This window comes from Streptomyces polyasparticus, assembly GCF_014493765.1.
In the GTDB taxonomy this organism is placed as follows: Bacteria; Actinomycetota; Actinomycetes; order Streptomycetales; family Streptomycetaceae; genus Streptomyces; species Streptomyces polyasparticus.
Window position 1 is genome coordinate 1 of record NZ_JACTVJ010000020.1, and the last position, 56,002, is coordinate 56,002.

Here is a 56,002-nt window from a genome sequence, read left to right on the forward strand (position 1 = left end):
ACGTTGGACAGATCGATCGCCGACGGGTAGACAAGCACACGAAGCTCCTGCGCAGCACGGTGGATCTTGGTCGTGACGCCGTCTACCAGGAGCTTGTTTGTGTCGCAGAGCCGACCAACTGGCGGACCACACCCTCAGGTTGGAAAAGGCTCACTCTCGGATCAGCGGCTCGACCGCTCGACCGGGCCAAGAGGGCCACGCCACGACCGCTCAATGCGTTTCAACGCCAAGTCACCACAGCCGCGCTTGATGATGCGGGGTCTCGCGGCCCAAGGGAAATCACACCGCCACGAGCCGGATTCGATCACCACAGAGCTTTGCCATGTCGTCGATATCGGAAGTCAACATGACCACGGGGCGGTGCTGTCGCAGCGCGGCCTCGGCGACGGCCGCATCGATCGCGTACTTGTGTCCGTGCAACCCGGCATTCATCAGCAACTTCGAGGCAGCCCTCGCCTCCTCGTCACCGACCGGGACTACCCGCAGCCCGGAAAGCACCCAGTTCAGGCGGGACTTGTTCGTACGGGCGTGGACGGCCTCGATGATGGCGAGCGCGCTGATCACGACCTCCATACCGCGCGAGCGCGCCTCAGCGATCAGAGCCACCACCTGCTCCTCGTCAGCGAGCAGCTTCGAGAGTCCCTCTCTGTCGAGGACCAGCGTCCCCTCGTGACTCAGCCTGCGGCGGGCCACTCGGCCTCCTCGGCGAACACCTCGTCGAAGACCTGCCGCGCCCGTTGACGAGCCGGCTCGGAAACCGACCCCTTGCGAGTCTCATAGTCCGCCAGGTACTCGTCCAGGACCTGCCCGCGGAGCTCCCGCTCGACCGCCTCGGCGATGAACGCCGAGAACTCCCGCTTGCCCACCCGCGCCCGGATAGCCTCCGCGGTCCCCTCCGGCAACGACAGGCTCACCCGCGTCGCCGGCCCTTCCCCGATGCTGTACGTCGTCTCGGCCATACCCCGATTGTGTCAAACGAGTAGGAAAAGTGCCACGGCCCGGAAGCTGCGCGGAGCCCTGAGTCGCGAAGAAGGCGTACGGACTGATCCGCGTCCCCACCAGCCCCTCGGATCGGACAGCGCAACGCCCTGACCATCCCAGCACGGGAAAAGCAAAGGGCCCGACCCCGAAGAGCCGGACCCTTTCTGACCTGCACGTTTGCCAGATCGGCGACGTGGTGAATGTCAGCCGCTACACGTTGCAGCGGAACTCCACCACGAGGCCCTGACCTGCGATTATGCGGGCACATCCCAGCGCCATCCAGCACGGGAGCCGCGGCAAGAAGGTCCAATGGCGCCGAGACTACGCCGCCGAGCGCGAGATGCGCACTATTCCACCCGATGTAATAGTTCCTGTACTAGACTGACGTCATGAAGTCACCCCGCCCCGGCGGCACGGAGAACATCTCCGTCTCGATGCCCTCGGAACTCCTCGGCGCTCTACGCACGCGCACCGGCAAACGCGGCGTATCCGCCTACGTGACCGCGGCGGTCCGCCACCAGCTCGCCATGGACGGCCTCGCCGAGATCGTGGCCGCCTACGAAGCCGAGCACGAACCGCTGAGCGAGGCCGAGATCCAGGCTGCGCAGCACGAACTGTTCGGTGACGCACCGGCGCCGTACGCGTCCGGCGACAGCGCCGCATGAAGGCACCCGCGGCAAGATCCCTGGTGCTCGACTCCCAGGCACTGTCACTGCTCCTGCGCAACGACCGCCAGATGATCACCCGGATCGAGGCCGCCCGACGCGTCGGCGTGCCCGTCCTCGTGTCGGCCCTGACAGTAGTGGAGACCGTCTACGGAAAGACGGACACCGCCCGGCTGCGCTGGGTGCTCTCCCGCCTTCAGGTCCAGGACGTCACCCAGGCGGACAGCCTCACCGCAGTCCAACTGCTGAGCGACGCCGGCGGTCTGCACGGCCACAAGTACGCCATCGACGCCCTCGTCGCCGCGATGGCACTCCGCTGCCCGGCACCAGTCCTCGTACTGACCTCGGACCGCGACGACTGGTCGAAGTTGTGCGGCGACCGCGTACAGATCAGATCCGTCTGATAAGCCTCGCAGGCGCGCTCGCCGCGCAGCGGGTCGGTCATATGCGCGATCGCGGCTCACGTAGTGAGGGGGAACATGCGGGAATCGGTGGCGAGCCGACGGAAGCGGATGCTGGCCGCTGTGCTGGCGCGCGGCGAAGTCGGCCTGCGGGAGCTCGCCGCCGAACTGGGGGTCTCGACGGTGACCACGCGGCGGGACGCCGAGGCGTTGGCCAGGGCCGGTGCGCTGCGCAGGTCGCACGGAGTGGTGCGTGCCCTGGGAACTCCGGCTGTGCATGCCACAGGGGCGGAGGATGACGTGCCACGTACCGCGCCCGGCGGGTCGGTGGCTCTGGTCGTGCCCGAGTTGCACTCGTATCTCAACGAGGCCATGCACGGAGCTCGTCACGTGCTCGAAGCCGCCGGGCTGCAGGTCGTCGTGTACACCACGCCGCGTGCCGCGGTAGGGACGGAGCAGCCACTGGTGGAATGTGCGCTCGCCGAAGGAACGCGGGGGTTGATCATCGCGCCGCGCTGGCACAGTGCTTCCGCCGAGGATGCCGACGGATCCTGGCTCAACGAGACGGGCGTACCGACGGTGTTGCTTGAGCGCCGACCCGGGCCGGACAGTCCGCTCTACGCTCTGGACTCGGTGTGCTCCGATCACCGGTACGGGATGCAGCTGGCCATCGACCACCTTTTGGCGCTCGGCCATCGGCGCTTGCTGCTCGCGGTCCGGAACGACAGCCCGACCGCGCGCGCCGTGCGCGCCGCGTACAAGAGCCTCGCGTCCACACGCACCGACATCGCGTATGCGGGGCAGATGCTCAGCTCCCCCGACGCCGGTCCGGGCCCGGGTGCGTCCGGTGGTACGCACGATCTCCCCTCGCTGCTTGTGGAGCGGGACGCGACCGCAGTCATCGCGCACAGCGACGCCGATGCCGTGGTCCTCGTACAGCAGCTGATACGGGCGGGAATACGGGTTCCCGAGGATTGTTCCGTGATCGCGTACGACGATGTCGTGGCCTCGCTCGCACAGCCCCCGCTCACAGCCGTCGCGCCCCCGAAGGCCGAAGTGGGGCGTGCAGCCGCGGAGTTGCTGCTGCGGCGGCTTACCGCGCCGGCAGCCGGTCCTGCTCGGCGTGTGGAGCTGTTGCCTGGACTGATCATGCGAGGGTCCACCGCACGGCTCGGGTGAACGGGCGGCGCGGACCTTCGGGTGACCCGGTCGGCCCGGCGCCCTGGCAGTCCGGCGCACTCCGCCCCTGCGCTTGATCGTTTGACCGTTTCCCCTTCGGATCTTCGGCCCATTGACCCATGCCGTGCGCCGACCCACGATTCCCTCACGCCATCAGCAGCCAGGGGAAGACCCGTATGCCCGAAAGACCCTCCGCGGCCTTCGCTCTCTCACCGGGGGCGGCGTCCGCGGTCCTCACGCCCGAGGCCGTCGCCGCGTTCGGCGAGGTCTGCGCGCTCGCGCCGCGACCGCTCCACGATCTCGTCGGCCCAGAAGCCCTGGATGTGTTGCGCACAACCGAGGTGCTGATCACGGGCTGGGGCTGTCCGCCCCTGGCCCCGGCCGCACTCGACGTCGCCCCGCGGCTCAAGGCCGTGGTGCACACGGCCGGTTCGATACGAGGGATCATGACGGAGGCGGCCTGGGAGCGAGGGATCGAAATCACCTCCGCCGCCGCGGCCAATGCGCATCCGGTCGCCGAGTACACCGTCGCGATGATCCTGCTCACGGGCAAACGCGTCCTGGAGACCGCCCGCGACTACCGCACCGCCCGCAGCGCGGTCGACTGGACGCGGGTGGCCACGCACGTCGGCAACTACCGGCGCACGGTCGGCATTCTGTCCGCCTCACTGATCGGCCGCCGGGTGATCGAGCTACTGCGCCCGTACGATCTGCGGCTTCTCCTGCACGACCCCTACGTCACCGCGGAGGACGCCGCCGCGCTCGGAGTCGAACTAGTCGGCCTCGACGAGCTGTTCGCGCGCAGCACCACGGTCAGCGTGCACACACCATTGCTGCCCGAGACCCGCGGTCTCGTCAACGCGGACCTGATCGGTTCGATGCGCCCCGATGCCGTGCTCATCAACACCGCACGCGGCGCCGTAGTCGACCAGGACGCGCTCACCCAGGCGGCGGTCGCCGGGCGTATCCGTGCGGTGCTCGATGTCACCGATCCCGAAGTCCTGCCCCCGGAGCACCCGTTGTGGGACTGTCCGGCCGTCACGATCACCCCGCATCTCGCCGGCTCCCAGGGCAACGAGTGGCAGCGGCTCACCGAGCTTGCCGTGAGTGAGCTGCGGCGCTGGGCAGCGGGTGACGGTTTCGCCCATTCCGTACGACGTGAACGATCGGCCTTTCTCGCATGAGCGCCCTCGACCTGCCTGCGGAGGACCGCAAGCTCAGCCCGCACACCGGCTACACCCGCGCTCACTGGGAGTCGGTGGCCGACACTCTCGTCAACTCCGCCTGGCGGTGGGCCACTCCACGCGGTGCGCTGCTCGATCTGCCGGGCCGGCCCTCGCAGTCGGGGGTGCGGTCGGACGGTCTGGAGGGCTATGCCCGCACGTTCCTGGCGGCAGGGTTCCGGATCGCGGGGTCCCAAGGGGACGATCCACACGGCTGGTTGGAGCGGTACGCCGAGGGACTCGCGGCCGGGACCCGAACCCCGGGGCGGCATGACACCGAGTCCTGGCCCGTCATCCGCGACATTCACATCGCGGGCCAGCCGATGGTGGAGTCCGCTTCGGTGGCTCTCGGGCTGCGGCTGACCCGGCCGTGGCTGTGGGACCGGCTCGACGGAGACGTGCAGGACCGGGCGGAGGAGTGGCTGCGGGGCGCGCTGCGCCGGATTCCCTCGCCCAACAACTGGTATCTCTTCCCGTTCACCGTCGCCGGCTTCCTCGAATCCGTGGGGCGAGGCGACGCCGAGACCGCCCGCGCACGGGAGCGGGCCCTGGAACTCCTGGAGAGTTGGTACCGCGGCCAGGGCTGGTATTCCGACGGCGACGGGCGGGCCTTCGACCAGTACAACGGCTGGGCACTGCACCTGTATCCGAGGCTCGACGCGTATCTCGCGGGCGCGAAACCCGGGGTGTACGGGGAGCGGTTGCGAGAGCATCTGAACGGGCTCGGGCTGCTGTTCGGCGGGGACGGGGCGCCGCTGTACATGGGGCGTTCGCTCACGTATCGCTTCGCCGCCGCGACGGCCGTGGGTCTTGGTGCTCTGACTGGTGACACCCCGTGGAGCCCTGGTACCTCGCGCCGGCTGATCAGCGGTGCGCTGCGCTACTTCCTCGACCGGGGCGCGGTCGACTCCGACGGACTGCTGACCCTCGGTTGGCACGGCCCGCACGAGGCCACGCTGCAGCCGTACTCCGGTCCATCCTCGCCGTATTGGGCCTCGAAGGCGTTCGTCTGCCTGCTCGCGCCCGAGGACGATCCGCTGTGGACGGCGGCCGAGGAGCCGGCGCCGAGCGAGACCGCGGACCGTGTCCTTGCGCTCCCCTCCCCCGGTCTCCTGGTGCATTCCACGCGGGCCGACAAAATTGTGCGGGTCCACAACCACGGCAGTGATCACGTACGACCGGAGGCGGGTGAATCGGCCCAGGACGACGATCCGCTCTACTCCAGGCAGCACTACTCGACTCGCACCGGACCCACGTCCGCCGCGAATGCCGCGGACAATCACTTCGCTGTGGCACTCGACGGCGTGCGCAGCGTCCGCCGCCGTATCCACCCGCTGGGCGCGGGCGGCGGCGAGGGCTGGGGATGGGCCGCCTCGTGGCACCGGCCGGTGTTCTCCGAGGGACCAGCCATGGTGCCCGGACTGAGGGTCGAGTCGGTCACGGTGGCGAAGGGCCCCTACGAACTGCGCGTCCACCGGGTGCTCGGGGCTCCGGACGGCGCGCGGGTGGAGCAGACGGGGTGGGCGGTCGGGGACCGGGACGCGCTGCATTCCGGGTTGTATCCGCTGCACGGCTGGACGGACGGAGACGAGCAACGGGCACCTCAGGGAACGGCGTTCACCCAGTGGGCGTCGATGCCGAGGCTGAGTGCTCCGGCCCGCGGAGAGGTGTACGCCGCCCTGGCCGTCCTTGCCGAATCGGCGCCGCAAGAGCCCCCGGTGGAGAGCACCGACGGGCTGGAGTTCTCGTGGGCGGACGGTGCACGGACTCGGATTTCGTTCGCGCCGCTGTCCGTCACACACGGGTGAGCGCCCTGTGCATCACTCGCAGACGAGAAAGGGGGCGGACCGTCAACGGCCCGCCCCCGAGGGCGCTACCAGCCCTCAGTCCACGACCCGGACCTCATGCCGACTCCCGCACCACCAGCTCCGTGGGCAGAATCAGCGGAGTCGGCCGCTCCCCCGCGATCAGCCGCACCAGCATCCGGGTCATCTCGCGGCCGAGCGCCTCTATCGGCTGGCGGACCGTGGTGAGCGCCGGCTGGGTGTGCCGAGCGGTGACCACGTCGTTGAAACCGACCACCGCGATATCGCCCGGCACGGAGTGCCCGCGCTCGCGCAGCACCCCGAGGGCGCCGGACGCCATGGCGTCCGAGGCCACGAACACGGCGTCGACGTCCGGGTGTGTGTCGAGGAGTTCGGTCATCGCCTCCGCGCCGCTCGCCTCGCTGAAGTCGCCGTACGCGACCCGTCCGGCTCCTAGCCCGGCGAGCGCGATCGCCTCGCGGTAGCCGAGGTAGCGGCAGGCACCCACGTTCTGGTCCTGTGGTCCGGCGATCGTGGCGATGCGCTCGCGGCCGGTGGAGATCAGGTACTCCACGGCCGCGCGCGCTCCGCCCCGGTTGTCGGCGTCCACGTACCACTGCGGTGGTCCCTCCAGCGGCCGGCCGCCGTGCACGACGGGGACCTGTCCGTCCTCGGCGATCTTGACGAGGGGGTCGTTCTCGCGCAGCGCCATCAACATCACGCCGTCGGCGCCCCGGGACTGCAGGATCTTGGTGAGGCGGGCGCGGCCGCGTTCGGAGGCGGCGAGTACCAGGAGGAGTTCGAGGTCGGTCTCCTCGATCACCGCGTTGACCCCGGTGATCACTTCGGCGAAGAACTGGTTGGCGAACAGTGCCGGATCGTCGCTGGAGATCGCCAGGACCACCGCGCCACGGCGGGCCGTGGCCAGCGAACGGGCCGCCGCGCTGGGCACGTAGCCCAGTTCGCCGATGGCCTTCTCGACGGCGGCGCGCGCCTTGCCGCTGACATGCTGGGCGTTGTTGATCACGCGCGAGACGGTGCCTCGGGACACTCCGGCGCGCTCGGCCACCTCGTCCAAGGTGGGCTGCCGACTGCTCATCCCCATGTCCCCTCCGCCGCCGACCATCCGCCCAGGCTACCCATCCCGTGAGCGCTCACAGTCCGCCCCGTCCGATGACCTCGGCATACCAGCGCGCGCTGTCCTTGAGGGTGCGCTGCTGCGTGGCGTAGTCGACATGGACGATCCCGAAGCGCTGCGCGTAGCCGTAGGCCCATTCGAAGTTGTCGAGCAGCGACCAGACGAAGTAGCCGTGCAGCGGCACCCCGCGCCCGATGGCTTCGGAGCAGGCCCGTAGATGTCCGTCGAGGTAGTCGATCCGTCCGGTGTCGTGGATCTCCTCCGGGAACGCGGCGCCGTTCTCGGTGATGTACAGCGACGGCAGCGGGTAGTCGCGGTCGAGCCGGGTGAGCAGCTGCAGGAGCCCGTCCGGGTCGATCTCCCAGCCGATGCCGGTGCGCGGCCGGCCGCCGTCCTTCATCGCGATGTGCTCGGATCCGGGGTAGGCCGTGGGCCCTGCACCGCCCTGGGAGACCAGCATGGGGCTGTAGTAGTTCACGCCGAGGAAGGCCGGCGGTGCCGCGATGGTCTTGAGGTCGTCGCGTTGCACGAAGGAGAAGTCGGTGATCTCCGCCAGATCGGCGATCACATCGCTCGGGTACTCGCCGCGCAGCACCGGGTCGAGGAACAGCCGGTTCTGCATGCCGTCGATACGGCGGGCCGCATCGTGATCGTCCGGGGTGTACGGCGAGACGTGGCTGAGGTTGAGCGTGATCCCCACCCGGGCATCGGGCATGGCCGCTGCGGCGAGACCGTGCCCGAGCAGCAGATGGTGCGCGGCGCGGACGGCCGCGGCGGGCTCGGTGCGGCCCGGGGCGTGGCGGCCGGTGGCATAGCCGAGGAAGGCCGAGCACCAGGGCTCGTTGAGGGTGGTCCAGTGGCTGATCCGGTCGCCGAGCGCCTCGTGCACGACGGCCGCGTATTCGGCGAAGCGCAGGGCGGTGTCGCGCTCGGGCCAGCCGCCCGCCTCCTCCAGGGGCTGCGGCAGGTCCCAGTGGTAGAGCGTCGGCCAGGGCTCGATGCCGGCTTCGAGCAGGCCATCGGCGAGGCGTCGGTAGAAGTCGAGGCCGCGCTGTTCGATACGCCCGGAGCCGTCCGGCTGGATGCGTGGCCAGGCGATCGAGAAGCGGTACGCGCCCAGGCCGAGGTCCTTCATGAGGGCGATGTCTTCGGGGTAGCGGTGGTAGTGGTCGGCGGCCACCGCTCCGGTGTCCGCGCCGTCGACCTTGCCGGGCGTCGCGCTGAACGTGTCCCAGATCGAGGCTCCGCGACCGTCCTCCTCCGCCGCGCCTTCTATCTGGTACGAGGACGTCGCGGCGCCCCATACGAAGCTGTTGTCGAACGTGTGCTTCACGCCTTGACCGCCCCTTCCATGATGCCGCCGATGATCTGTTTGCCGAATGCGATGAAGACGAAGGTGAGCGGGACGATGGCCACCAGTGCGCCGGTGAACATCAGCGTGTAGTCCGTGTAGTACGTCGTGGACAGCTGGCTCAGTGAAAACTGCACGGTCGGGTTGTCGGCCTCGAGCACCGCGAGCGGCCAGAGGAATTCGTTCCAAGTACCCATGAAAGTGAACAAGCCGAGCACGGCCGCTCCGGGGCGCAGGGCAGGAAGGACGACGGTCCAATAGATACGGAATGTCGAAGCGCCGTCGACGCGGGCCGCCTCGATGAGTTCGTCCGGGACTGCACGCTCCGCGTACTGGCGCATCAGGAAGACACCGAACGCGGAGACGAGGAAGGGGACGATGACCGCTTCCAGTCTGTTCTGCCAGCCCAGCTCCACCATGATCATGTAGAGCGGGATGATCCCCATCTGCACCGGAATCATCATCGTGGCGAGGATGACGAACAGCAGGGCGCCCCGCCCGCGGAACTTCAACTTGGCGAAGGCGAAGCCGGCCAGGGTGGAGAAGAAGACCACGGCCACCGTGACCGTGACCGACGCGATGGCCGAGTTGACCATGCCGGTGAGGAAGTTGGCCTCGTCGGCGTCGAAGAGCCGGCCGAGGTTATCGCCGAAGTTGCCGCCCGGGAGCAGTGGGGGCGGCCAGTCGCCGACCACGTCGTTGGAGCGGGTGGCGACCACGAAGAGCCAGTACAGCGGGAAGGCCGAGAAGGCGATGGCCAGCAACAAGGTGGCGTAGACGAGAGGTTGGGATCGGCGCACGGCTAGCCCCTCTTTCGCGTGATGAGGAAGTTGACCGCGGTGAGGAGCATGATGACCAGGAAGATCATCCAGGCGACGGCCGAGCCGTAGCCGTAGTCGAAGTCGCGGAACGCCTTCTCGAACATGTACATCGCCACGGTCTGGAACTGCCGCAGACTGCCGCCGGAGATCGCGTAGGCGCCCTGGCCGAACATCAGCGGTTCGGTGAAGAGCTGCATGCCGGCGATGGTGGAGACGATCAGCGTGAAGATCACGGCGGGGCGGATCATGGGCACGGTGATCGACCGGAACTGACGCAGCCAGCCGGCCCCGTCGATGCGCGCGGCCTCGTACAGCTCGCGCGGGATGGACTGCATCGCGGCGAGGTAGATGATCGCGTTGTAGCCGGTCCAGCGCCAGTTGACCATGCTGGAGATGGCGATCCAGGAGGACCATTTGTCGGCCCGCCAGTCGATGGGCTCGATGCCGAACAGGCCGATGAGACCGTTGGCCATGCCGACGTCGCGGTCGTAGATCTGGCTGAAGACGATGCCGACGGCGGCGACCGAGGTGACGATCGGGATGAGCACGCCCATCCGCAGGAAGGTCGCTCCGCGCAGGCTCTGGTTGAGGAGGGCGGCGAGCGCGAGCGCGATGACCAGCTGCGGAACGGTGGCGAGGACCAGCATGCCGAGGGTGTTGACGAGCGCGTTCCAGAAGTCGGCGTCGGCGAAGAGCGCGGTGTAGTTGGCCAGGCCCACGAACTCGCCCTTGCCGGCGATCTCCCAGTCATGCATCGAGACCCAGGCCGTATAGACCAGCGGGTAGATGCCGAAGACGGCGAAGATCACGAAGAACGGGGCGATGAAGAGGTAGGGGGACCAACGGGTGTCGATACGGGAGAGCAGCCGCCCGCGTGGCGGGGCGGGCTCAGGGTGCAGGTCGGCCGTGGGCGGCCGGGACTTGGTGAGGTGGAGCGCCAAGGTCTTTCCTTACGAGGTCGGGCGGGACCGGCAGGGAGGGGGGCGGGGCACGGCGCGGTCAGGTGCGCCGCGCCCCGGGTCCATGCGGGGTAGGTCAGCGTGCGACGCTCTTCGCGTCGTCCACGGCCTTGTCCCATGCCTCGTCCGGCTTCAACTTGCCCTGCTCCACGGCGATCAGAGCCTGGCCCACCCGGTCGTTGATCGGGGTGTTCTCCGGGCCGAGATAGACCGGCTTGAGCCCCTTGACGCTCTCGCCGAAGATCTTGCCGACGGGCGCGTTGTTGAAGTACGGGTTGGTGAAGGACTGCACCGCAGGGTCGTCGATGGCCTTGAGCGCGCTCGGGAAGTTGCTCTTCGCCTTGAACGCGGAGGTCTGCCCCTTGGCGTCGGTCAGGAACTTCGCCAGTTCGGCGGCTTCCTTCTGATGCTTGCTCTGCTTGGGTACCGCGAGGAAGGAACCGCCGCGCACCGCGCCGTTGCCGGGGACCTTGGCGACGTCCCACTTGCCGGCGTTCTCCGGTCCGGCCTGCTTCTCGATGGTGCCGAGCATCCAGGAGGGGCAGGGGATGGTGGCGAAGGTGCCCTTCTTGAAGCCGGCGTTCCACTGCGGGCTCCACGCCGTGATCTCACCGGACAGACCGGCGTCGATCATCTCGACCGTCTGGTCCCAGGCGGACTTCACGGCCGGGTTGCTGTCGATGACCAGCTTGTTGTCGGTGTCGTAGTACGTGTGGTCGCCCTGCTGCATCAGGATGTTCTGGTAGACCATGCCGGCCGAGTCGAAGAAGGCCGCTCCGGTCTTGGCCTTGGTGAACTTCTCGCCTGTGGCGAGGAAGTCGTCCCAGGTCGGCCAGAGCTTGCCCACCTCCTCCCGGTCGGTGGGCAGTCCGGCCTTCTTGAACAGGTCGGTGCGGTAGCACATGCCCTGGGCGCCGACGTCCGTGCCGAGGCCGATCAGGTGCTTTCCGTCGGCGGAGAGGGCCTGCTTCCACTTCCAGTCGAGGAACTCGCCCTCCATGTCCCCCGCGCCGTGGTCGAGGAGATTCACGAACTGGTCCGGCTTGTCGATGAACTTGGAGATCACGCCCTCTTCGAGCGCGACGATGTCACCGGCCCCGCTGCCGGAGGCCATCCACTGCTGGAGCTTCGGCAGATAGTCGCCGAACTGGGCGATGTTCTCTTCCTTGATCTCGATCCCGGGGTGGGCGGCCTCGTACTCCTTGTACAGGTCCTCATAGCCGAACTGCGCGAAGGTCTTGACGACCAGGGTGGTCTTGCCGGAGCCGGACTCGTCGCCTTCGCCGCCGCCGCAGGCGGCGGTGGCCATGAGTGCGCCGGCCAGGGCGACGGCGGCGAGCGGGCGCAGGCGGCGGGCGGACATGCGGCGCACCGGCCGTGCCGATCTGCGGCGTATCAGTCGTGCGGACATACGGAATCCTCCATTGTGCGAGCACAGAACCGGGAGCGGTAACACTGCGATTGCACGACCCCGGGTAGCGCGTCCCAACCATTGAGCTGCGTTGACGCCGCGGCTCCAGCCGGTGTCCAGATCTACTCCCTGCCTTCGTCCAGCGAAAACTGGGAGCGGTAACAGTCGGGGACTGTAGACGGTCGGCGAGTGCGTGGGAAGAGGTGGCGCAGGCGCAGATCCGCGAAGCCCCAGTTCTGCCGGACCCGTTGACATGGCCCGCAGTCGCCAGCACGATTCCGGGCTGACGCCGCGGTGAGCCGGGATCCCTGAGTTGAGAGGGCCCGGTGTGACCGTTCCCCCTGCTGTTCCTGCCAGCGCCACGACTGGCAACGCATTGCCCCTGACGAGACGGCTGGCCGTGCTCGGCCTGCCCCTCGCCCTGGTGCTCGGCTTCGCCCCGTCCGCGGGCGGCGTCGAGGCCGTCGCCTACGAGCGGGTGCTCAACGGCACCTTCGACAACGGCCTCAAGTCCCCGTGGTGGAGCAGCGGCAACGCACCGTCCAAGGTGGTCGAGGGCCGCCTGTGCGCCGACATCCCGGCCGGCACCACCAACCCCTGGGACTCGGTGATCGCCCAGAACGACATCCCCTTGGAGGCCGGACAGCCTTACACCCTGCGCTTCTCCGCATCCGCCTCACGTGCGGTGACGGTCCGCGCCGAACTGGCCCTCTCCGACGCCCCGTACACCACGAGCGTCAACAAGCCGGTGGCCCTGACCGCCGAACCGAAAACCTTCGAGGTCACAGGCGCGGCCAAGACCACCGGGATCCATCACCGGGTAGCACTCCAGGCCGGCGGAACAGGTGCCGCGTACACCCTGTGCGTGGACGATGTGTCACTCACCGGCGGTGTGGTCCCGCCGGGCGGAAACCGGGACTTCGGGCCGCCGGTACGCGTCAACCAGCACGGCTACCCGGTGGCCGGGATCAAGCGCGCGACGATATCCGACCCGTCGAAGACGCCCGTCGACTGGCAGCTGCGCGATGCCGACGGCGAGACGGTGGCCTCGGGGCGGACCACGGTGCATGGCGCGGACGCGATGTCCGGCGACCACGTCCATATCGCCGATTTCTCCTCCGTACGCAAGATTGGGAGCGGTTACACGCTCGCGGTCGGCGACGAGATGAGTCTCCCCTTCGACATCGCGAAGGACCCGTACGACCAGCTGCGCCGTGACTCCCTCGCGTACTTCTTCCACAACCGCAGCGGAATCGAGATCGGCGCCGAGTACGTCGGCGAGGCCCATGCACGCCCCGCCGGACACCTGGGCGTCGCGCCCAACACCGGCGACACCTCGGCCCCCTGCCTGCCCGGCACCTGCGACTACTCCCTTGATGTACGCGGCGGTTGGTACGACGCGGGCGACCACGGCAAGTACGTGGTGAACGGTGCCCTTGCCGCCTGGCAGCTCACTGACCTCTACGAGCGTTCGCTCCACAAGCTCGACATCGAGGGCTTGCGCGACGGGCTCCTGAGCATCCCCGAGCAGGACAATCGCATTCCCGATGTGCTCGACGAGGCCCGCTGGGAGATGGAGTTCCTGCTGCGGATGCAGGTCCCGGAAGGGAAGCCGCTGGCCGGCATGGCGCATCACAAGATCCATGACGCGGCGTGGACGGCACACCCGATGCTGCCGCACAAGGATCCGCAGCCCCGCTACCTGCACCCGCCGTCCACGGCCGCGACCCTGAATCTGGCCGCGTCGGCAGCCCAGTGCGCGCGTGTCTGGCGCCCGTTGGACCGCGCCTTCGCCGACCGTTGTCGGAGCGCCGCGGAGACCGCCTGGCAGGCGGCACTCGCACACCCCGACCGCTATGCCCCCGACGGCGGTGTCGGAGGCGGCCCGTATGACGACACCAAGGTGAGCGACGAGTTCTCCTGGGCGGCTGCCGAGCTGTTCGCGACCACCGGCAAGCGGACCTATCTGGGCCATGTGGACACCGAGTTGACCACCGGGGGCTTCTCCTGGAAGGAGACCGGTGCGCTGGCTGACCTGGTCATCGTCCGCCACCCGCTCCGCTTCCCGCTCGACCGCGTCCTGGCGGCCCGCAGCCGTGTGATCGAGGTGGCCGACCGCCATGTCCGCGACATGAAGGCCCAGGGCTACCCGAATCCGTCGCTCCCCTCCGACGGCCGCTATGCGTGGGGTTCCAGCAGTTCCACCGCCAACTCGGCGATGGTCATCGCCATGGCGTACGACCTCACGCATCGCGACACCTACCGCGCCGCCGCCCTCGAATCGATGGACTATCTCCTCGGCCGCAACGCGCTGAGTCAGTCCTACATCAGCGGCTACGGCGAGCGGGCCAGCCACAACCAGCACCACCGGCACTGGGCCCACCAGGTCGACCCCAAGCTCCCGAGCCCGCCCGCCGGTTCGCTGGCCGGAGGCCCCAACTCGGGACTGGAGGACCCGGTCGCCCAGCAGAACCTGCCGGGCTGCGCGCCTGCCACCTGCTACATCGACGACCTCGGTTCCTGGTCGACGAACGAGGTGGCGATCAACTGGAACTCGGCCCTGGCATGGATCTCGGCGTTCGCGGACGACGAGACCGGCTGACTCGCCCGGGCATGAGGGCTCGCCCCGCACGCGGGGAAAGTCCGCTCCGTTTCGTATGCACAGCGAAAGGAGATCCACATGCAGGTGCATTGGAGGAGCCGCCTCCTGACCGCCCTGGCCGCGGCGGCGGCGCTGCTCATCGGTACGTCACCGCCCGCAACAGCGGCCAGCCCCATCGATCTGACCAGTGGTTTCTACGTCAATCCAAACTCCACCCCGGCCGTCTGGGCGCGCGACAACGCGGGCGACAGCCGGGCCGCCCGCATCCAGTCCGCCATCGCCTCGAAGCCGATCGCCCGCTGGTTCGGCGAAGGGAGCAGCGCGTCGTCGATCGCGAGTTATGCGGGCGCGGCCGACGGACAGGACAAGCTGCCGGTCCTCGTGGCATACAACCTGCCGGGCCGTGACGCCTGCGGTGGCCACTCCGGCGGAGGCGCGGGCAGCGTCGGCGCGTACCGTACCTGGATCGCGAGTTTCGCCGCGGCCATCGGCACCAAGCCGGCAGTGGTGGTCATAGAGCCGGACGCTCTCGGCGATTTCGAGTGCATGACCCAGGCACAGATAGACGAACGGCTCGGCATGCTCCGCTATGCCACGGAGAAGTTCCGGGAGAAGGCACCGAACACCTACGCCTATCTGGACGGCGGCAACGCGGGCTGGGTCGCGGCGGGCACTATGGCCGGCCGTCTGGACGCAGCGGGCATCCGCAACGTCCGCGGCTTCTCCGTCAACGTGTCGAACTACTACACCACCTCCGCGTCCGCTTCCTATGCGAGGTCGGTCGTCTCCTCGCTCGGCTACGACGCGAAGTTCGTGATCGACACCAGCCGCAACGGCAACGGGTCGAACGGCCAGTGGTGCAATCCGGCCGGCCGCAAGCTCGGCGTCCCGGCCCAAGTGGGCGGCGGCGCGGAGCTGTTGCTCTGGGTGAAGACTCCCGGTAACTCCGACGGCGAGTGCGGTATCGCGCCGACGATCCCAGCCGGAACCTTCAGTCCGGCGCTGGCCATTCGGCTGATCGACGGTACGTAACCGGCGGGTGCGGCACCTGCGCCCAGGTGCCGCACCTCTGCCCTGTCCCGCATATTCCCCCCCCGCCCATCAAGGCCACGCGGGAAGACTGCAGCGGCTCCCCGGTGACCGAAACCGGGGAGCCGTGAAGGATCCGTGCAGATGGATTCTCTCCCGGCTCACCCGTTGCACCGGTCACTGCACTGAGCCTTTTCCAACCTGATGGGTGGTCCGTCAGTTGGTCGGCTCCCCGGTCGATCTGGATCTGACCGCGTGCGCCCGCGACGCCCGCGTGACGGATCCCCGGGACACCGATCGCCATCGCTGTCACATCGCCGGGCCAATGGTCCGCACGGACATCTGCGTGAGCCCGCGGGAAGCCCGCTGGTGGCGACGACGGCGCCGATCCGTACACCACGCCAGGCGGTTGTCACGCCGTCAGGCGACAGCCCGGCACCGCCGCATACGGCCGCGGCAATAGGACGGCCGACCGATGGACGTCGGCTATACCGCGCCGCCGTCAGCACCGCCCGACCCGGCCCGTTCCTCACGTAGATCGGGAAGCTCTTCTGCACCGACATACAGTCGCCCCCACGGGCTCGCCACCGGCACCCGCCGTGACCTGTGAACATGCCGGAAGCGGGGCGTCGTTGGGGCGTCGCGTCCAAGGACGACACCGGAAGCGACAGGGGAAACGACGGGGCGAATGCCAACCAACATGTCCACCGGCTCGGCGTTGGCTCGGCACCGGCTCGCTGCCGCCGTGACCTGTGCCTATCGGTGACCACGGCCGCGGTCACGGCCAACGTGGATGCCGCTCACGGCAGCAGCGTGAATGCCGGGACATGGGACGGCGTGATCGCCCGGAAATGCCGGTGGTCCAAGGTGGCCACCTCGGTCGCCTTCAGCCGCTCAGCCGTCGCAATCACCGAGGCATCCGCGATCCCCAGCGGGAATCCCCGATAGCGCCGCACCAGCTCCGCGATCCGCGCCATGTCCTGGCCGTCGGGAAACACCTGCCTCAGATCACCGCCGGCGACGGACTCGATCAGATTGACCTCCGCGTCGGCCCCGACGTACTTCCCCACCAGATAGCAGCACTCGGTCAGCACATACGGAGTGACGAGCAGCTCACCGTCGTACGACTCCAGCAGATCGGCGCAGCGTTCGTGATCCGGATCGTTGCGGCCCGGAAGGCGACCAGCGGTCCGGTGTCAACGATCAGCATCGGTCTCAGCTTCGGCCTCGCCGATTTCGTCCCGGACGATGTCCTTCGCCCGGACCCCCAGATCGGTCGGCGGGCCGTCGAAGCTGCGCAGTATCCGGAACCGGCTCGGCGAGGGCTCTACCAGGCGCAGCGCGTGCTGGCGTACCTCTTCGGCCTGCTCCGGCTCCAGGCGGTCGATGAGCTCGTGCAGATCGCTGTAGTCGTGCGCCGACGTCATGGCCCTGCCCCTTCCAACACCGCCGCTGAGCGGGCACACCGGCTGTGCGCGGTTGCGGTGGCGGTGTGCTCGCACAGCTCGACCGGCCCAGGCAGGAGCCGGCCCGCGTCAGGCACGCCCACCCCGTCGGCCCGCATCCCCGCACTCGGCCCACAGCAGCTTCCCGCCCTGCCCGCCCTGCAACGCGTGCGCGCCCCAGTCGTCCGCGTAGGCCCGTACGAGGAACAGCCCGCGCCCGCTCTCCGCGCCCACATCCGCGCGCGGCCCGCCCCGCTCGAACCCGGCGGGAATCACCGGGTCACCGTCCCACACCGCCACACGAACCCGCCCCCGATCGGCGCCCCCGGGTCCCAGACGCAGGGCATACGGCCCGGCGGTGTGCAGGTGCGCGTTGGTCAGCAGCTCCGAGCCCAACAGCTGGGCGTCCGCGACGAGTTCGGCTCGGCCGTGCGCCTCGAGAACCATGCGGAGCAGGGCGCGGGCGATGCCAGGAGCGCGGGGATCGTGCGGGAGCTGGAGGGTGTACGTACCCGGTAACCAGGCGGAGTAAGGCGGATGCGGGGATACGGTGGTCATGGAAGTCTCCGTTCGTGCAGGCGAGTTGGATGTCAGCCGAGCGGATCGCGGAAACTGCGCGAGCGCGCGGGCTTGTCGTCAACAGAGGCCGCACAGAGCCTCGGCATCAAGCAGAACCAGGTCAGCAATATCGAGGCCGGGCGGCACGGAGTGAGCCCGGAGCGCGTGCGCACCATGGCCTGCCGTTACGAATGCTCGGACGAAGCACTCATCCACGCACTGGCAGAGATGGCCAACGGACGTACGCGCGGCTGGTGGGAGGAGTACCGCGAGCTGCTGCCTGACAGCATGCTCGACCTCGCCGAGGTTGAGCACCACTCGAAGCGCCTAGCGGCGGGGATCACCGCGCACATCCCCGGGCTCCTACAAATCCACGACCACGCCCGTGAAGTCTTCCGCCAAGTCGTCCCGGACCTGTCACCCCCCGAGGTGGAGCACCGGCTCTCGTTCCGCATCAAGCGGCAAGCCGTGCTCTTCGACGAACAGCCGGTCCCGTATCAGGCGATCATTCACGAGGCAGCGCTGCGTATGCAGTTCGGCGGGATTGCCGTCACCAAACGCCAGTTGCAGCACATCCTGGAAATCAGCGAGCAAGACCACATCCAGGTGCGAGTGATCCCGTTCTCGGCGGGCGCCTATCCCGGATCCGGGCAGTCGATCCTCTACGCCGAAGGACCGGTGCCCCAGCTCGACACCGTGCACCTCGATCAATCACATGGTTCCGCTCTCATCTCCGCAGAGGCCCAACTCGCCAAGTACCGCCTGCTCATGGCCCGCATGCAGGACAGGACCTTGCCGCCCAGCGATTCGCGGGACCTGATCCTGTCCATCGTCCACGACCTGTGAAGGAGCCGAAGTGCCCACCCACCACTGGCAGAAGTCGTCCTACTGCGGCGAAGGCGAAGCGTGCCTGCACGTCGCCGCGACACCGGACCACGTCCACCTGACCGAATCCGCAGATCCCCACGAGACCATAGTCACCACCACCCCCGACGCCTTCGCCGCACTCCTCACCACACTGAAGCAGGACGCCACCGCCCACGCCAGCCACGGCCCCGGGATTGAAATCACCTACGGTGATGGAGAGTTGGTTTCCTTGCGCGAGACCTCAACCCCGGACACCGTCGTCACCACGACACGCAAGAAGTGGGACGCCTTCGCACTCGGCATCCAGGCCGGAGAGTTCGACCACTTCACCCAAGGCACGCAGACCGCCAACACAACACGCCCCAACTGACTCGCCATTCAGCCCCACACAGCCACAATCCAGCCGCAACAGAGAGAACGACGCACAACGACGGGTGACTACAGATGATGACGACCCGTCAGTTCATCCAGCCACCATCCAGCCACGGATACGCGAACGGGGCCGACCCGAAACCGGGCCGACCCCACCTGACCTGCGAACTTGACTAGTTCACCGGATCCGAGCTATCGCGCGACCTAGACGTTGAAGCGGAACTCCACCACATCGCCGTCCTGCATCACATACTCCTTGCCCTCCATACGGGCCTTGCCCTTGGCGCGGGCCTCCGCGACCGAGCCCATCTCGACCAGGTCGGCGAAGGAGATGACCTCGGCCTTGATGAAGCCCTTCTGGAAGTCCGTGTGGATGACGCCGGCCGCCTCGGGGGCCGTGGCGCCCTTCTTGATGGTCCAGGCGCGGGATTCCTTCGGTCCTGCCGTCAGGTAGGTCTGCAGGCCGAGGGTGTCGAAGCCGACGCGGGCGAGGGTGGCGAGGCCGGGCTCCTCGGCGCCGACGGACTGGAGGAGTTCGAGGGCGTCCTCGGCGTCCAGTTCCGCGAGGTCCGCCTCCAGCTTGGCGTTCAGGAAGATCGCCTCCGCCGGGGCGACAAGGGCGCGCTGCTCGGCCTTGAAGGTGTCGTCCGTGAGCTCGTCCTCGTCGACGTTGAAGACGTAGAGGAAGGGCTTGGTGGTCAGGAGGTGGAGGTCGTGCAGGAGCTCCGCCTTCTCCGAGCCCTGGACGATGCCCTGCGAGAAGAGGGTGTCGCCCTTCTCGAGGATCTCCTTCGCCGCCTCGACGGCCGCGACCTTGGGCCCGATGTCCTTCTTGATGCGCGACTCCTTCTGGAGGCGCGGCAGGACCTTCTCGATGGTCTGGAGGTCGGCGAGGATCAGCTCGGTGTTGATCGTCTCGATGTCGTCCTTGGGCGAGACCTTGCCGTCGACGTGCACGACGTTCTCGTCCTTGAAGGCGCGGATGACCTGGCAGATCGCGTCCGATTCGCGGATGTTCGCCAGGAACTTGTTGCCCAGGCCCTCACCCTCGGAGGCGCCGCGCACGATGCCCGCGATGTCCACGAAGTCCACCGTCGCCGGCAGGATCTTCTGCGAGCCGAAGATCTCCGCGAGCTTGGTGAGGCGCTCGTCGGGGACGCCGACCACGCCGACGTTGGGCTCGATCGTCGCGAACGGGTAGTTGGCCGCGAGGACGTCGTTCTTGGTCAGGGCGTTGAAGAGGGTCGACTTGCCGACGTTGGGCAGACCGACGATTCCGATCGTGAGCGACACGTTTGACCGACTTCCCGTACGTACGTGAGTGAGGGCTTTCAAGGAGTGGTGGCAGCCCTCTCGGGCGGGCCGACACACAAGTTTAGGGCCGCGCGGGGGCGCCTGCGGCCCGGGCCGTTCGGGGCGTGACGGTCAGTGGTCCGACGTAACGTAGAGGAATGGAGATCTTCGGCGTGGACATCGGCGGGTCCGGGATCAAGGGCGCTCCTGTGGACCTCGAGCGCGGTGACCTGGCGCAGCCCCGGCACAAGGTGCTGACCCCGCATCCGGCGACGCCCGACGCGGTGGCCGGCTGCGTCAAGGAGGTCGTCGAGCATTTCGGCTGGTCGGGCCCGGTCGGCGTGACCTTCCCCGGGGTCGTCACGGGCGGCTCCACGATCCGTACGGCCGCCAATGTCGACAAGGGCTGGATCGATGTGGACGCGCGCTCGCTCCTGGGCGAGGCCACCGGCGGGCTGCCGGTGACCGTGCTCAATGACGCGGACGCGGCCGGTCTCGCGGAGATGCGGGTCGGGGCAGGCAAGGGCCGCGGCGGGACGGTGATGATGCTGACGTTCGGTACGGGGATCGGCAGCGCGCTCTTCGTCGACGGCCGCCTCGTGCCGAACACGGAGCTGGGGCATCTGGAGCTGCACGGGCACGACGCCGAGAAGCGGGCCTCCACCAAGGCGCGCGACGACGAGCAGCTGACCTGGGAGCACTGGGCCCGGCGGGTGCAGAAGTATCTGGCGCATCTGGAGATGCTGTTCTCGCCGGAGCTGTTCATCATCGGCGGCGGTGTGAGCCGTAAGTCCGCGAAGTTCCTGCCGTTGATCGAGGGCATCAAGGCGGAGCTGGTACCGGCCGAGCTGCTCAACAATGCGGGGATCGTCGGGGCCGCGATGGCCGCGCACGAGGAGCACCCCTAGGCGGTACGGGGCCCGCTCCCGGTCAAGCCGCGCCCAAAAGCGCGTGTCCCACGCCCGTAATGCCGCAAAGGCCCGCCTACGTTGGGTGGGTGGAGCCACAAAGCACCCAGCAGAGCACCCCGCAAGGCATCCGTCCCGCCCGTGACGCACAGCGCCGTACCGCGCCCCTGCCCCCGCAGGCGGGCGCCCCCGACGCCATGCCGGGGCCACGGCGTGGCGGGGCCGCGCGGCCGGTGTCGGCGGGGCCGCCCGCCGCGCGTGCGGTGCGCGGCGGAGTGCTCGCGGTACGCCGGGGCTACACCGCTGTGCGGACGATGCCGAATCCGCGGCTCACCGGGCTCGGCGCCGGGCTCTTCGCCACGGTGGCGCTGCTCTTCGTCGCGTGCGTGGACCGGCTGCTCTTCGGGGAGTCGGCCGTGCTCTACGGCTGCTTCTTCCTGCTGATCAGCGTGCTGACCGCGGTCTGGGTGCGGCCGGCCGACCTGGTGACCGCGCCCGTCGCCGTACCGATCGCGTTCGCTCTCGGGCTGCTGCCCATCGCGGGCGGCAGCGGTGGGCTCGGCGGTCAGCTGATGGGGGTGATGACGGCGCTCGCGCTCAATGCGGGCTGGCTGTACGGAGGCACGCTCGTCGCGGGCCTGATCTCGACCGTCCGCAAGGCCCGGGAAATGAACAGGCGGCGGGCACTGCGCGCTGCCGCGCACCGCCCGCCGCACAGAAGGCCTGAGGCGCCGAGGGCTCGGCGGCCCTAGCGCTCTCAGCTGGAGACACCCAGGGCCCGTCGGCCCCAGGCACTCCCGACGTCCGCGTCAGACCTCCGGGGTCTCCCCGACAGCCTCCGCCGCCTCCGCCCGCAGATCCCGCCGCAGCTCCTTCGGCAGCGAGAACGTGATGGACTCCTCGGCCGCCTTGACCGTCTCCACGTCCTCGTAGCCGCGCTGGGCCAGCCACTCCAGGACCTCGTCGACCAGGACCTCGGGCACCGAGGCGCCGGAGGTGACGCCGACCGTGGTGACGCCGTCCAGCCAGGCCTCCTCGATCTCGGAGGCGAAGTCCACGAGGTACGAGGCCTGCGCCCCGGCCTGCAGGGCGACTTCGACCAGGCGCTTGGAGTTGGACGAGTTGCGCGAGCCGACCACGATGACGAGGTCCGCCTCGGCGCCCATCTGCTTGACCGCGAGCTGGCGGTTCTGCGTCGCGTAGCAGATGTCGTCCGACGGGGGCGAGATGAGACCGGGGAACTTGGTCTTCAGGGCGTCGACCGTCTCCATCGTCTCGTCGACGGAGAGCGTGGTCTGCGAGAGCCAGACGACCTTGGACGGGTCGCGCACCTCGACCTTCTCGACATCCTTCGGTCCGTCGACGAGCTGGATGTGGTCGGGCGCCTCGCCGGAGGTGCCGATGACCTCCTCGTGGCCCTCGTGCCCGATCAGGAGGATGTCGTAGTCCTCCTGCGCGAACCGGACGGCCTCCTTGTGGACCTTGGTGACCAGCGGGCAGGTCGCGTCGATCGTGGCGAGGCGGCCGGCCTTGGCCTCCTCGTGGACGGTCGGGGCGACGCCGTGGGCGGAGAACATCACGATGTTGCCCGGCGGTACCTCCTCCGTCTGCTCGACGAAGATCGCGCCCTTACGTTCCAGGGTCTGCACCACGTACTTGTTGTGCACGATCTCGTGGCGCACATAGACGGGCGCCCCGTACTGCTCCAGGGCCTTCTCGACGGCGATCACGGCGCGGTCCACACCCGCGCAGTAGCCACGGGGAGCGGCGAGCAGGACGCGGCGGGCTTGGGTCGGTGCAGTCATGTCCCCCATCGTAAGGCCGCACTCAACAGGTCAAAGATCCCCGTCTTGGGGAGACTGGGGGACGACTGGGGCACAAGCCGAACAGGGAGGCACACGATGTCGGCTGAGCCGGCCCAGGCAGGGCAGGACACGCACTCGGAGCTGCGGCGCAGCCTGGGTTTCCGGGATCTGGTCGTCTACGGCCTGCTGTTCATCGCCCCGATGGCACCCGTCGGTGTCTTCGGCGCCCTTGACGCCAAGTCCCACGGCGCGGTCGCGCTCGTCTACATCGTGGCGACGATCGCGATGGCCTTCACCGCGTACAGCTATGCGCAGATGGTGCGGGTCGTGCCGCAGGCCGGCTCGGTGTTCGCGTACGCGCGGGCGGCGCTGGGGCGCGGGCCCGGTTTCATCGCCGGGTGGATGGCGATGCTGGACTATCTGCTGATCCCGGCGGTCGCGTATCTGTTCTCCGGGATCGCGATGAACGCGCTGGTGCCCGAGGTGTCGCGCTGGGTGTGGACCGCGCTCGCCGTGGTGATCACGACCGCGCTGAACCTGGCGGGCGTACGGACCGCCGCGAAGGCCGGTTTCCTGGTGCTCGCCATGGAGATCGTGGTGCTGCTCGTCTTCAGCGTCTCGGCGATCGTGGTGCTCGTACGGGACGGGGCGCAGCGCGACTGGCTCTCGCCGCTCACCGGTGACGGGACCTTCGCGCTGTCGGCCGTGCTCGGGGCCGTGTCGATCGCGGTGCTCTCGTATCTCGGCTTCGACGCGATCGCGTCCTTCGCCGAGGAGGTCACCGGCGGGTCGGCGAAGGTGGCGCGTGCGGTGCTGTTCTGCCTGGGGCTCGCGGGCTTCCTGTTCATCGCGCAGACCTATCTGGTCGCGCTGCTCGAACCCGTCTCGTCCGCGCATCTCGCCGCGCATCCCGAGCAGCAGGGGTCCGCCTTCTACGACGCCGTGGACGCGTCCGTCGGCAGCTGGCTGCACGATCTGGTGGCGGTCAGCAAGGCGATCGGCGCGGCCTTCGCGGCGCTGGCCGGGCAGGCCGCGGCGGGGCGGCTGCTCTTCGCGATGGGCCGCGACCGGCGGCTGCCGAAGCTGCTCTCGCGTACGGACTCGGGGGTGCCGCGGGTCGCGCTGTCGATCGCCGCGGTGATCACGCTGGTCGCGGCGGTGTGGGCGGCGTCGCGGGACGACGGCATGGACCACCTGGTGTCCGTCGTGGACATCGGCGCCCTGGTGGCCTTCACGATGCTGCACGCCTCGGTGATCTCCTGGTTCGGCGTACGCAAGCTGGGCGGCGAGGTCAGCTGGTGGCGGCACTGGCTGGTGCCGGTGCTCGGCGCGGTGATCGCGATCGCGGTGATCGTGGAGGCCTCGCGAGCGGCACAGGTGGTGGGGGCGTGCTGGCTGGCGATCGGGCTGGGTGTGCTGCTTGTTCAGCGGGGGCGGGCGGGTGATGAGGATGCGAAGGCCTAGGCGGAACTCAGGTCCGGGCCGGGGTCGAGGAGCGGGCGTACGGCTCCCAGCCAGGAAGCAGGGCGCTAGCATTCCGGCCAATTGACGGCCGTTGCTCCGGCCGGGGGTGTACCGGAGGGAGAACGGTGGACCAGCGCGCACTGCCTGAACAGGACTTCTCGGCGTTCGCCGATCCCGGGCGGTTCTCCGGACCGCAGCGGCTGCGCGTGACAGAGGCGATGACGCGTCTGGAGGCCGAACGGCTGCGGGTGGTCCGGGCGATGGAGCGCGGGCAGCCGGTCGCGGCACGTGTCCTCGGACGAGGCGGGGAGGAGATCAACCGGAATCTCAGCCGCGAGGTTCCGGCCTGGCGCACCCTCGACTCCATCAACGCCAACGGTTCCGTGGAGCAACTCGCCGTAAGCCTCCCGAACAACACGTTCGCGATGAACGCCGGCCTCCGGATGACCAGCGTGTGGCACCGCGACGCCCTGAGCCCGGAGGTGCGGCTCGTGCTGTCCGGCGAGGACCCGGAGGTGTACTTCTTCGGCTACGGGCCGTTGCAGATGAAGATCGTCGACCGGGTCGAGGTGCTCCTCGCGGGGCCCGTCGTCCGCAACCGGACGACCGTCATCGTCGTACGGGACGCCGCGTGCGTGGCCGCCGCGCGCCACTACTGGGACGCGGTGCGTGCGACGGCGTACCCGTGCGCCGCCGAGGAGCCACCCGCCGACGGCCTCACCGAACGCCAGCGCCGCGTCGTCGCGCTCCTGCTCACCTGCTCGTCGGACGAGCAGATCGCCCGCCGGCTCGGACTGAGCGTCCGCACGGTCCGCACGGAGGTCGCCGTGATCCTCGACCTCCTCGACGCTCCGACCCGCTTCGTGGCGGGGGTCCGGCTCCGCGAGCGCCTGAGCAGGGTCACCTCCTGACCTGCCCGCAACCGCCGCCGGCTGCAGGATGCTGCAATCTTCCGCCGACGGCGCCCGCCAATCTCCCGCCATGCGAAAGTACGGAAAACTCATGAGCGGCCTGACGGCCGCCGTCAGCACCGCGCTCGGGATGACCATGCTGACGGCGACGCCGGCGTCGTCCGTCACCCAGATCGCGCACAAGTGCGAGGGCAGCACGATCGTCCGCTGCGCCAACGTCGAGATGCCGTCCACCGGCGTCTTCAACGCGCACGCCCGGGTGTCCTCCAGCTCAGTCGCCTACAAGGTGATGGTCACCTATGTGGAGCTCCAGTACTACTCGAGCGGTAGCTGGCGCACCTTGCGGGAGGAGTTCCCGTACCCCGTCTACGAGATCGGGCAGGACGTCGCCCGCACCGACACATACGCGTGCGGTTCGTCGGCACGCAAGCTCGTCCGCGCGAGGGTCAAGGTGGCCTGGGACAACGGCAGCACCGTAACCCGGGACGAGCTCGTGACAGAGTCGGCGTACATCTGCCCCCGCTGATCGTGGTCTGAGGGAGGGTGCCCGGTCCCGGGTCGTGACGACCGGATCGGACACCCTCCCGACTGCCGGCGGATCCTGCCGACGACCTGCGCGGCCGAGGGCCTGGCCGTCGGGTCGGGCCTCGCTGTCGGCGCCCGCCATTACGCTCCTACGCATGGCTCTCAACACATCCGCCGAGGCGCCCCTGCCCGTGGGCGAGGTCTCGCGGCTCATCGGGGGGTGGATCGACCGGCTCGGGGCGGTGTGGGTCGAGGGGCAGATCACCCAGCTGTCGCGTCGGCCCGGCGCCGGCGTGGTGTTTCTGACGCTGCGCGATCCCTCGTACGACATCTCCGTCAGCGTCACCTGCTTCCGCGGCGTGTTCGACGCGGTGGCCGATGTGGTCTCCGAAGGTGCGCGGGTCGTCGTGCTCGCGAAGCCCGAGTGGTACGCGCCGCGGGGCCAGCTGTCGCTCAGGGCCACCGAGATAAAGCCCGTGGGCGTCGGTGAACTGCTCGCGCGACTCGAACAGTTGAAGAAGGCGCTGGCCTCGGAAGGACTCTTCGCGCCCGAGCGCAAGCGGCGGCTGCCGTTCCTTCCGCAGCGGATCGGCCTCGTCACCGGGCGGGCTTCGGCAGCCGAGCGCGATGTCCTGGAGAACGCGCGGCACCGCTGGCCCGCGGTCCGTTTCGAGGTACGGAATGTGGCCGTGCAGGGCGTGCACGCGGTGCCGCAGGTGGTGCAGGCCGTCAAGGAGCTCGACGAGCTCGACGCCGTGGACGTGATCATCGTGGCGCGCGGCGGCGGCAGCGTGGAGGATCTGCTGCCGTTCTCGGACGAGCAGCTGATCAGGGCCGTATCGGCCTGCCGTACGCCGGTGGTCTCGGCGATCGGGCACGAACCGGACTCCCCGCTGCTCGATCTCGTTGCGGACCTCAGGGCCTCGACGCCCACGGACGCGGCGAAGAAGGTCGTGCCCGACGTGGGCGAGGAGCTCGACCGGGTGCGGCTGATGCGCGATCGCGCGCGGCGGGCCGTCGACAATCTCCTGGACCGCGAGGAGCGCGGGCTCGCCGTCGCGATGTCGCGGCCCTCGATGGAGCATCCGCACCGGATGGTCGACGAGCGCGAGCAGCAGATCGACCAGATCGTCGACCGCGGCCGGCGCACGCTCGGGCATCTGCTCGACCGCGCCGACTCGGAGCTGACGCATACGCTCGCGCGGGTGGTGGCCCTCTCCCCCGCGGCCACGCTGCGGCGCGGTTATGCGGTGCTGCAGCGCGGGGACGGGCATGTCGTGCGGAATGCGGCTGCGGTCGCGCAGGGCGAGGCGCTGCGGGCGCGCGTCGCCGAGGGAGAGTTCACGGTCACGCGGACCGACGCGAACGTACAGGCAAGCGATGAGGAGAACGGGGCATGAGCACTACGGACGAGGCCCTCGGCTACGAGCAGGCCCGCGACGAACTCGTGGATGTGGTCCGCAGGCTGGAGACGGGCGGCACCACGCTCGAGGAGTCCCTGGCCCTGTGGGAGCGCGGCGAGGAGCTGGCGAAGGTGTGCCGCCGCTGGCTTGACGGGGCGCGGGCACGGCTCGACGCGGCGCTGGCGTCCGAGGACGAAGAAGGCGCGGACGAGGAGTAGTTCCGTATACGCGAGATACGCGCATGCACGGAATGCGCGCACACGCGAAAGCCCCCGGTGGCAGGCCGGGGGCTTTCGCGTATACGGAACGGGGGGCCGTCAGACCGTCGTGATGACGTCCTCGTAGGCCAGACGCGGCGAGCGCGGGAACCAGGCGTCCTCGCCCGGCTTGCCGATGTTGATGACCATCAGCGGGGTGTGGTCGTCGTCCAGGAACTCCTTCTGGACGCCCGCGAAGTCGAGACCGGTCATCGGGCCGGCGGCCAGACCGGCGGCGCGGACGCCGATGATGAAGTACGCGGCCTGCAGCGCGGCGTTCAGCGTCGCGGCACCCTCACGGACCGGGCGCTCGGCGAAGAAGACGTCCTTGGCCTGCGGGAAGTGCGGGAAGAGCTGCGGCAGCTCCTCGTGGAACTCGTTGTCCGCGGACAGGATCGCGACCAGCGGGGCGGACGCGGTCTTCGGCTGGTTGCCCTCGGCCATGTGCTTGACCAGACGCTCACGGGCCTCGGCCGAGCGGACCAGGGTGATGCGCAGCGGCGACTGGTTGAACGCGGTCGGGCCGTACTTCACCAGGTCGTAGATCGCCTGGACCTGCTCGTCGGTCACCGGCTCGTCGGTGAACGTGTTGGCGGTGCGGGCCTCGCGGAAGAGGAGGTCCTGAGCGGCGGCGTCGAGGGCGAGGGTCATGCGAGCACCTTTTCCAGCGGTACGGGGGTGGGGGCAAGAGCGCCGGTTTGATCGATCATCGATCGGGCCGACGTCTACGACCATAAGCCCATTACGTTGAAGATTCAACCAAGACTGGAATGGAGTGACCCTCTTCACAGGCTCCGTACGGGAAATCCAGGGAAATCCCGGGAGCTCCGACGGGATCAGCCCTTGTCGGCAGGCGCCGGCCGCAGCGCCCCGGCCACCTCGGTCAGCCGCGCGAACGAGCCGCTCCCGGTGACGACCGTGGTGGCCCCGCCCTCCTGGAGCACGAGCGCGTCATAGGAGTCGCCCTCGTACCGCTTCCAGTCCTTGCCGCCGATGCGCTCGGTCCTGCCGGTGTCCTTGGCGTCCTGGCTCTTGTCCGCGATGAACGGGCCCGGCTTGCCGGAGGTCTGCTCGACGCCGACGTACTTGCCGTCGGGGCCGTGCAGGCCCAGGTGCCAGTGCTCGTCGTCGGCGCCGCGGTAGCGCACCGAGGTCGTCTTCCAGTCCTTGCCGTCCAGGCCCTTCGGGGCGAGGAGGGGATACGACGCCGCGCGGGACGCCGAGGAGACGGCGGCCGTCAGTTCCGCGGAGTTCACCGCCTTCACCGGGGTCGCCGATTCGTCATGCGGGATGAAGACGTAGATCACCGCGACCACGGCCCCGATGACCGCCATCGACAGGACCATGTCCCGGACCGTCTGCGCCTTGCCTCTGCTGCTGCCTGCCACGCCCCCCATGTTCGCAGGTGCGGTGGTCTGTCCCGACAGGGCCCCGGGTCCGCTCAGACGTGACCCCCTCTGCTCATTTTGTCGACGTACCGATAGAGTCCATGGGTAAACCCTCATCCGGCCGTCGCCGTTCCCAAGAGAGGTTCGTCCCGATGACCGTGCATCAGCACCAACTCCCCTCCGAGCTCGAGGTCCCCTCCGAAGCTCCCGATCGCAACCTCGCCCTGGAGCTCGTCCGGGTCACCGAAGCAGCCGCCATGGCCGCGGGCCGCTGGGTCGGCCGCGGCGACAAGAACGGCGCGGACGGCGCGGCCGTACGTGCCATGCGGACCCTGGTCTCGACCGTCTCGATGAACGGCGTGGTCGTCATCGGCGAGGGCGAGAAGGACGAGGCGCCGATGCTCTTCAACGGCGAACGGGTCGGCGACGGCACCGGCGCCGAGTGCGACATCGCCGTGGACCCGATCGACGGCACGACGCTGACCGCCAAGGGCATGCCGAACGCGGTGGCCGTGCTCGCCGCCGCGGACCGCGGCACCATGTTCGACCCGTCGGCCGTGTTCTACATGGACAAGCTGGTCACCGGCCCCGAGGCCGCCGACTACGTCGACATCAACGCTCCCGTGTCGGTGAACATCCGTCGCGTAGCGAAGGCCAAGAAGGCCTCGCCCGAGGACGTCACCGTGGTCATCCTCGACCGTCCCCGGCACGAGGGGATCATCAAGGAGATCCGCGAGACCGGCGCCCGGATCAAGCTCATCTCCGACGGCGACGTGGCCGGCTCCATCCTCGCGGTCCGCGAGGGCACGGGCGTCGACCTGCTGCTCGGCATCGGCGGTACGCCCGAGGGCATCATCTCCGCCTGCGCGATCAAGTGCCTCGGGGGTGTGATCCAGGGCAAGCTGTGGCCCAAGGACGACGAGGAGCGCCAGCGCGCGCTCGACGCCGGCCACGACCTGGACCGCGTGCTCAGCACCAACGACCTGGTCTCCGGCGAGAACGTCTTCTTCGTCGCGACCGGCATCACGGACGGCGAGCTCCTGCGCGGTGTCCGCTACCGCTCGGAGACGGCGACGACCTCGTCGCTCGTCATGCGCTCGAAGTCGGGCACGATCCGGCAGATCGACTCGGAGCACCGGCTGTCGAAGCTGCGTGCGTACAGTGCGGTGGACTTCGACCGGGCTCGTTAGGCCTCCGTCGCCCGCGACCTGCTCCGCCGCTCCGCGGCGGGATGTGTGTTCTGGGGGCTGACGCCCCCAGGACCCCGCTGCTGCTGCGCCGCTCCGCGGCGCCAGGGAATGTGCGGGGCTGACGCCCCCACCCCCCGAGGACACGGTGAACGGGGGCGCCCTTGTGCGGAGGGCGCCCCCGTTCGCGTATCCGCACGCAAGCCCGCCGGCCTTCAGGTGCAGATGTCGCAGTGGACGTCCCCGGGCGGCTCGCCCGTGATCAGGTCGTCGACCCAGTCCGCGAACCGGACCCCGTTCACCTCGATCTCGTAGAACTTGTCCCACTCGAAGATGCCGTGATCGTCGCCGGGTGCCGTGTAGCTGTGCACGATCGGTCCGGCCCGCTCGATCGCCGCCTCGTTGGCGTCGATCTCGGCGAGGAGGTCCGGCGGATCCGAGGACATCCAGTCCGTCACCTCCACCGCCGCGTTCGGGTCGTACGCGAAGTCGAAGCGGGACAGGACCAGGTCCCGGTCGTGCAGACCGGCCTTGACCCAGAAGTCGGGCGGACCCCACCGGGCCGGTCCCGTCCCCGCGACCGCCCAGCGCGGCATGACGTCGTACGCGCCCCAAGTGGCGTCGAGAACACGGGTGTTGAAGTCCGGGTGATCCGGCCAGGCCCCCGACTGGCCGCCGAGGACGGTGACCTTCGCGTCCGGGAGACGGTCGGAGACGAGCCCGCCGTACAGGGGAGCCGCGACCGAGCCCGCGGTCTTGCCGACGACCACGACCTCGGTGGCGTCCGGGTACTGCCGCGCCAAGTAGTCCAGCGCGGCTGTGCCGTTGACGTAGCCGCGGTGCTGGACGGTCAGTTCCGGCCCGTACTCGTGCGCGGCGTTGCCCAGGTGCGCGTCGCCCGTGCAGGACGTCACGAACAGGTAGGAGTAGCCGGTGAACGGGTTGCCCGAGGCCTTGAAGTCGAGGATTCCCTCCGTGGTGATGTTGTCCGGGCCCTCGTCCCGCATGTCCCAGTCGTAGTACTCCTCGCCATGGGGGGCGAACGCGCAGGTCGTCGCCGACCAGCACACTCCCCCGCCGTTCAGGAAGAGCACCACCTTCTTCGGGTCGGAGCGCCGGTCCCAGAAGGCGAACTCACTGCCGTCCGCGCACTGGCAGTCGCCGCCCGGTTCGATCTTCTTCCAGTCGGCGGACGCCCACGCGCTGTCCCGCTCGCCCAGGACGTACACGAGGGCCGCGGCGAGCAGTGCCACGACGGTGAGCGCCGCGGCCAGTGCGCCGGTCGTTCGCTTGCGTGTCCTCATGACGGGCATCGTGGCCGGACGCGCGTACCGCCGTCGTCTGTCTGTGGTCATGGATACGGGTATGACCCCAGGCAGATCCGCGGCGGCCGGGGCTGCCCTACCCTCAACGGGGATGAGCGGGTGGGGAGTTCGGGTCTCCGCGTGGACGGGCAGGCCGGCGGTGCAGGACGCCGGTCTGGTGGTGCTGCTCCTGACCGGGACCGTGGCATGGCAGGGCCCGCCCGGACTCACGTGGTGGTGGGCGGCGTCCGGGCTGTGCCTGCTCGCCTTGGCGGCCCGCCGCCGGTGGCCGGTCGCGGCACTGGTCGCCGCGGTGGCCGGTTCCCTGGCGCATATGGCGCTCGTCGCCGGTCCCTCCTTCGCGGATCTGGCCGCGCCGGTCGTGCTCGGCACCCTCGCGAGCCGGTACGGGCAGCGGGCCGCCTTTGCTTTTCTGGGCGCCGCTCTCCTGGTGACCGGCGGCTGGTCCCTCTACGTGGCCCTGGACGGCCGGGTCGACGGATGGGCGCTCGATCAGGTGCCGGCCGTGGGCGGGCACACCCTCGGGGAGCCGTTCACGGACGAGGAGGAGCCGGGTCCGACCGACTGGGGAACCCTGCCCCTGTTCGGCGCGCTGATCGCGGGCTGGGCCGTCGGCTCCGGGGCCCGCAGCCGCCGCGAGTATCTCGGCACGCTCGCCGCGAGGGCCCGCGACCTGGAGCGCGAACGCGACCAGCGGGCCGCGCTCGCGGCCGCCGCCGAACGCGACCGGCTCACCCGCGAGTTGCACGATGTGGTGGCACACGGCCTCTCGGTGATCGTCATGCAGGCGCAGGGCGCGGACGCCGCGTTCGACAAGCGTCCCGCCGATGCCCGCGCGGCGCTGGCGACGATCGTGGACACGGGCCGGGCCTCGCTGGCCGATATGCGCCGGGTGCTGGCCGCCGGCGACTCGGCCGGACCCGGCGGGAGCGCGGCACGCCACCCGGCTCCCGGTCTCGACCGGCTTCCTCAACTCGTGGCGCGCGTACGGGAGTCTGGCACGCCGGTCGAGCTGCGCATGGACGGTACGGAAGGAGCGCTGCCGGGGGTCGTCGAGCTCTCCGCGTACCGGATCGTCCAGGAGGCGCTCACCAACGTCATGAAGCACGCGGGCCCTGCGGCACAGGCCGAGGTGCGGGTGTGCCGCCATGCGGACCGGCTGGTCGTGGAGGTGACCGACGACGGGGTCGCGGAGGGGGAACCGGACGGCAGCGGGAACGGCCTGCGCGGTATGCGGGACCGGGTGGCCCTGCTCGGCGGCGAGCTGTCCGCCGCGCCCGCGCCGGGCGGCGGCTTCGCCGTGCGGGCCCAACTGCCGCTGGAACAGGGGCGTTCCGAGTGATCAGGGTGCTGCTCGCCGACGACCAGGTGCTTTTGCGCGAGGGCCTGCGCATGATCCTGGAGAACGCCGAGGACATGGACGTGGTCGGCGAGGCGGGTGACGGCGCGCAGGCGGCGGCCCTGGCGGCCGCGCTCGCCCCCGACGTGGTCCTGATGGACATCCGGATGCCCGACGTGGACGGCGTGGAGGCGACCCGGCTGATCCGGGAAGCGGCACGCAAAGGGGACGGACACGGGGACGGGCCGAAGGTCCTGGTGCTCACCACGTTCGACCTGGACGAGTACGTGTACGCGGCACTGCGCGCGGGTGCCTGCGGATTCATCCTCAAGGACACGCTCGCGCCGGACCTGCTTTCGGCGATCCGCGCGGTGGCCCGCGGCGACGCGATGGTGGCGCCCGCGGTGACCCGGCGGCTGATCGAGCGTCATATCGGCGCGGAGGGCGATCCGTTGCCCCGTGCGGACAGCGACCTCGCCACGCTGACCGGCCGCGAGCGCGAGGTGCTCGTCCTGGTCGCGCGCGGGCTCTCCAACACGGAGATCGCCGCCCGGCTCTTCCTCACCGAGGGGACCGTGAAGGGCCATGTGAGCCGGATCCTCGCGAAGCTCGGACTGCGCGACCGGGTGCAGGCCGTGGTCCTGGCATACGAATGCGGGCTGGTCCGGGCCGGCGAGGCGTAGGCGTACGGGAGCGGCGGCGCAGGCACACAGGAGCGGCGATACGTAGGAATACGGGAGCGGCAAGGCATGCGTGAGGGGCGCCTCCCTGAGCGATGGGGCACCCCCTCACGTACGGCCGTGAACTACCCTGCCGCAGCTATGCGGTTGACCGAATTGGCCGCCTTCGTGAGCTCCACGTCGCGGCGCCTGCGGCGGGCCAGGACCACACGGCGCTCGGCGGCGGTGAGGCCGCCCCACACCCCGTACGGCTCGGGCTGGAGCAGGGCGTGCTCGCGGCACTCGACCATCACGGGACAGCGGGCGCACACCCGTTTCGCCGCCTGTTCTCGTGACAGGCGCGCGGCCGTGGGCTCTTTGGAGGGGGCGAAGAACAGCCCGGCTTCGTCACGCCTGCACACCGCCTCGGTGTGCCACGGGACTTCCGAATCTCGCGTCGGCACCCTCTGAGTCGGGATCGCAGGGATCGCGGTGACCGGAAGGGACTGATGCGGAGGGTGCAGCACGGTCTACTCCTGACGACGGATTCGCAAGCGAGTGACGATGCAGCAGCCCTACCCGCTGTGCGCGGGCCTATGCACAGAGTTCCGGTACGGTCCGGCCAGTTGTTCGCTCAGTCGTGGTGCGGTGTCCGGTCAGTGGACGTCCCGGTGTCCGCTCAGTCGAGGTGCTTGCGCAGATGCCGGGCCATCGAGCGGCCCACGTACTTGTGCAGGTCCTGGATGAACTTGCCGCGCTTCGGCTTGGCCTCGATGTTGCCGAGCACCGCATAACCGTCCACGAAGACGACGGGCGCGTCGGACTCGCCGGCGTCCAGGGCCTCGACCTCGAAGTTGCCGAAGACACCGCTGCCGCTGCCGCGCAGCGAGACGTTCTCCGGGACGCGGACCTCCACGTTGCCGAAGACCGAGACGGCCTTGATGACCACCTGCTGGTACTCGAAGATCGCCTCCGTCAGGTCGATCTCGACATTGCCGAACACGGCGTACGCATGCGTCCTGCGGCCCACGCGCCAGCGGCCCTTGCGGGTGGTGGAGCTGAAGACCGCGACGAGGTTCTCGTCGGCGGTCGCGGGCACCGACCCCGGGGTCGGTTGGTCGCCGACGGGCGCGGCCGGGCGCGCCTGGTGGGCGCCGGGCAGGTCGGCGACATACGGCTCGAGCTCGGTCAGCGTCTTGGCCCGGTACACCCCGTCGATCCGCTCGGAGTGCTCGTCCGCGGTCAGCCGGCCCTCGGCGAGCGCGGCCGCGAGGATCTCGGCCGTACGGTCGCGGTCCGCGTCCGAGGCGCGCAGGCCCACGGGCGGGGGCGCGGCGTCGGCGAGCGCGGGCTCGGGCCGGTGCTCGGGCTTCGACAGCGAGGGCTTCGCCGGCTGAGGCTCGGGCTCGGGCTGAGGGTGCTTTTCGAGGTCCACACGAGCAGCATACGAAACGCGATAGATCGCGACTAGCCCGTGAAGCCGCCAACTGAGCCTTACCTCACAAGTTCAGGGACGGCCCCGGGTCCTACCCTTAAGGGTGCTTGCCAACAGGACGTCAAGCGCAGACTGACGAAGATGAGGAATGGCCGAGATGCCGGAGTTCGCGTACACCGATCTGCTGCCGACCGGTGAGGACACCACGCCGTACCGCCTGGTGACCTCGGAAGGCGTCTCGACCGTCGAGGGGCCGGACGGCCGGACCTTCCTCAAGGTGGAGCCGGAGGCGCTGCGCAAGCTGGCCGAAGAGGCCATCCACGACATCCAGCACTACCTGCGGCCCGCGCACCTCGCGCAGCTGCGCCGGATCATCGACGACCCGGAGGCGAGCGGCAACGACAAGTTCGTGGCGCTCGACCTGCTGAAGAACGCCAACATCGCGGCCGCCGGCGTGCTGCCCATGTGCCAGGACACCGGTACGGCGATCGTGATGGGCAAGCGCGGCCAGAACGTGCTGACCGAGGGCGGCGACGAGGCGGCCCTGTCGCGCGGCATCTACGACGCGTACCAGAACCTGAACCTGCGCTACTCCCAGATGGCCCCCGTGACCATGTGGGAGGAGAAGAACACCGGCTCCAACCTGCCGGCGCAGATCGAGCTCTACGCGACCGACGGCGGCGCGTACAAGTTCCTCTTCATGGCCAAGGGCGGCGGCTCAGCCAACAAGTCCTTCCTCTACCAGGAGACGAAGGCCGTCCTGAACGAGTCCTCCATGATGAAGTTCCTGGAGGAGAAGATCCGTTCGCTCGGCACGGCCGCCTGCCCGCCGTACCACCTGGCGATCGTCGTCGGCGGCACCAGCGCCGAGCACGCGCTCAAGACCGCGAAGTACGCCTCCGCGCACTACCTGGACGAGCTGCCCACCGAGGGCTCGGAGCTCGGCCACGGCTTCCGTGACAAGGACCTGGAGGAGAAGGTCTTCGAGCTCACGCAGAAGCTCGGGATCGGCGCCCAGTTCGGCGGCAAGTACTTCTGCCACGACGTCCGCGTGGTGCGCCTGCCACGGCACGGCGCGTCCTGCCCGGTCGCGATCGCCGTCTCCTGCTCGGCCGACCGACAGGCGCAGGCCAAGATCACGGCCGAGGGCGTGTTCCTGGAGGAGCTGGAGAAGGACCCGGCGCGGTTCCTGCCCGACACCACGGACCAGCACCTGGACGAGGCGGGTGACGTCGTCAAGATCGACCTCAACCAGCCGATGGACGAGATCCTCGCCGAGCTCACCAAGTACCCGGTCAAGACCCGCCTCTCGCTGACGGGCCCGCTGGTCGTGGCGCGCGACATCGCGCACGCCAAGATCAAGGAGCGGCTCGACGCGGGCGAGGAAATGCCGCAGTACCTGAAGGACCACCCGGTCTACTACGCGGGCCCCGCGAAGACGCCCGAGGGATACGCGTCCGGCTCGTTCGGTCCGACCACGGCCGGGCGTATGGACTCCTATGTGGAGCAGTTCCAGGCGGCCGGCGGCTCGAAGGTGATGCTCGCGAAGGGCAACCGGTCCAAGCAGGTCACCGACGCGTGCGACGCGCACGGCGGCTTCTACCTCGGCTCGATCGGCGGCCCGGCGGCGCGGCTCGCGCAGGACTGCATCAAGAAGGTCGAGGTCGTCGAGTACGAGGAGCTCGGCATGGAGGCCGTATGGAAGATCGAGGTCGAGGACTTCCCGGCGTTCATCGTGGTGGACGACAAGGGTCATGACTTCTTCCAGGAGCCGGCCGGACCGCCGACGATCCTGAACATCCCGGTGCGCGCCCCCGGTCAGGCGTAACGCCTCCGAAAAACCCTCGGGAACCCCTCGGGAAGCTCAAACGGGTCACCCTCCGCAGTCCACCGATTGCGGAGGGTGACCGCGTATTCGAGGGTGGGAACCACCGTGATCGTCGGGCGCTGAGTGCCCGTACGGAAGGATCCCGTCCCCATGCACCGGAAGCAGTTCCTGACCGTCGCACTGTCGGCCGCTCTGTGCGGATCGCTCGCACTCGGCTCGGCCGTGTCCGCCGCGCCCAAGGACCCCACCCCGGCCAGTACGGGGTCGGGCCAGGAGCCGCCGCAGCTCCCGCCGCTGCCCTCGCTCACCACTCCCCCGCCGGCCGATCCCGCCGCCACCCCGAGCCCGGCCGCCAACCCGTGGTTCATGCCGCCGTCGCCGACCGGTGACCCGTTCGCGTGGCTCAAGCCGAAGCCCGCCGAATCCCCGCAGCCCAGTGCGAGCGGCGAGCCGCAGCCGAGCCCCACGAAGCCCGAGTTCGACCCGGCCTACGACGTGACCGGCAAGCGCAAGGCCCTGGCGAAGACCTGGAAGACCATCGGCAAGTTCGGCAACGGCTCCGGCAACGTGGCCGACTTCGCCGGTACGGTGCTCAGCGGCGAGAAGGACCCGAAGGTCCTCGCCGAGCTCGAGCTCAAGGCCAACGCGAGCCTCGACAACCTGCTCGGCGGATTCGCGGGCGGGCCTCCTGGATCCGACCGGGCCAAGGCGTACCGCGTCCTCGAAGGGACGATCCAGTCCCTCAAGGCCGAGAACAAGGCCATGCGGGAAGCCGGCCAGCGCGGCGACCTGGCAGGCCTGGCGATCCATGCCGGCTTCTCGATGATGTACATGTCCTTCCTCGCCGCCGATGTCTTCGTCAACATCGCCTTCGGCGTGGTCGCGCAGGTGCTGCCGTTCGACATCCCGGAATTCAAGTTCACGCCGCCGCCGGTGCCGACCGCAACGCCGGCTCAGGGCCCCGGCAGTGGCCGATGACGGTGGTCTGAGATGAGCATCGAGGACCCCACCCCCTCCCCCGGCGGCCCCGACCCGGGCATCGACCCCTCCAACATGGGCGCCGAGTCCCTGACGTCCGGTACGGAGGCGTCCGCCGCCACGGCTGCCGCCGCCGCGGCAGCCACGGCGCAGGCGACCGCGGGCATGGAGGAGGAAGCGCGCCGGCGGAAGGCGGCCGAGGGCGCGGACGACGAGGACGGGACGGGCGGCGACGGCGACGAAGGGGGTGGCGGGGGCGACGGCCCGGACTTCCACAAGGACGGCGACGAGCCCGAGACCCCCGCCACCGGCGTCTGGCCCCGCCGTCTGGAGCGGGCCAACTGGGTCCTGCTGGGGCTCACCGCGATCGCCACGGTCATCACGGCGATCCAGTACTTCACCGAGGACGTGGACGCGGGCCACACCCAGCGCGACAACTGGGCGCCGGTGCTGATCTGCCTCGTCCTGTTCGCCCTGAGTCTGGCGGCGGCGCTCCTTCGGCCGTTCCTGCTCACCACCAAGCGCTGCGTCCTGATGTCGCTCGCGGCCACCACGGTCTTCGTCATCGGCACGGTGACGATCTGGCAGGTCGTCAACAACGACAAGAACATCAACACGATCGTCGGCACCGCCGTGAAGTCGGACGCGGACACCAAGAAGGTGCTCGGCGACTTCTTCGGGCCGAAGGTGCTCGGCCAGCTCAAGCTGATCCCGACCGGACTGTTCATCCAGGGCGCGAAGTTCACGGGCCCGCAGGAGGTCGAGGTCAACGGCTACGTCTGGCAGCGCTACACCAAGGACATCCCGGAGACCAGCCGCGCGGTGACCTTCCCCGAGGCGCCCGACGGCTACTCGATGGACGAGGTCTACAAGGTGGACCTGCCGAACGGGCAGCAGGTGCGCGGCTGGCACTTCAACCTGACGCTGCGGCAGAAGTTCAGCTACGGCAAGTACCCGCTGGACAAGCAGAACATCTGGCTGCGGATGTGGACGGTCAGCGCCTTCGAACCCGAGATGATCGTGCCCGACTTCTCCTCGTACCCGCCCTGGAAGTACGACCGTCTGGGCCTGGACCAGTCGATCGTGTCCGAGGGCTGGAGCCCGTACTACACGGCGTACAGCTATCAGGAGCACGAGTACTCGATGACCTATGGCGTACGACCCTTCGCCGGGCCCAACGTCAAGGCGCCGGACATGTACTTCAACATCGGGGTCGCGCGCAGTTACGCGGGGCCGATGACCGGCAAGCTGCTCCAGTCGCTGTTCATCGCGGCGATCATGTTCCTGGCGCTGTTCGTGTACACCAAGGACGACCGGCGCAATCCGCGGTTCGGCTTCTCGACCTGGACCGCGATCTCGTTCGCCGTGTCGCTGCTGCTCGTGGTGGTGGTCGACCAGACGCAGATCCGCGAGATCGTCGGCGACACCTCGCTCAGCTATATGGAGTTCTTCGCGATCGCCCAGTACGTGGTGATCATGGGCATCTTCGCCAACGCGATCATTCTTGGTACGGAGACGAAGATCAGGGCCCTTGAATGGCGGGACAATCTGCTGCCGACGCTGCTGTACTGGCCCGTTCTGATCGGGCTGTTCTTCCTGTTCACGGTGATCGTGTTCGCCGACTGACCGCCCGTATACGAGAGGTGGCCGCGCATGCGTGCGCGGCCACCTCGTCGTTCGGGGGAGCTTCCGGCTACTTCTTCTCCTCCTGCTCGAAGAGCTTGCGGGCCTCCGCCGTGAGGACCGCGCCCCAGGCCGAATTCGCAAAGGCCTCGTCCTTGGGCCGCGAGCTGGTGACGGCGACCTGGACGTCCTCGCCCTGCGGGGTGCGGGCGTACCAGGGTCCGCCGCTCGCGCCGTGCGTCAGGCGGCAGGGCGAGAGCTGCTCGCCGCCCTTGAGGCGCTCGTCGGTGATGGGGGTGGTCGGGCCGGAGCAGTACTGCAGGGTCTCGCCGTCGTACGGCTTGTCGACGGGGTAACCGAGGGCCGTCTTCTCGCCCGGGACCGGCTCGAAGACGGCGCGCCGCGCGCCGGTGACGTCCTCGACGCGGCGGCCCTGCTCGTCGGGGCCGAGGAAGAGGAACGCGAAGTCGTCCTCGTGGTCCTCCGCGGTCTGCCAGGCGGCGGTGATGCCGCCGGACTTCGCCACGTAACTGCCGTACGGCTTCGCACCCTTGTCGTACGCGGGGACGAAGAGCATCCGCTTCATCCAGCCGCCCGCGGCCTTGAGGTGCACGCAGTGCGCGGCCGTGGCGATCACGCTGCGGTTGCCGGACTTGACGACGGCGGCGGTGCAGGAGGCGTCGCGGTCGGGGCCGCCCTCCTCGGCCGGGCGGATCGTCAGGAAGAGCTTGCCGACGTTGCGCACGGGTTCGGCGCCGAGGGTCCAGGAGACGCCGTCGGGGCGGTCGTCCCCGGGGGCCTGACCTGCGGCCGCCCGCATGCGGTCCTGCGTCCAGTACGCGCGGATCGCGGCGTCCGGGGCGTCGGGGGCGTAGCCGGCGGGGGCCTGGGCGGCGAAGGCCCGGGCGACGGCCGGCTGGGCCGCGGGGGGCTGGGTGGCGGGGCCCGAGGGGGCCGGCGGGGTGAACGCAGTCGCGAGGAGTGTTCCGGCGACTACGGAGAGTATTCCGATCATGTGTCGAACATAAGGCGGAGTACGGATCACGGCTCGTCAAAGAGGGCCGGTGCGGGAATAGGGGGTACCCGGCCGATGCTCTCCGTAACAGACACCACCAGGAGGCCAGGGCGATGACGCACGACGCGGGTGAGTACCGGATCGAGCACGACTCCATGGGCGAGGTGCGGGTTCCCGCGCACGCCAAGTGGCGCGCGCAGACGCAGCGCGCGGTGGAGAACTTCCCCGTGTCCGGACAGCGCATCGAGCGCGCCCACATCCGTGCCCTCGCCCGGATCAAGGGTGCCGCCGCCAAGGTGAACGCCTCGCTCGGCGTGGTCGACAAGGACATCGCGGAGGCCATCGAGTCCGCCGCGGCCGAGGTCGCCGAGGGGCGCTGGGACGAGCACTTCCCGGTGGACGTGTTCCAGACCGGGTCCGGCACCTCCTCCAACATGAACACCAACGAGGTCATCGCGACCCTGGCGACCGAGCGCCTGGGCCGTGACGTGCACCCCAACGACCATGTGAACGCCTCGCAGTCCTCGAACGACGTCTTCCCCTCCTCGATCCACATCGCCGCGACCGAGGCCGTGACCCGTGATCTGATCCCGGCTCTGCAGCACCTCGCCGAGGCCCTGGAGCGCAAGGCCGAGGAGTTCAAGGACGTGGTGAAGTCCGGCCGTACGCATCTGATGGATGCCACGCCGGTGACCCTGGGCCAGGAGTTCGGCGGATACGCCGCCCAAGTGCGGTACGGCGTCGAGCGGTTGACGGCCTCGCTCCCCCGGCTCGCGGAACTGCCGCTCGGCGGGACCGCGGTGGGCACGGGCATCAACACCCCGGCCGGCTTCTCGGCCGCCGTGATCGCCGAGGTCGCGGGCGCGACCGGGCTGCCGCTGACCGAGGCACGCGACCACTTCGAGGCGCAGGGCGCACGGGACGGGCTCGTCGAGACCTCCGGGCAGCTGCGCACCATCGCGGTCGGCCTGACGAAGATCGCGAACGATCTGCGCTGGATGGCCTCGGGCCCGCGCACCGGGCTCGCGGAGATCAACCTGCCCGATCTGCAGCCGGGTTCCTCGATCATGCCCGGCAAGGTCAACCCCGTGATCCCCGAGGCCGTCCTGATGGTGGCGGCCCAGGTGCAGGGCAATGACGTGACGGTGTCCGTCGCGGGCGCGTCCGGGAACTTCGAGCTCAACGTGATGCTGCCGGTGCTCGCCAAGAACGTCCTCGAATCCGTACGGCTGCTCGCCAACGCCTCCCGGCTGCTCGCCGACCGTACGGTGGACGGGATCACCGCGAACATCGAGCGGGCCCGGGAGTACGCCGAGTCCTCGCCGTCCGTGGTCACGCCGCTCAACAAGTACATCGGGTACGAGGAGGCGGCGAAGGTCGCGAAGAAGTCCCTCGCCGAGCGCAAGACGATCCGGGAGGTAGTACTCGAATCGGGTTATGTCGAGCGGGGGTTGCTGACGGAGGCGCAGCTGGACGAGGCCCTCGATGTGCTCCGTATGACACGCCCATGACGCCTTCCGCGTGAGCGGGCCACCTAATATCTGGTCATGGCAGAGCACGGGATCACCGCAGACGGAGTGGAGCGCTGGGCGCCCGGGAGCCACATCCTGTGGCGGTACCGCGAGAACGGCGGCGATGGGATCCACATCTGCCGGCCCGTGACGGTCGTGACCGACACCTCCGATCTGCTCGCCGTGTGGATGGCGCCCGGCACCGAATGCGTACGGCCGGTGCTCGCCGACGGGACGCCCGTGCACCACGAGCCGCTCGCGACGCGCTACACGAAGCCGCGCACCGTGGTGCGCGACCGGTGGCACGGCACCGGGGTGCTCAAGCTGGCGCACCCCGGGGAGCCCTGGTCGGTGTGGCTGTTCTGGGAGCAGGGCTGGCGGTTCAAGAACTTCTACGTCAACCTCGAGGAGCCGCTGGCCCGTTGGGCCGGCGGGGTCGACTCCGAGGACCACTTCCTCGATATCTCCGTGACCCCTGAGCGCCGCTGGCACTGGCGGGACGAGGACGAGTTCGCCGAGGCCCAGCGCGTCGGCCTGATGGACGCCGCGCAGGCGCGTGCCGTGCGCGATGCGGGGAACGCGGCGATCGAGGTCGTACGGGCCTGGGGTTCGCCGTTCCGTGACGGCTGGCCCCGCTGGAGGCCGGATCCGGCCTGGAATACACCGGTTCTGCCGGAGGACTGGGATCGTACGCCCGCGCGTGTGTCCACATGAGACCCTTGATGCGCCCCCGGGGAGCAAACGTAGGATCGTCCTCCGGAACCTTCACAACCTTCAGGAGCAGGAACTCACAGGGCTTGCGCACCACTTGACGGAGTGTCACTGAGATTCGGCAGGGACGTGGACATAGGGCACGCGCGCGGCTCGATCGGCGGGGCCGGACGCGGCGCCCCGGACGGACGGATTCGACACGCGTGACGGAGCACCCCACCTCCCACGACGGCGGCCGCGCGAAGGCCGCCGGAGCGACTGGCCCCGCGGAACGCCGCGGGGCGGTGCTGCATTCCCCGGACACGCCTGCCGGTGCGGCGATGGCATTACCGGCCCAGGGCGAGCCGTCCGGGGCCGAGCATGCGCAGGTCCCCGAGGGGCAGACGCCCTCGGAGGCACGGCCGGGGTCGCGGTCGGTGGCGGATGCCTCGCCCGGCTCCCGGTCCGTGACGGATGCCTCGCCCGGTGCGCGGTCCGTGGCGGATGCCGTGCCCGGCAACTCCGGTGGCGGTGGCGCCGTCCCCGCCGCACGCGGCGGCGAGAAGGCGCGCCGTGAGGGCGACCGGCTGCGGTTCGTGGGGGCGGCGACGCGGCGGATCGCCCGGGGCATGGACCTCGACGAGATCGTGATGGGCCTGTGCCGGGCCACCGTGCCGACGTTCTCCGACGCGATCCTGGTGTATCTGCGCGATCCCCTGCCCGTCGGCGAGGAGCGTCCCGTCGGACCCGTCGTGCTGCGGCTGCGCCGTACCGACCGGATACCCGACGCCCCGGACGACACCGAGGATTCCGTCACCGAGGGCGTACTGCAGCCCGTACTGCAGCTGCAGCCGGACGCGGGCCTCGCCGCCGAACTGTGCGAGGTGCAGACCGGCGGGGCGCTCGCCGAAGTACTCCGGGGGGTGCGGCCGGTGTTCGGGGAGTCCGCGACCGCGCGGGCCGCGCTGTCCGAACTGCTCGGCGAGGAACGGCCGTTGCCCGGGCCGCGGCGGGTGATTCTCGCCCCGCTCCGAGGGCGACGGCGGGTGATCGGCGCGGCGGTGTTCCTTCGGCGGCCCGAACGGGGCCCCTTCGAGGGCGACGATCTCCTGGTCGCGGCGCAGCTCGCCACACACACGGCGCTCGGGATCGACAAAGCGGTCCTGTACGGGCGCGAGGCGTACATCGCCGACGAACTGCAGCGCACCATGCTGCCGGAGACTCTGCCGCAGCCCACGGGTGTGAAGCTCGCGAGCCGCTATCTGCCGGCCGCGGAGACGGCCCGCGTGGGCGGTGACTGGTACGACGCGATTCCCCTGCCGGGCAGCCGGGTTGCGCTCGTCGTCGGTGACGTGATGGGCCACTCCATGACCAGCGCGGCCATCATGGGCCAGCTGCGGACGACCGCGCAGACGCTGGCGGGTCTCGATCTGCCGCCGCAGGAAGTCCTGCACCATCTGGACGAACAGGCCCAGCGGCTCGGCTCGGACCGCATGGCCACCTGTCTGTACGCGGTGTACGACCCGGTCGCGCACCGCATCACCATCGCCAACGCGGGGCATCCGCCGCCGGTTCTGCTGCACATCGGCGGGCGGGCCGAGGTCCTCCGGGTGCCCGCGGGTGCGCCGATCGGGGTCGGCGGGGTCGACTTCGAGGCCGTCGAGCTGGACGCTCCGGCCGGGGCGACGCTGCTTCTGTACACGGACGGTCTGGTCGAGTCCCGGCTGCGGGACGTATGGACCGGGATCGAGCAGCTGCGGGAACGGCTCGCCGCCGCCGCGGAGTTGACCGGGCCCGATCACTCACCTCCGCTGGAGGCCCTGTGCGACGACGTGCTCGACATGCTCGGCCCCGGCGACCGCGACGACGACATCGCGCTGCTCGCGGCCCGGTTCGACGGGATCGCGCCCAGCGATGTCGCGTACTGGTACCTGGAGCCCGAGGACTCCGCGCCCTCGCGGGCCCGGCGGCTTGCGCGGCGGGCGCTGGAGCGGTGGGGGCTCGAATCGCATACGGACGCGATAGAGCTGTTGGTGAGCGAGGTCGTGACCAATGCGGTGCGGTATGCGTCGCGGCCGATAACACTGCGGCTCCTTCGGACCGATGTGCTGCGGTGCGAAGTCGTGGACGACGTACCGCAGTTGCCGCGGTTGCGGCAGGCGCGGGCGACGGATGAGGGTGGGCGGGGGCTGTACCTCGTCAATCGGCTGGCTCGGCGGTGGGGGGCTACGCGGTTGTCCACGGGCAAGGTGGTCTGGTTCGAGCTGAACCGGTGAGCTTGGGGTTCGGTTGCGTTGGTGGTGGCGGGTCGGTTGCGGTGGCGGCGGTGGTGCGGCGCGCTGCCGGGTGCGGGCCGTTGCGCCTGCGGCGGGCTGGGGGAAGGACAAGCCGTCCGTCACAGCAGCGTCAGCTGGAGCGTGGCCTTGTACTCGCCCGGCGGGACGTAGCCCGGGAAGGTGAGGGACAGGGACGCGTCCGCGCGGAACTTGCCGCCCGTAAGCGGCGTGCGCGCGTGGTGGCGCATCGTGCAGAGGGAGGACGCCTGGGGACCGAGGGGTCCAGGCGCACCCGCGGTCGGGCGGCCGACGCTGCCCGTCTCCGCCACACACGACGGCACCCAGCTCACCGCCGACGCCGGAATCCGCCCCGACCCCGACGTGAGATCCGTGAGCGTCGCCGTCAGCGACCACCCGATGTTGCGGCCACGCCCGTCCGACACGGTGACCGTGTTCAACGCGGCGGTGGCCGTGGACTGTTGACCCAGTTCGAAGGTGCCGAAGTCCACGGCGTCACCGGACTGGGTCATCGCCAGCGGGCCAGGGGTGATGTACGTGGCCAGGTGCTGCTGCCCCATGTCGCTGCCGAGACCGGAGCCGGAGCCCGACTCCGACGTGCCGCCCACCCCCGGCAAGAGCGAGGGCGAGGCGGACGGCCCGGCCGTCGAGCCGTCGGACGGGCCCGAGGGGAAGGAGTCGGCCGGGCGGGACGGACCGTCCGGCGAGGTGGACGGGTCCAGGTCGTCAGGGGCGGCGCCCCCGCCCTCGACGGCCAGCCGGGCGCCCGCTTCCCGCGCCCCGTCGAAGACCCGCAGCCGGTGGTCACCGGACGGCACCGCATCGGCCTCCGCCAGCGTGACCGACCCCGAGAGCCGTCCGCCCTCGGAGACCTCCAGGGCGGTACGGGCGAACTTGGCCGGACTGCACCCGGCACCGTCCTCCCCACAGAGCACCGCACGCGGCTCGGCCCCCGGCGTCCAGCGCGTACCGCTCAGCTCGACCACCGCGCCGGGCTCCACCGCGCCGTCCGCGACGGTGAGGGTGGCGGCCGGACCCGGTTCGCCCGACACATCGACGGTGCCGACCGCTTCCGCGCCGGACCGTACGGCACAAGGGGTTTCGAAGTCGCGGTCGAGCACACGGGTCACGGTCAGCGTCCGGGTCGGAGTCAGCCGCACGGGTCTGCGCGCGTCCAGCGGCATCATGAACTCGCCCTCGTACGAGGGGACTTGGATACGCGCGGGGGCGAGGGGTACGTCGACGGGGGTCGGCTTGCCGAAGACGGTGACCGTGCCGCCCGCGCCACCGGAGAGCGCGAACTCGATGCCGGCCGTGAACGGCGCGTCCTCCAGCTCCAGCGGGCTGGTCGCCGGGGTCGGGCCGAGGTCCACCTCGACATGCACGGTGCCGCCGGGGGCGACCGTGGCGGGGCTGAGCTCGACGGTGATCCGCTGCGGTCCGGCCGTATCGCCCTGACCGGCGGGCAGTCGGCAGGAGACCGTCGGCTCGACGGTCACGCCCGCGGCGGCCGCGTCCGGGGAGGCCCCGGGGCTCGGGGACTCGGCCGCGCCCGCCGTACCGCCGGAGAGCAGCAGGAGGAAGCCGGCGGCCGCGGCGAGGCGTCGGCGCGGGACTGTGTGTCTTCGCGTGCGCATCAAGGGCCCCCTCGCGAATCGCCCACCACCCGGCGCACACCCCCTGCACACCCGGCACACATCTGACGCACATTCAGATGTGCGGGGGCGGAGAAGTCAAGGCAGGTGCGGGTGGTTACCCGGGGGAACCTCAACTGCCCTGCGGGCGGGTGGGGTTGCGCATCGGGCTGTGCACGCGGAAGCGCCCCGGACCGCGGGGGTCCGGGGCGCTTCCGGCTTCGGTTCCGGCTCGGCTTCGGCCGAACGGGCTCAGTTGCCCGTGCCGCCCGGTCTGCCGTTGTCGTTGCCGTCCTCGTCCGGGTCCGGATCGATGGTGATCGGCGGTTCGTACGTCGGGTCGAGCGACGACTCACCCGGGTTGGGCTCGGTCGGCGTCTCCGATGTCGGCGGAGTGGTGGTCGGCGGAGCCGTGGTGGGCTTCTGGGTCTCGGGCGGCTCGGTGGTCGGGGCCTGGGTCGTCGGCGGGGCGGTCGTGGGCGGCGGGGCGACGCCTGCGCCCATGTCCGTCTCCAGCTCGAACTTCGCGTCCGAGCCGCCGTTGAGGGCGCCGAGGGTGTAGGCGGCCCAGATCTCGGCCGGGAAGCCCGCACCGTGGGTCGTCGGCCGACCGCCCGCGCCGTACAGCGCGACGTGGTTGCCCGCCTTGGCGGGCTTCTCGTCCGGCGGCGGCGTCTTGAGGCCGCCGCCACCCTCGGGCGCCTCGCCGAAGAGGCCGACGACGGTGACGAGTTCGGGGGTGTACCCCGCGAACAGCGCCGAGACGTTGCTGTCGGTCGTACCGGTCTTGCCCGCGGCCACGTACTTGCCCGCGTACTCGCCGCGGAGCACGGTCGAACCCGTACCGCCGTCGTTCGTCACACCCTGCAGGACCGAGGTGATGGTGTCGGCGGTCTCCCGGCTGATCACCTCGTCACCGATCGGCTTGGGCTCCCACTTCCCGGTCTCCTGGTGCTCCGCCGACTTGATGATCGACGGCGTGATCTTCTTTCCGTGGGCGGCGAAGGTGGAGTACACACCGGCCAGGTCGAGCGTGCTCGCCTTCATGGAGCCGAGGGTCATGGCGGCGTGCGGGTCGAACTTCCGCATGCCCAGATCGGTCGCGGTCTTCACGACCTTGTCCATGCCCACATCGGCGCCCATGGCCGCGAAGACCGAGTTGACGGAGTGGTTCATGGCCTTCTGGACGGTGATCCGGCCGTAGTCGTCGTCGCCTTCGTTCGGCGGGGCGTAGGTCTGGCCGTTGCCGAAGTCGACCTTCACCTTGCTGTCGCCGTTGTAGACGGTGTTCGGCGTGATCGGCTGGTCGTTCTTGTCCACCGACTCGTTCTCCAGGGCGGAGGCCAGGATCACCGGCTTGAAGGTCGAGCCGGGCTGGTAGTCGTAGCGGGTGGCGTTCGACGTCTCGTGCTTCAGGTAGTCCTCGCCGCCGTACAGCGCGACGACCTTCCCGGTCTTCGGATCAACGGATACGGCGCCGGCCTGCACGGCCGCGTCGACCTTGCGCTTCTTCGGATCGAGCTCCGAATTCAGCTTCTTGTCGACGGCCTTCTCCAGCGCCTTCTGCTTCTTCGGGTCGATGTTGAGCTGGATGGTCCAGCCGCCCTGGTCGATCGTGTTGTACGCCTCGTCGACGGTCAGGCCCTCCTCCGCCATCAGATGGCGGGCGAGCTCATCCTTCGCGGCGCGGATGTGGTAGCCGTTCTGGCCCTTGAAACCCGGATTCTGGCTGGGCTTGTCGGGGTCTACGAACTTCTGCTTCGCGCGGTCGGCCGGCGAGAGCCAGCCCATCTCGACCATGTTGTCGAGGGCGTAGGCCCAGCGCTCCTTGGCGAGCTTCTTGCCTGTGTCGGTGGCGATCGCGAAGTCGTACTGGTTCGGCGCCTGGAGCAGGGCGGCGAGATACGCGCCCTGGGCGAGGGTGAGGTCCTTCGCGTCCACGCCGTAATAGGCCTGGGCCGCGGCCTGGATGCCGTACACCCCGCGGCCGAAGTAGCTGGTGTTGAGGTAGCCGGCGAGGATCTCCTCCTTGGAGGTCTGGCGGTCGACCTTGAGGGCGATCACCAGTTCCTGCACCTTGCGGCTGACCGTCTGGTCCTGGGTCAGGTAGAGGTTCTTCACGTACTGCTGGGTGATCGTCGAACCACCCTGCTTGCCCTTACCCATGAGCGTGTTGAGGACACCGCGGGTGGTGCCCTTGATGTCGACGCCGGGGTCCTTGTAGAAGGTCTTGTTCTCGGCGGCGACGACCGCCTGCTGGACCTGCCGCGGGATCTCGCTGAGCTCGACGTTCTCGCGCTTGGTCTCGCCCACGTTCGCGATCGTCTTGCCGCTCGCGTCCTTGTAGACGTTGCTCTGCTGCGTCGCGTCCTCGTTGGGATTGGGGATGTCGACGTACAGATAGAGACCGACGGCCGCGGCCATCCCGAGCAGGATCACGCCGAAGAAGGTTCCGAGGATCTTCTTCCACGTGAATATTCGGCGCAGCAGGCTGCGGTCGTCGCGGCGCGAGGCGGCCCTGCGGCGGTCGGCCCGGGTGCCGCCGCCGTCGCCGCCGCGTCCGTATCCGTCGCCGCTGCCGCGTCCGTATCCGTCGCGGCCGCCGTAGCCGTCCGACGGGGAGCCGACCGAGCGGTGTCCGTGGGTACGGCCCGCGGCAGGGCCTCGCTCCATGCGGCCTGCGCCGGCCGACGGCGGGCTCACTGCTCGGCGGGCACCGCCGCCGCGCTGCCTCGCTCGCCTTTCTTCCGCTCGGCCCATGGTTCGCGTTGCTCCACTCGTGTCTCGGCTTCCCCCGGGTCAGCTCAGAAAGCTAACACCGCAGCTGGGGACAAAGGGATGACGATCCGGTCTTTTACGGACGTGACAATCAGCACCTGTCTTATAGGAACCGACACCCAGGGGGCTCCAACGGTTGCCCCTCCGGATGTGAAGGGTCCGGTCTTGCGTCATCTTGCCGACGTTTTGCCCGAGTTCACCCGTATATGCGGAGGCTTTGACGTGGTGTGGCATCGGTCTCGCCCGCGCGATAAAGTGTTATCACTTTGCTAGGCCGGTGGGAGCGTCTCATCGGTATGGACAGATACGGGGAATCGACGATGACCGCACAAGACAGCACCCCCGCACCCGACGTTCCGCAGATGCCGGAGCCGCGCGTACGGGAGTTCCAGGCGCATTCCATCGGGGGCGGGCTCGCCCTGCTCTTCGGGCTCGTCGGACTGCTCGGCGGTGCGGGGCTCGTGGTCGCCGCGACGACCGTGGAGTCGGGCGGGGCGAAGGCCGTGATGATCGTCCTCGGGATCCTGATCGGCCTCGCCGCGTTCCTCGCGATGTGCGGTCTGAACATGGTCGCGCCGGGTGAGGCCCGGGTCGTCCAGCTCTTCGGGCGCTACCGCGGGACGATCCGCGAGGACGGCCTCCGGTGGGTGAACCCGCTGACCTCGCGCACCAAGATCTCCACGCGGGTGCGCAATCACGAGACGGCCGCGCTCAAGGTGAACGACGCGTACGGCAATCCGATCGAGCTGGCCGCGGTGGTGGTCTGGAAGGTCGAGGACACCGCGCAGGCCTCGTTCGAGGTGGACAGCTTCGTGGAGTTCGTCTCCACGCAGACCGAGGCGGCGGTGCGGCACATCGCGATCGAGTACCCGTATGACGCGTACGACTCGGAGCAGTTGTCGCTGCGCGAGAACGCCGAGGAGATCACGGAGAAGCTGGCCGCCGAGCTGCATGCGCGGGTCGAGGCGGCGGGGGTGCGGATCATCGAGTCCCGGTTCACGCATCTCGCGTACGCGCCGGAGATCGCGTCGGCGATGCTGCAGCGGCAGCAGGCCGGTGCGGTGGTGGCGGCGCGGCAGCAGATCGTCGAGGGTGCGGTGGGGATGGTGGAGTCGGCGATCGCGCGGATCACGGAGCAGGACATCGTGGAGCTGGATCAGGAGCGGAAGGCTGCGATGGTGTCGAATCTGATGGTGGTGCTCTGTGGGGATCGGGCGGCGCAGCCGGTGCTCAATACGGGGACGTTGTACCAGTGAGTTCGGTGCCTGAATCCGAATCCGGGGTGGGGTCGGGGGATGGGGCTGGGGCCGGCTCCCGGGCCGGGTCCGGCTCCGGCTCCGGAGGCGGGCGGCAGCGGGCGGCTGGGGCGGGGCGTAAGCAGGTGCTGCTGCGGCTGGATCCGTTGGTGTACGACGCGTTGGCGCGGTGGGCGGGGGACGAGTTGCGGTCGGCGAACGCCCAGATCGAGTTTCTGCTGCGGCAGGCGCTCAAGGATGCAGGGCGATTGCCGGGGGCGGCGGGGCCGTTGCCTCGGCGGGGGCGGCCGCCGAAGTCGGACGGCGTGTGAGGGTGGGGTGAGGTCACGGGGGCTCCGCCCCCGGGCCCCCGCTGGTGGCTCTCGCCCCCAGGCCCCCTGCTGCCCCGTCCTGCGCCGCTGCCCGTCCCCTCCCGCCGTCCCGCGGCTGCGGGTCGGATAGGGCTTCCGCACCGGGTGGGCTTCCGCACCGACTGATGCGCGACCGCAGGGGCCGGTCGGCTTCCGCCCCGACCTCAGCGCAGCCACCCGTCGGCCTGTGCCCGGGCTCCGGGTGGTGACGGAATCGTGACATTAGGCGCTGACCTGCACGGACGGGCGTCGACGGCGGTGCGTGCGGGTAGCTATACACCGTGGGTATACACACCGGGTATACACCCTGTGTACAGTCATCGGTATGTCCATCGGTCACACACTCCTCGGCCTGCTGGAAAGCGGCCCGCGCCACGGCTACGACCTGAAGCGCGCCTTCGACGAGAAGTTCGGGCACGACAAGCCTCTGCACTACGGGCAGGTCTATTCGACGATGTCCCGCCTCCTGAAGAACGGCCTCGTCGAGGTCGACGGAGTCGAGGCCGGCGGTGGGCCCGAGCGCAAGCGGTATGCGATCACGGAAGCCGGGATCACCGACGTACAGACGTGGTTGGCGACTCCCGAGAAGCCCGAGCCGTATCTGTCCTCGACCCTCTACACGAAGGTCGTGCTCGCGCTGCTCACCGGCCGTGACGCCGGCGATCTGCTCGACACCCAGCGCGCGGAGCATCTGCGGATGATGCGGATGCTCACCGAGCGGAAGCGCAAGGGGGATCTGGCGGACCAACTGATCTGCGACCACGCCCTGTTCCACCTCGAAGCCGATCTGCGCTGGCTGGAGCTCACCGCCGCGCGTCTCGACAAGCTCGCGAAGGCGGTGACCAGCGCATGACCGCGCCTGCCGGTTCCCTGTTGTCCGCGCAGGATCTGCGCAAGGCCTACGGGCCGACCAACGCGCTCGACGGAGCGCACTTCTCCATCCACCCCGGCGAGGTCGTCGCCGTCATGGGCCCCTCGGGGTCCGGCAAGTCGACGCTGCTTCACTGTCTGGCCGGCATCGTGCCGCCGGACTCCGGCGTCATCACGTACAACGGGCGTGAGCTCAGCGCGATGAGCGACGGCGAGCGCAGTGCGCTGCGGCGGTCCGATTTCGGGTTCGTCTTCCAGTTCGGGCAGCTGGTGCCCGAGTTGAGCTGTGTCGAGAACGTGGCCCTTCCGCTGCGTCTCAACGGCGCCAAGCGCAAGGAAGCCGAGCGAACCGCGCTGACGTGGATGGAGCGGCTCGAGGTCGACGATCTGGCGAAGAAGCGGCCCGGTGAGGTCTCGGGTGGTCAGGGGCAGCGTGTCGCCGTGGCGCGGTCGCTGGTCACCAGCCCGCGTGTGCTGTTCGCGGACGAGCCGACCGGTGCGCTCGACTCGCTGAACGGCGAGCGTGTGATGCAGCTGCTCACGGATGCGGCCCGTTCCACCAACGCCGCCGTCGTGCTCGTCACGCACGAGGCGCGCGTGGCCGCGTACTCCGACCGCGAGATCGTCGTACGCGACGGCAAGTCGCGCGATATGGAGCCCGTCCTGTGAGCGGTTGGATCAGGGATCTCGCGATGGGTGCGCGGTTCGCGCTCACCGGAGGTCGCGAGGGGTGGCTGCGCACAGCGCTCACGGCCGTCGGCGTCGGGCTCGGGGTGGCTCTGCTGCTGCTCACCGCCACGCTGCCGAACGCGCTCGGCGCGCGCGACGCACGGGGCCAGGCCCGCTGGGACTACTCCGTGTCCGGCGAGAATCCCCCCGCGGGCGAGCGCACCCTCCTGGTGGCCCAGAACGACACGATGTTCCGCGGCGAGGAGGTCCGCGGGCGCCGGGTGAAGCCCGAGGGAGCGGACGCGGTGCTGATTCCGGGCGTCGCCGAGTATCCCGCCGACGGCGAGATGCTGGTGTCGCCCGCGCTCAAGGAGCTGCTCGGTTCCGCGGACGGGAAGCTCCTCCGCGAACGGCTGGACAGCAAGATCGTGGGCACGATCGGCAGCGCAGGCCTCGTCGGCCCCGCCGAGCTGGTCTATGTCGCGGTCGACGACACCCTGCGGCCCGGCGACGGCGTCAGGCGCCTCGACACCATCGGGGTGAGCGAGGTCCAGAGCGAGCGCATGGATCCGGTCCTGCTGCTCATCGTCCTGGTGGTGTTCATCGCCCTCCTCATGCCGGTGGCCGTGTTCATCGCGGCGGCCGTACGGTTCGGCGGCGAGCGGCGCGACCGGCGGCTCGCGGCGCTGCGCCTGGTCGGCGCCGACGGGTGGATGACCCGCCGGATCGCGGCCGGTGAGGCCCTCGCCGGTGCGGGGGTCGGTCTTGTCCACGGCGCGGTGTTCTTCGCGATCGGGCGGCAGGCCGCGGGCAGTGTGGAGGCCTTCGACATCTCGGTCTTCCCGCACGATCTCTCACCGGCACCGCTCCTTGTGCTCCTGGTGGCGCTGGCCGTACCCGCCGCCGCTGTCGCGGTGACGCTGCTCGCGCTGCGCGGGGTCGTCATCGAACCGCTCGGCGTGGTGCGCACCGCGAAGCCCGTACGCCGCCGGCTGTGGTGGCGTCTGCTGCTGCCGCTGCTCGGCCTCGGGCTGCTCGCGCCGATGATCGGGCAGGGCCGCGACGGCGGTGAGTTCAACCAGTGGCTGGTCACGGGCGGTGTGGTGCTGCTGCTCGTCGGCATCACCGCTCTGCTGCCCTGGTCGGTCGAAGCCGTCGTACGGCGGCTCGGCGGCGGCAGCGTCTCCTGGCAACTGGCCGTACGCAGACTGCAGTTGAGCAGTGGTACGGCGGCACGTCTGGTCAATGGCATCGCCGTGGCCGTGGCGGGCGCGATCGCTCTGCAGATGCTGTTCGCAGGGGTGGAGAGCGACTACGAGCAGTCCACCGGACAGGACGTGAACCGGGCCGACATGCAGATCCGGGTCCCGCTGTCGGCACAGGCGGACGAGCAGATCTCGGGCCTGGCGAAGAAGCTCGCCGACTCCCCCGCCGTGGCCTCCGTGACCCCGTACACCGGTTCGGCCAATGTGGGCGACGGCAAGCTCCAGCCGCAGAACTCGTCGCAGCTGACCGTGGGCTCGTGCGCGGCGCTGCGCACGCTCGCCGATGTGCCCGGGTGCAAGCCGGGTGATGTGTTCGCCGTCGAGAACCCCGAGTTCAGCGACGACTCCATCGCCGCGCTGTCCAAGCCGGGCCGGAAGCTGTACATCGATCCGGCCTACCCCGGCAGTCCCGGCCTGGCCCAGCCCTGGACGCTGCCCGCGAAGGTCAAGAAGTCGGCTGCGGGCACGGATCCGATGGGCAGCCCTCCCTACGGGCTGCTCGCCACCCCCGAGGCCTTCCCCGAGGGCAGGTTCCCGGCGCTCGACGGCACTGTCTTCGTCCAGCTGGACAAGTCCCAGCCGGACGCCGTGGAGCTGGTACGGAACATGGCCGCCGCGGCCGATCCGCGGGCCACCGGGTTCACCCTGGCCGCGACGGAACGCAGCGACAAGTTCTCCTCGGTCCGTACCGGGCTCTTCGCGGGCGCCACGTGCGTACTGCTCCTCATCGGCGCGAGCCTTCTCGTCTCGCAGATGGAGCAGTTGCGCGACCGCAAGAAGCTGCTCTCGGCCCTGGTCGCCTTCGGCACCCGGCGCCGCACCCTCAGCCTCTCAGTCCTGTGGCAGACGGCCATCCCCGTCATCCTGGGTCTGGCCCTGTCCCTGACTGTGGGGGTGACGCTCGGTGCCGTGCTCCTGAAGATGACGGCCCACAAGGTCAGCTTCGACTGGCCCTCGGTGCTGGCGATGTCGGGGATCGGCGCGGGGGTGGTCCTCGGGGTCACGCTCCTGTCGCTGCCGCCGCTGCTGCGGATGATGCGGCCGGAGGGGCTGCGTACGGAATAGCCACTCGGAGGGGGTGGAGCGCAGGGGGTGGACCGGTACCGGCCGGCCACCCCCTGCGTCACGCCGGGACGACCTGCACCACCAGCCCCCGCACCGCCTCCCGCAGTTCGGCCGCCAGCTCGCCGTACTCCTCCACGCGGGCCGAGCCCGTACGCGCGACCAGCGCGATGCGGCGCGACGGGGCGGGGTCCGCGAAGTAGCCCGTGACCAGTTGGGATGAGCGGCCCGTCTCCACCGCGACCGCCGTACGCGGCAGCAGCGTCGCCCCGATACCGCCCGCGACCAGTTGGACCAGGGTCGACAGGCTGGCCGCCGTCGTGGTGACCGGGGCGTCCGCGCGGCCCGCCTCGCGGCACACGTCCAGGGCCTGGTCGCGCAGGCAGTGGCCCTCGCCCAGGAGCAGCAGGTCCAGGTCGCGGAGGACCTCGCGCGGGATGCCCTCGCGGCCGCCCAGCTCGTGGCCGAGGGGTGCGACGAGCACGAAGTCCTCGTCGAAGAGCGGGAATTCGAGCAGGCCGGGGACCCCGAGCGGCACCGCGAGGAGCAGCAGGTCGAGACGGCCTGCCGTCAGGCCGTCCACGAGGGAGGAGGTCTGTTCCTCGTGGACCTGGAGGTCGAGTGCCGGGAAGCGCTCCTGCACGAGGCGCAGGACGGCGGGGAGCAGGTAGGGCGCCACGGTCGGGATCACGCCCAGTCTGAGCGCTCCCGTGAAGGGGCCGCGTACCGCATCGGCCTCCTCGACCAGTGCGTCCATCGCTTCGAGCACCGCACGGGCCCGGCCCGCGAGCCGCTCCCCCGCCTCGGTGAGCAGGACTTTGCGCGTGGTGCGTTCGACCAGCCGTACACCCAGGACGTCCTCGAGCGCCGACACCGCACCCGAGAGGGCGGGCTGGCTCATGCCGATCGCCGCCGCGGCGTCGCGGAAGTGCAGATGCTCGGCGACCGCGACGAAGGCGCGCAGCTGCGCCGGGCTCGGCTGCCGGGGTCTTCTCGCCACTGCCGCCCTCACTGATAAGGAGTTCCGATCGGTCGCAGCAAGTCTAACTATTTCCGTGATCAGTACGCACCGTGCCAAGATCGACCCCGTCCACCCCCCAGGAAAGCCCGCAAAACGGACTTTCCGTTCTACAAGGAGTGCGTGTGCTCACTGTCGGTGACAAGTTCCCCGCGTTCGACCTGACCGCCTGCGTCTCGCTCGAGAAGGGTCAGGAGTTCGCGCAGATCGACCACAAGACCTACGAGGGCAAGTGGAAGGTCGTCTTCGCGTGGCCCAAGGACTTCACCTTCGTGTGCCCGACCGAGATCGCCGCCTTCGGCAAGCTGAACGACGAGTTCGCCGACCGTGACGCCCAGGTGCTCGGCTTCTCCGGTGACTCCGAGTTCGTGCACCACGCCTGGCGCAAGGACCACGACGACCTGCGCGACCTGCCGTTCCCGATGATGGCCGACTCGAAGCACGAGCTCATGCGC

General features: G+C 69.7%; 52 protein-coding genes (1 of these 52 cut by a window edge). 31 read left to right on the forward strand and 21 right to left on the reverse strand.

Annotation, left to right across the window (positions count from 1 at the left end):
- Positions 1 to 279: 279 nt before the first annotated feature.
- On the reverse strand, positions 280 to 693 hold the full coding sequence (locus H9Y04_RS34030; protein WP_187818014.1) for a DNA-binding protein: 414 nt from the start codon (positions 691 to 693) through the stop codon (positions 280 to 282).
- The gene (locus H9Y04_RS34035) at positions 675 to 959 is read right to left on the reverse strand and encodes a hypothetical protein (RefSeq protein WP_187818015.1); all 285 of its coding nucleotides are present in this window, start codon (positions 957 to 959) and stop codon (positions 675 to 677) included. Before H9Y04_RS34035 ends, H9Y04_RS34030 begins: the two co-directional genes overlap by 19 nt.
- Before the next feature lie 411 nt (positions 960 to 1,370).
- Here H9Y04_RS34035 and H9Y04_RS34040 point away from each other — a divergent pair, with 411 nt between their 5' ends.
- The 5 genes from H9Y04_RS34040 (at position 1,371) to H9Y04_RS34060 (ending at position 6,257) form a co-directional block, all read left to right on the forward strand.
- Positions 1,371 to 1,646, forward strand: coding sequence for a hypothetical protein (locus tag H9Y04_RS34040; RefSeq protein WP_187818016.1), 276 nt, complete (start codon positions 1,371 to 1,373; stop codon positions 1,644 to 1,646).
- Positions 1,643 to 2,050, forward strand: a complete 408-nt coding sequence (locus tag H9Y04_RS34045) for a PIN domain-containing protein (RefSeq protein WP_187818017.1) — start codon at positions 1,643 to 1,645, stop codon at positions 2,048 to 2,050. The genes H9Y04_RS34040 and H9Y04_RS34045 overlap by 4 nt, the downstream gene beginning before the upstream one ends.
- Before the next feature lie 75 nt (positions 2,051 to 2,125).
- Entirely contained in the window at positions 2,126 to 3,226 is a 1,101-nt protein-coding gene (locus tag H9Y04_RS34050) for a substrate-binding domain-containing protein (protein WP_187818018.1), read from the forward strand.
- A 176-nt stretch (positions 3,227 to 3,402) separates the two neighbouring features.
- A complete protein-coding gene (locus H9Y04_RS34055; protein WP_187818019.1) occupies positions 3,403 to 4,410 on the forward strand; it encodes a hydroxyacid dehydrogenase in 1,008 nt (335 codons plus the stop codon).
- Positions 4,407 to 6,257 (forward strand): DUF2264 domain-containing protein, encoded by a 1,851-nt coding sequence (locus H9Y04_RS34060; protein WP_187818020.1) that lies wholly within the window; start codon positions 4,407 to 4,409, stop codon positions 6,255 to 6,257. Before H9Y04_RS34055 ends, H9Y04_RS34060 begins: the two co-directional genes overlap by 4 nt.
- A gap of 94 nt (positions 6,258 to 6,351) precedes the next feature.
- Here the strand turns inward: H9Y04_RS34060 and H9Y04_RS34065 are convergent, their stop codons facing one another.
- The 5 genes from H9Y04_RS34065 to H9Y04_RS34080 all read right to left on the reverse strand — a co-directional run bounded on the left by H9Y04_RS34065 (position 6,352) and on the right by H9Y04_RS34080 (position 11,934).
- Positions 6,352 to 7,353: a LacI family DNA-binding transcriptional regulator gene (locus H9Y04_RS34065; protein ID WP_187818021.1), complete on the reverse strand. Its 1,002-nt coding sequence runs from the start codon at positions 7,351 to 7,353 to the stop codon at positions 6,352 to 6,354.
- 55 nt (positions 7,354 to 7,408) lie between these two features.
- On the reverse strand, positions 7,409 to 8,725 hold the full coding sequence (locus H9Y04_RS34070; protein WP_308801458.1) for a GH1 family beta-glucosidase: 1,317 nt from the start codon (positions 8,723 to 8,725) through the stop codon (positions 7,409 to 7,411).
- Positions 8,722 to 9,543 carry a carbohydrate ABC transporter permease gene (locus H9Y04_RS34075; protein ID WP_214661909.1) on the reverse strand — a complete coding sequence of 274 codons (822 nt, stop codon included), beginning with the start codon at positions 9,541 to 9,543 and terminating at the stop codon, positions 8,722 to 8,724. Before H9Y04_RS34075 ends, H9Y04_RS34070 begins: the two co-directional genes overlap by 4 nt.
- A gap of 2 nt (positions 9,544 to 9,545) precedes the next feature.
- On the reverse strand, positions 9,546 to 10,505 hold the full coding sequence (locus H9Y04_RS46255; protein ID WP_236071818.1) for a carbohydrate ABC transporter permease: 960 nt from the start codon (positions 10,503 to 10,505) through the stop codon (positions 9,546 to 9,548).
- A 94-nt stretch (positions 10,506 to 10,599) separates the two neighbouring features.
- A complete protein-coding gene (locus tag H9Y04_RS34080; RefSeq protein WP_214661910.1) occupies positions 10,600 to 11,934 on the reverse strand; it encodes an extracellular solute-binding protein in 1,335 nt (444 codons plus the stop codon).
- A 400-nt stretch (positions 11,935 to 12,334) separates the two neighbouring features.
- Here H9Y04_RS34080 and H9Y04_RS34085 point away from each other — a divergent pair, with 400 nt between their 5' ends.
- Positions 12,335 to 14,536, forward strand: a complete 2,202-nt coding sequence (locus H9Y04_RS34085) for a glycoside hydrolase family 9 protein (RefSeq protein ID WP_308801461.1) — start codon at positions 12,335 to 12,337, stop codon at positions 14,534 to 14,536.
- A gap of 78 nt (positions 14,537 to 14,614) precedes the next feature.
- Complete coding sequence (locus tag H9Y04_RS34090) at positions 14,615 to 15,568, forward strand: glycoside hydrolase family 6 protein (protein ID WP_187818024.1); 954 nt, start codon at positions 14,615 to 14,617, stop codon at positions 15,566 to 15,568.
- Positions 15,569 to 16,365: 797 nt separating this feature from the next.
- Here H9Y04_RS34090 and H9Y04_RS34095 read toward each other — a convergent pair.
- The 3 genes from H9Y04_RS34095 to H9Y04_RS34105 form a co-directional block, all read right to left on the reverse strand.
- Positions 16,366 to 16,701: a type II toxin-antitoxin system VapC family toxin gene (locus H9Y04_RS34095; protein WP_187818192.1), complete on the reverse strand. Its 336-nt coding sequence runs from the start codon at positions 16,699 to 16,701 to the stop codon at positions 16,366 to 16,368.
- 60 nt (positions 16,702 to 16,761) lie between these two features.
- Positions 16,762 to 16,992, reverse strand: a complete 231-nt coding sequence (locus tag H9Y04_RS34100; RefSeq protein WP_187818025.1) for a hypothetical protein — start codon at positions 16,990 to 16,992, stop codon at positions 16,762 to 16,764.
- A 108-nt stretch (positions 16,993 to 17,100) separates the two neighbouring features.
- Entirely contained in the window at positions 17,101 to 17,568 is a 468-nt protein-coding gene (locus tag H9Y04_RS34105) for an ATP-binding protein (protein WP_187818026.1), read from the reverse strand.
- Positions 17,569 to 17,622: 54 nt separating this feature from the next.
- Here H9Y04_RS34105 and H9Y04_RS34110 point away from each other — a divergent pair, with 54 nt between their 5' ends.
- On the forward strand, positions 17,623 to 18,414 hold the full coding sequence (locus H9Y04_RS34110) for a helix-turn-helix domain-containing protein (RefSeq protein WP_438818190.1): 792 nt from the start codon (positions 17,623 to 17,625) through the stop codon (positions 18,412 to 18,414).
- A gap of 10 nt (positions 18,415 to 18,424) precedes the next feature.
- Positions 18,425 to 18,805: a DUF397 domain-containing protein gene (locus tag H9Y04_RS34115; RefSeq protein WP_187818028.1), complete on the forward strand. Its 381-nt coding sequence runs from the start codon at positions 18,425 to 18,427 to the stop codon at positions 18,803 to 18,805.
- A 206-nt stretch (positions 18,806 to 19,011) separates the two neighbouring features.
- On the opposite strand, the gene ychF is transcribed toward H9Y04_RS34115, so the two are convergent.
- Entirely contained in the window at positions 19,012 to 20,100 is a 1,089-nt protein-coding gene (gene ychF / locus H9Y04_RS34120; protein WP_187818029.1) for a redox-regulated ATPase YchF, read from the reverse strand.
- Positions 20,101 to 20,258: 158 nt separating this feature from the next.
- Between ychF and ppgK the strand changes: the two genes are divergently transcribed.
- Together ppgK and H9Y04_RS34130 are read left to right on the forward strand one after the other, a co-directional pair.
- A complete protein-coding gene (gene ppgK / locus H9Y04_RS34125; RefSeq protein ID WP_187818030.1) occupies positions 20,259 to 21,008 on the forward strand; it encodes a polyphosphate--glucose phosphotransferase in 750 nt (249 codons plus the stop codon).
- 89 nt (positions 21,009 to 21,097) lie between these two features.
- A complete protein-coding gene (locus H9Y04_RS34130; protein WP_438818187.1) occupies positions 21,098 to 21,760 on the forward strand; it encodes a DUF6542 domain-containing protein in 663 nt (220 codons plus the stop codon).
- Positions 21,761 to 21,817: 57 nt separating this feature from the next.
- On the opposite strand, the gene H9Y04_RS34135 is transcribed toward H9Y04_RS34130, so the two are convergent.
- On the reverse strand, positions 21,818 to 22,813 hold the full coding sequence (locus H9Y04_RS34135; RefSeq protein WP_187818031.1) for a 4-hydroxy-3-methylbut-2-enyl diphosphate reductase: 996 nt from the start codon (positions 22,811 to 22,813) through the stop codon (positions 21,818 to 21,820).
- Positions 22,814 to 22,909: 96 nt separating this feature from the next.
- Between H9Y04_RS34135 and H9Y04_RS34140 the strand changes: the two genes are divergently transcribed.
- From H9Y04_RS34140 to H9Y04_RS34160, 5 genes are all read left to right on the forward strand, one after another.
- The gene (locus H9Y04_RS34140) at positions 22,910 to 24,277 is read left to right on the forward strand and encodes an APC family permease (protein ID WP_187818032.1); all 1,368 of its coding nucleotides are present in this window, start codon (positions 22,910 to 22,912) and stop codon (positions 24,275 to 24,277) included.
- Between the two features lie 125 nt (positions 24,278 to 24,402).
- Positions 24,403 to 25,188: a helix-turn-helix transcriptional regulator gene (locus H9Y04_RS47990; protein WP_187818033.1), complete on the forward strand. Its 786-nt coding sequence runs from the start codon at positions 24,403 to 24,405 to the stop codon at positions 25,186 to 25,188.
- A gap of 91 nt (positions 25,189 to 25,279) precedes the next feature.
- Entirely contained in the window at positions 25,280 to 25,714 is a 435-nt protein-coding gene (locus H9Y04_RS34150; RefSeq protein WP_187818034.1) for a hypothetical protein, read from the forward strand.
- 154 nt (positions 25,715 to 25,868) lie between these two features.
- Complete coding sequence (gene xseA / locus H9Y04_RS34155; RefSeq protein ID WP_187818035.1) at positions 25,869 to 27,113, forward strand: exodeoxyribonuclease VII large subunit; 1,245 nt, start codon at positions 25,869 to 25,871, stop codon at positions 27,111 to 27,113.
- Positions 27,110 to 27,334, forward strand: a complete 225-nt coding sequence (locus tag H9Y04_RS34160; RefSeq protein WP_187818036.1) for an exodeoxyribonuclease VII small subunit — start codon at positions 27,110 to 27,112, stop codon at positions 27,332 to 27,334. Before xseA ends, H9Y04_RS34160 begins: the two co-directional genes overlap by 4 nt.
- A 99-nt stretch (positions 27,335 to 27,433) precedes the next feature.
- On the opposite strand, the gene H9Y04_RS34165 is transcribed toward H9Y04_RS34160, so the two are convergent.
- Both H9Y04_RS34165 and H9Y04_RS34170 read right to left on the reverse strand, forming a co-directional pair.
- Positions 27,434 to 28,024 carry a malonic semialdehyde reductase gene (locus tag H9Y04_RS34165; protein ID WP_187818037.1) on the reverse strand — a complete coding sequence of 197 codons (591 nt, stop codon included), beginning with the start codon at positions 28,022 to 28,024 and terminating at the stop codon, positions 27,434 to 27,436.
- Positions 28,025 to 28,209: 185 nt separating this feature from the next.
- Positions 28,210 to 28,770, reverse strand: coding sequence for a DUF4245 domain-containing protein (locus H9Y04_RS34170; RefSeq protein WP_236071822.1), 561 nt, complete (start codon positions 28,768 to 28,770; stop codon positions 28,210 to 28,212).
- A 143-nt stretch (positions 28,771 to 28,913) separates the two neighbouring features.
- Between H9Y04_RS34170 and glpX the strand changes: the two genes are divergently transcribed.
- The gene (gene glpX / locus H9Y04_RS34175; protein WP_187818038.1) at positions 28,914 to 29,951 is read left to right on the forward strand and encodes a class II fructose-bisphosphatase; all 1,038 of its coding nucleotides are present in this window, start codon (positions 28,914 to 28,916) and stop codon (positions 29,949 to 29,951) included.
- Positions 29,952 to 30,163: 212 nt separating this feature from the next.
- Here glpX and H9Y04_RS34180 read toward each other — a convergent pair whose 3' ends face one another.
- On the reverse strand, positions 30,164 to 31,252 hold the full coding sequence (locus H9Y04_RS34180) for a pectin acetylesterase-family hydrolase (RefSeq protein ID WP_214661912.1): 1,089 nt from the start codon (positions 31,250 to 31,252) through the stop codon (positions 30,164 to 30,166).
- Between the two features lie 112 nt (positions 31,253 to 31,364).
- Here H9Y04_RS34180 and H9Y04_RS34185 point away from each other — a divergent pair, with 112 nt between their 5' ends.
- Both H9Y04_RS34185 and H9Y04_RS34190 read left to right on the forward strand, forming a co-directional pair.
- The gene (locus H9Y04_RS34185; protein ID WP_187818039.1) at positions 31,365 to 32,615 is read left to right on the forward strand and encodes a sensor histidine kinase; all 1,251 of its coding nucleotides are present in this window, start codon (positions 31,365 to 31,367) and stop codon (positions 32,613 to 32,615) included.
- Positions 32,612 to 33,295: a response regulator gene (locus H9Y04_RS34190; RefSeq protein ID WP_187818040.1), complete on the forward strand. Its 684-nt coding sequence runs from the start codon at positions 32,612 to 32,614 to the stop codon at positions 33,293 to 33,295. The genes H9Y04_RS34185 and H9Y04_RS34190 overlap by 4 nt, the downstream gene beginning before the upstream one ends.
- Positions 33,296 to 33,417: 122 nt before the next feature.
- Here the strand turns inward: H9Y04_RS34190 and H9Y04_RS34195 are convergent, their stop codons facing one another.
- Positions 33,418 to 33,798: a WhiB family transcriptional regulator gene (locus H9Y04_RS34195; RefSeq protein WP_187818041.1), complete on the reverse strand. Its 381-nt coding sequence runs from the start codon at positions 33,796 to 33,798 to the stop codon at positions 33,418 to 33,420.
- Between the two features lie 152 nt (positions 33,799 to 33,950).
- A complete protein-coding gene (locus H9Y04_RS34200; RefSeq protein WP_187818042.1) occupies positions 33,951 to 34,706 on the reverse strand; it encodes a DUF1707 SHOCT-like domain-containing protein in 756 nt (251 codons plus the stop codon).
- 157 nt (positions 34,707 to 34,863) lie between these two features.
- Between H9Y04_RS34200 and H9Y04_RS34205 the strand changes: the two genes are divergently transcribed.
- From H9Y04_RS34205 to H9Y04_RS34215, 3 genes are all read left to right on the forward strand, one after another.
- Complete coding sequence (locus H9Y04_RS34205; protein ID WP_187818196.1) at positions 34,864 to 36,534, forward strand: fumarate hydratase; 1,671 nt, start codon at positions 34,864 to 34,866, stop codon at positions 36,532 to 36,534.
- Between the two features lie 150 nt (positions 36,535 to 36,684).
- Positions 36,685 to 37,512: a hypothetical protein gene (locus H9Y04_RS34210; RefSeq protein ID WP_187818043.1), complete on the forward strand. Its 828-nt coding sequence runs from the start codon at positions 36,685 to 36,687 to the stop codon at positions 37,510 to 37,512.
- Positions 37,513 to 37,524: 12 nt separating this feature from the next.
- On the forward strand, positions 37,525 to 39,138 hold the full coding sequence (locus tag H9Y04_RS34215) for a hypothetical protein (protein ID WP_187818044.1): 1,614 nt from the start codon (positions 37,525 to 37,527) through the stop codon (positions 39,136 to 39,138).
- A 67-nt stretch (positions 39,139 to 39,205) separates the two neighbouring features.
- Here the strand turns inward: H9Y04_RS34215 and H9Y04_RS34220 are convergent, their stop codons facing one another.
- Entirely contained in the window at positions 39,206 to 40,150 is a 945-nt protein-coding gene (locus H9Y04_RS34220) for a trypsin-like serine peptidase (RefSeq protein ID WP_187818045.1), read from the reverse strand.
- Positions 40,151 to 40,263: 113 nt separating this feature from the next.
- Between H9Y04_RS34220 and H9Y04_RS34225 the strand changes: the two genes are divergently transcribed.
- The 3 genes from H9Y04_RS34225 (at position 40,264) to H9Y04_RS34235 (ending at position 44,627) form a co-directional block, all read left to right on the forward strand.
- On the forward strand, positions 40,264 to 41,661 hold the full coding sequence (locus tag H9Y04_RS34225; RefSeq protein ID WP_187818046.1) for a class II fumarate hydratase: 1,398 nt from the start codon (positions 40,264 to 40,266) through the stop codon (positions 41,659 to 41,661).
- Between the two features lie 36 nt (positions 41,662 to 41,697).
- Positions 41,698 to 42,375, forward strand: a complete 678-nt coding sequence (gene fomD, locus H9Y04_RS34230) for a cytidylyl-2-hydroxypropylphosphonate hydrolase (RefSeq protein ID WP_187818047.1) — start codon at positions 41,698 to 41,700, stop codon at positions 42,373 to 42,375.
- 200 nt (positions 42,376 to 42,575) lie between these two features.
- Positions 42,576 to 44,627, forward strand: coding sequence for a SpoIIE family protein phosphatase (locus H9Y04_RS34235; RefSeq protein ID WP_187818048.1), 2,052 nt, complete (start codon positions 42,576 to 42,578; stop codon positions 44,625 to 44,627).
- Between the two features lie 119 nt (positions 44,628 to 44,746).
- Here the strand turns inward: H9Y04_RS34235 and H9Y04_RS34240 are convergent, their stop codons facing one another.
- Together H9Y04_RS34240 and H9Y04_RS34245 are read right to left on the reverse strand one after the other, a co-directional pair.
- Positions 44,747 to 46,282 carry a hypothetical protein gene (locus H9Y04_RS34240; protein ID WP_187818049.1) on the reverse strand — a complete coding sequence of 512 codons (1,536 nt, stop codon included), beginning with the start codon at positions 46,280 to 46,282 and terminating at the stop codon, positions 44,747 to 44,749.
- Between the two features lie 249 nt (positions 46,283 to 46,531).
- On the reverse strand, positions 46,532 to 49,039 hold the full coding sequence (locus H9Y04_RS34245; RefSeq protein ID WP_187818050.1) for a transglycosylase domain-containing protein: 2,508 nt from the start codon (positions 49,037 to 49,039) through the stop codon (positions 46,532 to 46,534).
- Positions 49,040 to 49,377: 338 nt separating this feature from the next.
- Between H9Y04_RS34245 and H9Y04_RS34250 the strand changes: the two genes are divergently transcribed.
- From H9Y04_RS34250 to H9Y04_RS34265, 5 genes are all read left to right on the forward strand, one after another.
- On the forward strand, positions 49,378 to 50,313 hold the full coding sequence (locus H9Y04_RS34250; protein WP_187818051.1) for an SPFH domain-containing protein: 936 nt from the start codon (positions 49,378 to 49,380) through the stop codon (positions 50,311 to 50,313).
- Between the two features lie 125 nt (positions 50,314 to 50,438).
- Positions 50,439 to 50,624: a type II toxin-antitoxin system antitoxin gene (locus tag H9Y04_RS47050; RefSeq protein WP_308801469.1), complete on the forward strand. Its 186-nt coding sequence runs from the start codon at positions 50,439 to 50,441 to the stop codon at positions 50,622 to 50,624.
- Positions 50,625 to 50,988: 364 nt separating this feature from the next.
- A complete protein-coding gene (locus tag H9Y04_RS34255) occupies positions 50,989 to 51,516 on the forward strand; it encodes a PadR family transcriptional regulator (RefSeq protein ID WP_187818052.1) in 528 nt (175 codons plus the stop codon).
- Positions 51,513 to 52,202, forward strand: coding sequence for an ABC transporter ATP-binding protein (locus H9Y04_RS34260; protein ID WP_187818053.1), 690 nt, complete (start codon positions 51,513 to 51,515; stop codon positions 52,200 to 52,202). The genes H9Y04_RS34255 and H9Y04_RS34260 overlap by 4 nt, the downstream gene beginning before the upstream one ends.
- A 23-nt stretch (positions 52,203 to 52,225) precedes the next feature.
- Complete coding sequence (locus H9Y04_RS34265; protein ID WP_187818197.1) at positions 52,226 to 54,532, forward strand: ABC transporter permease; 2,307 nt, start codon at positions 52,226 to 52,228, stop codon at positions 54,530 to 54,532.
- A 58-nt stretch (positions 54,533 to 54,590) separates the two neighbouring features.
- Here H9Y04_RS34265 and H9Y04_RS34270 read toward each other — a convergent pair whose 3' ends face one another.
- Positions 54,591 to 55,529 carry a LysR substrate-binding domain-containing protein gene (locus tag H9Y04_RS34270; RefSeq protein WP_187818054.1) on the reverse strand — a complete coding sequence of 313 codons (939 nt, stop codon included), beginning with the start codon at positions 55,527 to 55,529 and terminating at the stop codon, positions 54,591 to 54,593.
- A 143-nt stretch (positions 55,530 to 55,672) separates the two neighbouring features.
- Here H9Y04_RS34270 and H9Y04_RS34275 point away from each other — a divergent pair, with 143 nt between their 5' ends.
- Positions 55,673 to 56,002, forward strand: the 5' portion of a protein-coding gene (locus H9Y04_RS34275) for a peroxiredoxin (protein ID WP_187818055.1). 225 nt of this gene lie beyond the right edge of the window; the window shows 330 of its 555 coding nt (coding positions 1-330); its start codon is at positions 55,673 to 55,675; its stop codon lies off the right edge, out of view.

What these genes read in the sequence shown, in the direction of transcription:
- H9Y04_RS34135 (WP_187818031.1), bottom strand. Translation starts at nt 22,813, where the DNA reads ATGACTGCACCGACCCAAGCCCGCCGCGTCCTGCTCGCCGCTCCCCGT.
- H9Y04_RS34090 (WP_187818024.1), top strand. Translation starts at nt 14,615, where the DNA reads ATGCAGGTGCATTGGAGGAGCCGCCTCCTGACCGCCCTGGCCGCGGCG.
- H9Y04_RS34160 (WP_187818036.1), top strand. Translation starts at nt 27,110, where the DNA reads ATGAGCACTACGGACGAGGCCCTCGGCTACGAGCAGGCCCGCGACGAA.
- H9Y04_RS34035 (WP_187818015.1), bottom strand. Translation starts at nt 959, where the DNA reads ATGGCCGAGACGACGTACAGCATCGGGGAAGGGCCGGCGACGCGGGTG.
- xseA (WP_187818035.1), top strand. Translation starts at nt 25,869, where the DNA reads ATGGCTCTCAACACATCCGCCGAGGCGCCCCTGCCCGTGGGCGAGGTC.
- H9Y04_RS34210 (WP_187818043.1), top strand. Translation starts at nt 36,685, where the DNA reads ATGCACCGGAAGCAGTTCCTGACCGTCGCACTGTCGGCCGCTCTGTGC.
- H9Y04_RS34050 (WP_187818018.1), top strand. Translation starts at nt 2,126, where the DNA reads ATGCGGGAATCGGTGGCGAGCCGACGGAAGCGGATGCTGGCCGCTGTG.
- H9Y04_RS34240 (WP_187818049.1), bottom strand. Translation starts at nt 46,282, where the DNA reads ATGCGCACGCGAAGACACACAGTCCCGCGCCGACGCCTCGCCGCGGCC.
- H9Y04_RS34185 (WP_187818039.1), top strand. Translation starts at nt 31,365, where the DNA reads ATGAGCGGGTGGGGAGTTCGGGTCTCCGCGTGGACGGGCAGGCCGGCG.
- H9Y04_RS34060 (WP_187818020.1), top strand. Translation starts at nt 4,407, where the DNA reads ATGAGCGCCCTCGACCTGCCTGCGGAGGACCGCAAGCTCAGCCCGCAC.
- H9Y04_RS34245 (WP_187818050.1), bottom strand. Translation starts at nt 49,039, where the DNA reads ATGGGCCGAGCGGAAGAAAGGCGAGCGAGGCAGCGCGGCGGCGGTGCC.
- H9Y04_RS34065 (WP_187818021.1), bottom strand. Translation starts at nt 7,353, where the DNA reads ATGAGCAGTCGGCAGCCCACCTTGGACGAGGTGGCCGAGCGCGCCGGA.
- H9Y04_RS34165 (WP_187818037.1), bottom strand. Translation starts at nt 28,024, where the DNA reads ATGACCCTCGCCCTCGACGCCGCCGCTCAGGACCTCCTCTTCCGCGAG.
- H9Y04_RS34265 (WP_187818197.1), top strand. Translation starts at nt 52,226, where the DNA reads ATGGGTGCGCGGTTCGCGCTCACCGGAGGTCGCGAGGGGTGGCTGCGC.
- H9Y04_RS34215 (WP_187818044.1), top strand. Translation starts at nt 37,525, where the DNA reads ATGAGCATCGAGGACCCCACCCCCTCCCCCGGCGGCCCCGACCCGGGC.
- H9Y04_RS34220 (WP_187818045.1), bottom strand. Translation starts at nt 40,150, where the DNA reads ATGATCGGAATACTCTCCGTAGTCGCCGGAACACTCCTCGCGACTGCG.
- H9Y04_RS34205 (WP_187818196.1), top strand. Translation starts at nt 34,864, where the DNA reads ATGCCGGAGTTCGCGTACACCGATCTGCTGCCGACCGGTGAGGACACC.
- H9Y04_RS34180 (WP_214661912.1), bottom strand. Translation starts at nt 31,252, where the DNA reads ATGAGGACACGCAAGCGAACGACCGGCGCACTGGCCGCGGCGCTCACC.
- H9Y04_RS34045 (WP_187818017.1), top strand. Translation starts at nt 1,643, where the DNA reads ATGAAGGCACCCGCGGCAAGATCCCTGGTGCTCGACTCCCAGGCACTG.
- H9Y04_RS34080 (WP_214661910.1), bottom strand. Translation starts at nt 11,934, where the DNA reads ATGTCCGCACGACTGATACGCCGCAGATCGGCACGGCCGGTGCGCCGC.
- ppgK (WP_187818030.1), top strand. Translation starts at nt 20,259, where the DNA reads ATGGAGATCTTCGGCGTGGACATCGGCGGGTCCGGGATCAAGGGCGCT.
- H9Y04_RS34040 (WP_187818016.1), top strand. Translation starts at nt 1,371, where the DNA reads ATGAAGTCACCCCGCCCCGGCGGCACGGAGAACATCTCCGTCTCGATG.
- H9Y04_RS34170 (WP_236071822.1), bottom strand. Translation starts at nt 28,770, where the DNA reads ATGGGGGGCGTGGCAGGCAGCAGCAGAGGCAAGGCGCAGACGGTCCGG.
- glpX (WP_187818038.1), top strand. Translation starts at nt 28,914, where the DNA reads ATGACCGTGCATCAGCACCAACTCCCCTCCGAGCTCGAGGTCCCCTCC.
- fomD (WP_187818047.1), top strand. Translation starts at nt 41,698, where the DNA reads ATGGCAGAGCACGGGATCACCGCAGACGGAGTGGAGCGCTGGGCGCCC.
- H9Y04_RS34250 (WP_187818051.1), top strand. Translation starts at nt 49,378, where the DNA reads ATGACCGCACAAGACAGCACCCCCGCACCCGACGTTCCGCAGATGCCG.
- H9Y04_RS34140 (WP_187818032.1), top strand. Translation starts at nt 22,910, where the DNA reads ATGTCGGCTGAGCCGGCCCAGGCAGGGCAGGACACGCACTCGGAGCTG.
- H9Y04_RS34150 (WP_187818034.1), top strand. Translation starts at nt 25,280, where the DNA reads ATGAGCGGCCTGACGGCCGCCGTCAGCACCGCGCTCGGGATGACCATG.
- H9Y04_RS34105 (WP_187818026.1), bottom strand. Translation starts at nt 17,568, where the DNA reads ATGACCACCGTATCCCCGCATCCGCCTTACTCCGCCTGGTTACCGGGT.
- H9Y04_RS34255 (WP_187818052.1), top strand. Translation starts at nt 50,989, where the DNA reads ATGTCCATCGGTCACACACTCCTCGGCCTGCTGGAAAGCGGCCCGCGC.
- H9Y04_RS34260 (WP_187818053.1), top strand. Translation starts at nt 51,513, where the DNA reads ATGACCGCGCCTGCCGGTTCCCTGTTGTCCGCGCAGGATCTGCGCAAG.
- H9Y04_RS34055 (WP_187818019.1), top strand. Translation starts at nt 3,403, where the DNA reads ATGCCCGAAAGACCCTCCGCGGCCTTCGCTCTCTCACCGGGGGCGGCG.
- H9Y04_RS34100 (WP_187818025.1), bottom strand. Translation starts at nt 16,992, where the DNA reads ATGACGTCGGCGCACGACTACAGCGATCTGCACGAGCTCATCGACCGC.
- H9Y04_RS34225 (WP_187818046.1), top strand. Translation starts at nt 40,264, where the DNA reads ATGACGCACGACGCGGGTGAGTACCGGATCGAGCACGACTCCATGGGC.